Source organism: Ruegeria sp. BHSB172 (assembly GCF_059613165.1).
Window position 1 is genome coordinate 1 of record NZ_JBXWRZ010000020.1, and the last position, 52,162, is coordinate 52,162.

Here is a 52,162-nt window from a genome sequence, read left to right on the forward strand (position 1 = left end):
CTCACGCGCCAGCAGGGCATCGCCCGATTTGGCGATCATCACCGGGTCCAGCACGATGGGCCCGGTAAAGCCGGACAGGCCGTCGGCGACGGTCTGGATGATTTCGGGCGTGGCCAACATGCCGATCTTGACCGCGCGCACGTCCAGATCGGACAGAACCGCGTCGATCTGCGCGGCTATCACGTCCAGCGGGATTCCATGCACGGCGGTGACCGCCTGCGTGTTCTGGGCGGTGACGGCGGTGATAACACTGGCACCGAACACACCCAGCGCCGACATCGCCTTGAGGTCGGCCTGAATGCCGGCCCCTCCGCCGCTGTCGGATCCCGCGATGGTCAAAGCGATATGCGCCATGTCGCTCCCTTCTTGCATGTGGGGCAACGCGGGCATGGAAAACGTCTGAGTGTTTTAGACCGTTCCCTCCGCCGGTATTGCCCGGATCAGGTTCGATGGGTTGGCTCGCGCGCCTCTCAGCCCCGGGTTCGGGGCACCCCAACGGTTGGGCGCACATTCTCAAGGCTAGGGCGAGGAATCAAGGGCCAATTCCGCGCAGTTTCGGACCAAACTGGACTCAGAACGAAAAAGGCCGGCGATGTTTCGCCGGCCCTTGGCTGTCTGAAACACTGGGATCAGCTTTGCATCCGCTCCCAGAAGGATTTGACGGATGAGAAGAAGCTCTTGGATTCCGGGTGGTTGTCTTCGCCCAGCTCGTCAAACTCCTTCAGCAGTTCTTTCTGCCGCGCGGTCAGGTTGACCGGGGTCTCGACCGCCAGTTCGATGAACATGTCCCCGACACCGCCGCCCCTCAGCGCGGGCATGCCCTTGCCGCGCAGACGCATCTGCCGGCCCGACTGGCTGCCGGCCGGAATCTGCACCCGGCCGCGGCCACCGTCGATGGTGGGCACCTCGATCGAGCCGCCCAGCGCCGCCTTGGCCATGCTGACCGGCACCCGGCAATACAGGTTCATGCCATCCCGCTCGAAAAGCTTGTGCGGCGTCACCTCGACAAAGATGTAGAGGTCGCCCGGAGGACCGCCGCGCATGCCGGCTTCGCCTTCGCCCGCCAGGCGGATGCGGGTTCCGGTTTCGACACCTGCCGGAATGTTGACCGACAGCGCGCGTTCCTTCTCGACCCGACCCGAGCCGTGGCAGGATTTGCAGGGGTTCTTGATGATCTGGCCCAGGCCCGCACAGGTCGGGCAACTGCGCTCGACGGTGAAAAAGCCCTGTTGCGCGCGCACCTTACCCATGCCCGAACAGGTCGGGCAGGTGGTGGGTTCGACCCCGCCTTCGGCGCCGGTGCCTTCGCAGGACGAACAGGCCACGGCGGTCGGCACGTTGATGGTTTTCTGCAGCCCCGAGTAGGCCTCTTCCAAGGTCACGCGCAGATTGTAGCGCAGGTCGGACCCCCGCGCGGCCCGGCGCCCACCGCCCTGCCGGCCGCCCATGAAATCGCCGAACAGATCGTCGAACACGTCGGAAAAGGCGCTGGAAAAATCGCCCGAGCCAAAACCGCCACCCGGGCGCGCACCGCCGGTGCCGTTCTCAAAGGCCGCGTGACCGAACCGGTCATAAGCGGCTTTCTTGTCGGCATCGCGCAGGATGTCATAGGCCTCGTTGGCCTCTTTGAACAGCGCCTCGGCCTCTGGGTTGTCCTTGTTGCGGTCGGGATGCAGCTCCTTCGCCTTTCGGCGAAAGGCCTTCTTGATCTCTTCCGCCGAAGCGCCCTTGGATACGCCGAGCACTTCGTAATAGCAGCGTTTTGACATCGGTGTTTCCTTCTGCCTCAACGTAAAACGGGCCGGCCCGGTATCCGGACCGGCCCGAACTGGCCCGGTTAGCCGTTAGGTGCGCTTGTCATCGTCCAGATCTTCGAACTCGGCATCGACGATGTCGTCATCGCCGGGGCCCGCATCGGCGGCGGTCGGTTCTTCGCTGGCCTCTTCAGACTGCGCCTTGTAGATCGCCTCGCCCAGCTTCATGGACGCTTCGGTCACGTTCTGGATGCCCGACTTGATCTTGTCGGCATTGTCCGATTCCAATTCGTCCTTAAGCGCGGCCACGGCCAGTTCGATCGCCTCGATGGTCGACGGATCGACCTTGTCGCCATGCTCCTCGATCGATTTCTCAGTCGCATGGATCAGGCTTTCGGCTTGGTTCTTGGCCTCGACCAGCTCCTTGCGCTTGCGGTCGGCCTCGGCGTTCTCTTCAGCATCCTTGACCATCCGTTCGATGTCGTCTTCCGACAGACCGCCCGAAGCCTGGATGGTGATCTTCTGCTCTTTGCCGGTGCCTTTGTCCTTGGCCGAAACCGAAACGATGCCGTTGGCGTCGATGTCGAAAGTCACCTCGATCTGAGGCATGCCGCGCGGAGCCGGCGGGATGTCTTCAAGGTTGAACTGACCCAGCAGCTTGTTGTCGGCCGCCATTTCGCGTTCACCCTGGAACACCCGGATGGTCACCGCGTTCTGGTTGTCCTCGGCGGTCGAGAATACCTGAGACTTCTTGGTCGGGATCGTGGTGTTGCGGTCGATCAGACGGGTGAACACGCCGCCCAGGGTTTCGATGCCCAGCGACAGCGGGGTCACGTCCAGCAGGACCACGTCCTTGACGTCGCCTTGCAGAACGCCGGCTTGGATAGCAGCACCCATGGCCACGACTTCATCAGGGTTCACGCCCTTGTGGGGCTCTTTGCCGAAGAACTTGGTCACCTCTTCGATGACCTTCGGCATCCGGGTCATACCACCGACCAGAACCACCTCGTCCACGTCGCTGGCCGAGATGCCGGCGTCTTTCAGAGCGGCCTGGCACGGCTTGAGCGATTTCTTGATCAGGTCACCGACCAGCGATTCCAGCTTGGCGCGGGTCAGTTTCATGACCATGTGCAGCGGCTGGCCGTTCGAGCCCATCGAGATGAACGGCTGGTTGATCTCGGTCTGGGTCGTCGAGCTGAGCTCGATCTTGGCCTTTTCGGCAGCTTCCTTCAGTCGCTGCAGGGCCATCTTGTCCTGGCTCAGGTCGACGCCGTGTTCCTTTTTGAACTCTTCGGCCAGGTAGTTGACGATGCGCATGTCAAAGTCTTCACCACCCAGGAAGGTGTCACCGTTGGTCGATTTGACCTCGAACAGGCCGTCGTCGATTTCCAGGATGGTCACGTCGAAAGTACCACCGCCAAGGTCATAGACCGCGATGGTCTGGCTGTCTTTCTTGTCCAGGCCATAGGCCAGAGCGGCGGCGGTCGGCTCGTTGATGATCCGCAGCACTTCCAGGCCGGCGATCTTGCCGGCATCCTTGGTGGCCTGACGCTGGGCGTCGTTGAAATAGGCCGGAACGGTGATGACGGCCTGCGTGACTTCCTCACCCAAGTAGCTTTCGGCGGTTTCCTTCATCTTGCCCAGGATGAAAGCCGAAATCTGGCTTGGGGAGTACTTTTCGCCGCGGGCTTCGACCCATGCGTCGCCGTTGCCGCCGTCGATGATGCGATAGGGCACCATCTTCTTGTCTTTTTCGACCTCGGGGTCGTCGACCCGGCGGCCGATCAGGCGCTTGACGCCGAAAATCGTGTTTTCAGGGTTGGTGACCGCCTGGCGTTTTGCCGGCTGTCCGACCAGTCGCTCATTCTCGGTGAAGGCGACGATCGAGGGCGTGGTCCGCGCCCCTTCTGCGTTTTCGATGACCTTCGGCTGCGAGCCGTCCATGATGGCCACGCACGAGTTGGTGGTCCCGAGGTCAATCCCGATTACTTTTCCCATTATTTCGATCCCTTTCTTTTCAAGGCGATGTCCCGAGGCCAGAACCCGTTATGGCATCCCAGCCCCGATCTGTTGGGCGCGGTGGCACTACACCCTCGCGCGTCCCGGCGTATATAAGGGCGAGGCCCAAGGCCTGCAAGCACTGTGAAATGCAGGTTTTCGGGAATCTTGGGCCTTTTTTGGCAAGGATTTCGAAAGGAATGAGGTTTCTGCCGTGACGCGCCTGAATTTACGCGGATTCGACATCAGAAAAGGCCATCTGGACGGCGCCGCCCAGCAACAGCTGGTCGACGCCTTGCGACCGGTTCTGAAAGCCGCGCCGCTGTTTCATCCCAGCACGGCCTCGGGGCGCAAGATGTCGGTGCGCATGACCTCGGCCGGGCCGTTGGGCTGGGTGTCGGACGGCCGCGGATACCGCTACCAGGGCGCGCACCCCAAAGGCATGCCTTGGCCGGACATCCCGCAGCCGATCCTGACCATCTGGCGCGAGGTGACCGCGCTGGACCGCGACCCGGACTGCTGCCTGATCAACTATTACGGCGAAGGAGCCAAAATGGGCCTGCACCAGGACAGGGACGAGGCCGATTTCTCGTGGCCGGTCGTGTCAATCTCATTGGGGGATGACGCTCTGTTCCGCATCGGCAACACCACCCGCGGCGGAAAAACCGAATCCGTGTGGCTGAACTCGGGCGACGTGGTGGTCATGGGCGGCCCCGCACGGCTGGCCTATCACGGAATCGACCGGATCCGGTTCGGGTCGTCGCGCCTGCTGCCCCGGGGTGGCCGCATCAACCTGACCCTGCGCGTGGCGACCTAGCGCCGGGCGTCCCAGCTTTTCGAGATGTGCTTGCGTGTATAGAATTCACCCAGCAGGCCGATCATCATCAGCGCGATGCCGACCCAAAGCGCATATTCCCAGCTGGTGTTGCGCGGGAAATAGTTGCGAAAGATGAACCCGCGGCACTGATCGATCGCATGGAACAGCGGGTTCCAGGCAAACATCGCCAGCAAATAGCCGCCCAACGCGTTGGCGACGAACATCTTGCCGGAAAACACCATGTTCAACCGCCGATAGACGTTGCTGAGCATCAGGGACACCGTCGGCAGCCACGGCTTGAGCGCCATGAACACCAGCCCCACGGAACAGCCCGTGTACCAAGCCAGCACCAACATCGCGAAGGCGCCGCCGGGGTCCTGCATCTCAATCGGGGTGACCGCCACGCTGTAGACGAACAGGATCACCAGGATCGACACGATCTGCGTATACAGCGCGCCGAAAGCCGCCGCCAGCAGCAGCACCATCATGTTCATCGGCGAATGCAGCATCATCGGGTTGTTGGTGCCCCCCAACGAGGCGATCGCGCCCACCGCCTTGATATGGGTCATGAACAGGAAAATGCCCGACAGCAGGTACAGGATGAACTCGCCGCGGATCTTGGCCACCCGGGCACCCATGAAAGACATGATCAGGTAGAATACGCTGGCCAGCAGCACGACCTGCAGGATGTTCATCACGATGGCCAGAACGGCGTTGCTGTGCTGCGAGCGGATGTTGCGCACGACGGCGTGGAACACCAGTTCCGCCGTGGTGAAGGCGCTGCCAAGCAGGCTGCTGCTGCGCTTGTAATAGAACACTCGAACGCTCTTTCCCGGGTTTGTTCCGACAGCCTGGCACGAATTCCTTGCCGTTCCGTATCCGGCACAGCATAAGTTCGTCAGGTTTTCGGATCAACAAACCATGGAAACGGAGCATTTTTGTGACCTATGACGACCTCATCCCCGTGATCAGACGCCTGGCCCTGGAAGCGGGCGACAAGATCATGGAGATCTACGATGCCGATGATTTTGACGTGAAGGTCAAATCCGATTCCAGCCCAGTGACCGAAGCTGACGAAGCCGCCGATGCGCTGATCTCGGCCGGGCTGCGCGCCGCCTTCCCCGACATCCTGCTGGTGACCGAGGAACAGGCCGCGTCGCACAGCCAGCAAGGCGACACCTTTCTAATCGTCGATCCGCTGGACGGCACCAAGGAATTCATCAACCGGCGCGGGGATTTCACCGTGAACATCGCGCTGGTCGAAAACGGCGTGCCCACCCGCGGCGTGGTCTATGCCCCGGCCCGCGGGCGCATGTTCTATACCCTGGCCGATGGCCGCTCGGTCGAGGAGACCGACGCCTTGGACAAGGACAAACCGGGCGAGGTCACGCCGATTTCAGTCTCTGATCCGGACAATTCGGCGCTTTTGGTGGTGGCCTCGAAATCGCATCGCGATCAGGCCACGGATGACTACATCAACAAATACCAGGTCAAAGACAGCAAGTCGGCGGGCTCGTCGCTGAAATTCTGCCTGGTGGCCACGGGCGAAGCCGACCTCTATCCGCGTGTCGGGCGAACCATGGAGTGGGACACCGCCGCAGGCCACGCGGTGCTGGCCGGAGCCGGGGGCCATGTGGTGCGTTTCGACGACCACACGCCGCTGACCTACGGCAAGGAGGGTTATGCCAACCCGTTCTTTATTGCCTATGCCCCGGGCGTCGAACTCAAGGAGGCCTGATGTCGGTTCTGATCGCGATCCCCGCCCGCTATGCCTCAACCCGCTATCCGGGCAAACCGCTGGTGCCACTGACCGGCGCAACGGGAAAGCCCATGACCCTGATCGAGCGGTCCTGGCGCGCGGCCATGTCGGTCTCGGGCGTCGACAGGGTGGTGGTGGCCACCGATGACGACCGCATCCGCGCTGCGGCCGAGGGCTTTGGCGCCGAGGTGGTGATGACCTCAGAAAGCTGCGCCAACGGCACCGAACGCTGCGCCGAGGCGCATGACAGGCTGGGCGGCGGATACGAGATCGTGGTCAACCTGCAAGGCGACGCCCCCCTGACCCCGCATTGGTTCATCGAGGATTTGGTCAATGGCCTGCGCGCTGCGCCTGAGGCCGGCGTGGCCACGCCGGTGCTGCGGTGCGACGGCGAGGCGCTGAACGGGCTGCTGAACGACCGCAGGCACGGCCGGGTGGGCGGCACCACGGCCGTCTTCGCGACCGATCACAGCGCGCTCTATTTCTCGAAGGAAGTGATCCCCTTCACCGCCGACACCTATGCCGGGTCGGATCCGACGCCGGTGTTCCATCATGTGGGCGTCTATGCCTACCGCCCCGACGCGCTGGCCGCCTATCCGGGTTGGCCGGTCGGGCCGCTGGAACGGCTCGAGGGGCTGGAACAGCTGCGGTTCATGGAAAACGGACGCAAGGTTCTGTGTGTCGAGGTCGAGGCAAAAGGCCGCCAGTTCTGGGAGTTGAACAATCCGCAGGACGTGGCCAAAATCGAAAGCATGATGGCCGCGATGGGGTTGGAATAGGCGCAGATTCCCCGTTCCGCGCGGGCAGCGCAGCAATTAGCCCATGAGCGGCAGACATTCGGCAGGACCACGGATGACAAACATACTCGTGACCGGCGGTGCCGGATATATCGGATCTCATGCCTGCAAGGCGCTGGCGCAGGCGGGCTATGTGCCCGTGACCTATGACAACCTTGTCACCGGCTGGCAGGATGCGGTGAAATTCGGCCCGTTCGAACAGGGCGATATGCTGGACCGCGCGCGGCTGGATCAGGTCTTTGCCAAGTACCAACCGGCGGCGGTGATGCATTTCGCCGCGCTCAGCCAAGTCGGCGAAGCCATGAGCGAGCCGGGCCGGTACTGGCGCAACAACGTAACCGGATCACTGAACCTGATCGAGGCGGCCGTGGCCGCCGGTTGCCTGGATTTCGTTTTCTCGTCCACCTGCGCAACCTATGGCGACCAGGACAACGTGGTGCTGGACGAAACCACGCCGCAACACCCGCTGAACGCCTATGGCGCCTCGAAACGTGCGATTGAGGATATCCTGCGCGATTTCGAACAGGCGCACGGGCTGAACCACGTGATCTTTCGCTATTTCAACGTGGCTGGTGCCGACCCTGACGGCGACGTGGGCGAGTTCCACCGCCCCGAGACCCATCTGGTTCCGCTGCTATTGGACGCGATCGACGGCAAGCGCGACGCGCTGACCGTCTACGGCACAGATTACGACACGCCCGACGGCACCTGCATCCGCGACTATGTCCATGTCTGCGACCTGGTGGATGCGCATGTACTGGGCCTGCGCTGGCTGGAACAGAGCAAGGGCAGCCGGGTGTTCAATCTGGGCACCGGCACCGGGTTTTCAGTAAAAGAGGTGATCGCGCAGTCGCACAGCGTGACCAACCGCGAGGTGCCCTTCAATGTCGGTCCGCGCCGGGCGGGCGACTGCACCAAGCTGGTTTCAGGCTCGACCCGGGCCGAGGCCGAACTGGGCTGGCGGCCCAAACGGTCGCGGCTGGAAGTGATGATCGCCGATGCCTGGCGCTGGCATCAGAATGGCCATTACGAAAAGTGATCGTGCCATGGGCGCCGCGCACCATCATGACGAAAACGCCCCGGGCTGGATTCGCAGATACCGCCTGCGCCTGAAACGCAAGCGCCTGTTGTGGCGGTCCTTCCGCAGCCGCCACGCGTTGACGCCGGTGTCGGACAAGACCCGTCTGATCGCGCCCACCGACATTCTGGCCTTTACCACCCTGCGCAACGAGATCGAGCGCCTGCCCTGGTTTCTGCGCCACTATCGCCGGCTGCGGGTCGATCATTTCCTGATGGTCGACAACGGCAGCGATGACGGCTCGGTCACCTACCTGCTCAACCAGCCGGACGTTTCGCTGTGGCAGACCGGGGCCAGCTATCGCGAGGCGCGGTTCGGGCTGGACTGGCTGACCTGGTTGCAGATGCGCTATGGCCATGGCCACTGGACCCTGATGGTGGATGCCGACGAACTGCTGATCTATGCCCATCACGACAGCCGCACCCTGCATGACCTGACCCGATGGCTGGACGGAAACGGGCAGCTGGCTTTCGGCGCGCTGATGCTCGACCTTTATCCCAAGGGACCGCTGGGCAGCCAGACGCACGACCCCGATACCGACCCGACCGAGACCCTGCCCTGGTTCGACCCCGGCCCCTATCGCGTGCGGCGGCAACAGCCGCTGGGCAATTTGTGGGTGCAAGGCGGGGTGCGTGACCGGGTTTTCTTTGCCGACCGGCCCGAGCGGGCGCCGACGTTGAACAAGATCCCCTTGGTCAAGTGGAACCGCCGGTTCGCCTATGTGAATTCCTGCCACTCGGCGCTGCCCCGGCATCTGAACCATGCCTATGACGGGCCGGGGGGCGAGGCGCCTTCGGGGGTGCTGCTGCACACCAAGTTCCTGCCGCAGGTCGTCGCCAAATCGCAGGAGGAAAAGCGCAGGCGCCAGCATTTTCACGATCCCGACCAATTCGGGCCATACTATGATGGCATCATCGCCGGGCCTAACTTGTGGACCGCCCGTTCCGAGCGCTTTGCGGGCTGGGCGCATCTGCAGGCGTTGGGGCTGATGTCTTCGGGCGGTTGGCGTTGAGGGGGGAACTCCGCACCCGGAAAACCCCTGTCTGGATAACGCCATTTAAATAGATTGCCTTGCAAGGTGCGAAAATGTCATAAAACGTCATTGCCCGGCACCACTCTGGCCGCAACCAGCCCCGGGCATGCTCGCGTAAGGAAAAAGGTTGGGCAGTCGCGTGAGCCTTTTGGCTTCCTATCGGATGAGACTGCGGCGCAAGCGCCGTCTGTTGCGTTGCGCCCGCCGCGGCCGCGATCTGAAACCCGTTCAGGACAAGACCCGCCAGATCCGCTCGGACGACATCCTGTTGATGAGCGTGGTGCGCAACGAAAAGATCCGCCTGCCCTGGTTCCTGTCCTACTACCGAAAGCTGGGCATCGACCACTTTCTGTTCGTGGACAATGACAGCGATGACGGCACGCTGGAATACCTGGCACAGCAGCCCGACGTCTCGGTCTGGCATACGGCGGCCAGCTATCGCCGGGCCACATTCGGGGTTGACTGGTCCAACCACCTGCTGCGCCGATACGCGCATGGCCACTGGGTCCTGACCGTCGATCCGGATGAGTTCTTCGTCTATCCCTTCTGCGACACGCGCCCGCTGCGCGCGCTGACCGACTGGCTGGACGGCACCGGGGTGCGCAGCTTCGGCACCATGCTGCTGGACATGTACCCCGAAGGCCCGATCCAGGAGGCCCCGTATCACGAAGGTCTGGACCCGTTCGAAATCGCGCCCTGGTTCGACTCGGGCAACTATGTGATCAGCAAAAACCCCGTATACGGCAACCTCTGGATCCAGGGTGGCCCGCGCGCGCGCATGTTCTTCCGGGACCGGCCGGAAAAGGCCCCGGCCCTGAACAAGATCCCGCTGGTCAGATGGGACCGGCGATATGTCTATGTCAGTTCGACCCATGCCTTGCTGCCGCGCGGCCTGAACCAGGTCTATGACGAATGGGGCGGAGAAAAGGCCAGCGGCGCTTTGCTGCATGCCAAGCTGATCGACACCCTGGGCACCAAGGTGCAGGAAGAGCTGCGGCGGGGCCAGCACTATCGCGGGTCGGCGGAATACAAGGCCTATCTGGCCGAGCTGGAAAACCGGCCTGTCTTCTGGTGCAAATGGTCCGAGAAATACATCAACTGGCGCCAGCTCGAGATTCTGGGTCTGATGTCCAAGGGGAACTGGGCATGAATGGCAGCTTGGGCATCATCATGCTGGTCCATACCGCGCTGGGCCGGGCCGAACAGGTGGCCCGGCACTGGACGGCTGCGGGATGCCCTGTGGTGATCCATGTCGATCGTAAGGTCGCCCGACAGGTGCATGACGATTTCGTGTCGGCCTGCGCCGATGATCCGCTGATCGTGTTCTGTGACCGCCATGTCTGTCACTGGGGCGGCTGGGGGATCGTCGCGGCCACCCAGACGGCCGCGGAACTGATGCTGGACCGCTTCCCGGGCGTGCGTCACGTCTTTCTGTCCTCGGGCGCGTGCCTGCCGCTGCGCCCGGTGCAGGACCTGATCGACTATCTGGCTGACCGGCCGCGCGCGGACTTCATCGAAAGCGCCACCACCGCCGATGTCAGCTGGACCGTGGGCGGGCTGGATGCCGAGCGGTTCACGCTGCGGTTTCCGTTCTCGTGGCGCAAGCACCGCAAGCTGTTCGACCGGTTCGTAAAGCTGCAACGCGCAGTCGGCTACCGGCGGCGAATCCCCGACGGGTTGGTGCCCCACATGGGCAGCCAGTGGTGGTGCTTGACCCGCCAGACGCTGTCGGCGATCCTGCAGGACCCGAAACGCCCGATTTACGATCGCTATTTCCGGCATGTCTGGATTCCGGACGAAAGCTATTTCCAGACACTGGCGCGGCTGTATTCCACCCAGATCGAAAGCCGGTCGCTGACCCTGTCTAAATTCGACTACCAGGGCCGGCCGCACATCTTCTATGACGATCACCTGCAGCTGCTGCGCCGGTCCGACTGTTTCGTCGCCCGCAAAATCTGGCCACAAGCCGACCGGCTGTACCAGGCGTTCCTGTCCGACCAGCCCGGCGCGCTGAAACCTGCCGAACCCAATCCGGGCAAGATCGACCGGGTGTTTTCCCGCGCGGTCGAGCGTCGCACCCGCGGACGCGACGGGCTGTACATGCAAAGCCGCTTTCCCCGCCACGGCAGCGAGAACGGGTTGACCGCGTTCCCCTATTCGGTGTTTCAGGGATTTTCGGAGCTGTTCGTCGATTTCGAGGACTGGCTGTCAAACACCACCGGCGCGCGGGTCCATGGCCATCTGTTCGCACCCGAGCGGGCCGAGTTCGCAGGCCGGGAAACCCTCATCAACGGCGCGCTCAGCGACAGCGCGACGCTGCGTGACTACAACCCAACCGCCTTTCTGTCGAACCTGATCTGGAACACCCGCGGCGAGCGGCAGTGCTTTCAGTTCGGCCCCGCCGATACGCAAAAGATCAACTGGTTCCTGGCGCGGGACAAGAACGCGCAGGTTTCGGTCGTTACCGGCGCCTGGGCGGTGCCCCTGTTCCGGTCGAACCAGAATTTCGGGGAAATCCGCGCCCAGGCCGCGCGGCTGCAGAAGATCGAGAGCGAGCAGCTCGAGGTGCTCGATTCCGTCTGGACCAAGGCACGGGTGCGAATCTGGTCGATGGCAGAATTCCTCGAATCCCCGATCGAGCATCTGCAGACCGTCATCGACGAGATGGGCGTGTCGCAGCCGGGCCACCTGATCGAAGCGCCCAGGATGGTCGATCTGACCGGGTTCGGAAAATTCCTGCAGAACCTAAAGAACCAAGGCATGCACCCCTTCCTGATGGGGGATTTTCCGGTCGACGACGTGTTCGGCGGCCAGACCCGGCCTTATCACAAGCCCTATCTGGTGCAATGATCCGGAATGCCCAACCCGTTTGACCATTTCATCATCCTGGCCGACATGCGCACCGGCTCGAACCTACTCGAGACGCATTTGAACGCGTTGGACGGCGTGACCTGCCATGGCGAGCTGTTCAACCCGCATTTTATCGGGTACCCGAAAGAGACCCATGTTCTGGGTTTCTCCATCGACCAGCGCGACCAGGACCCCGCCGCGGTGATCCAGGCCGTGCGCAGGGCACCGGGCGGCCTGCACGGGTTCCGGTTTTTTCCGTCGCACGACCCGCGCGCGCTGGCGCTGGCGCTGGACGATCCGCGCTGCGCCAAAATCATCCTGACCCGCAACCCGCTGGACAGCTACATCTCGTTGAAGATCGCCCGCGCCACCCAGCAGTGGAAGCTGACCAACGTGAAACAGCGGCGCGATGCGACGGTGCCCTTCGATCCGCAGGAATTCGCCGACTATCTGGACCGGAGACAGGAGCATCGCCTTGCGGTCTTGAACCACCTGCAACGCACCGGACAGGTTGCTTTCCACATCGGATATGACGACCTGTCGGATCTGGAGGTTCTGAACGGGCTGGCCGCCTGGCTGGGTGTGGCTGCGCGGCTGGATCGGCTGGCCCCCGACCTAAAACCGCAGAATCCGGCACCCGCCCTGTCCAAGGTCTCGAACCCCGAGGAAATGCAACAGGCGCTGCGCGACACCGATTGGTTCAACCTGCACCGCCCACCAAGTTTCGAACCGCGCCGCGGCCCCGGCGTGCCCCGCTATGTCGCGGCTCCAGACACGCCGCTGATATATCTGCCGGTGCGCGGCGGACCCGAGCAGGCGGTGACCCACTGGCTTGCCGCGCTGGACGGCTGCCCGCCCGACGGGCTGCTGACCCGGCGCAACCAGCAACAGGTGCGCCGCTGGATGAAGACGCGCCCGGGGCATCGCAAATTCACCGTGCTGCGACACCCGCTGGCCCGCGCTCATACTACATTCTGCAACAAGATCCTTGCCACCGGGCCGGGCAGCTATGCCGCCATCCGCTACACGCTGCGCAATCGGTTCAAACTGCCCATTCCGGGGCAGTTGCGCGAACATAATTATACGCTGGATCAGCATCATGCGGCCTTTGCCGCGTTTCTGGAGTTTCTGAAGCTGAACCTCGCGGGGCAGACCCCGATCCGGGTGGATGGGCTGTGGTGCAGCCAGGCGCAGGTGCTGGAGGGCATCGCCGCCTTTGCCCAGCCTGACCTGATCCTGCGCGAGGATGAGATGGCAACCGCCCTGCCGGATCTTGCGCGCAGGTTTGGCCACGGCGCACCGCCCGCGCCGCCCCCGTTAGAGCCGGATGCGCCCTACAGGCTGGAACAGATCTACGATGCCCGGCTCGAGGCGCTGGCGGCCGATGCCTATCAGCGCGACTATGTCCAGTTCGGTTTCGGCGACTGGCGGCCGGTCACGGACGCAGCGTGATGACCGTGCCGGGCTTGACCATGGCATAGATCTCTTCGATCTCGTCATTCTTGACGGCGATGCAGCCTGCGGTCCAGTCCGGGGTCTTTTTCGCGCGCTTGCGCTCTTTGCGCAGGTTCGGCTGGCCGTGGATGAAGATGTCGCCGCCGGGATCGACCCCCATCGACTTGGCCTTGGCGACGTCCTGCGCGTTTGGATAGGAAATTCCGACCGACAGGTGATATCGGCTGCGAGGGTTGCGGCGGTCGATCAGATAGGTGCCTTCGGGTGTGCGGCCGTCTCCGCGCTTGACCTTTGTGCCGCTTGGAGCGAAGCCAAGCTCGACATCATACTCGCGCAAGATCTGCTCGTGATGCAGCAGGTACATCTTGCGCGCGCCCTTGTTCACAACGATGGATGTCACCTCGGGTCCGTTGTAGGTCAGAAATCGAGGGCCCCCACTTCCACAAGCCGAAAGGCTCAGTGTTGCCAGTGCACCCAATCCAAATGCTCGACGATCCATGATTTCACTGCCTGCTCGTTTTGCAGCATCATGCCAAAATCCGGCGGAAACGGAAATCACTTTTTGCTGTTCATATGTTCGGTCAGGCGGCGTTCGATCGAGTCAAGCCGCTCGAGCACCTCGTCCCGATAGGCATCGGTCCTGACGCCTTCCTCGGCGTGGTGGGCATCCTGCATCGAATTCACGATCAGACCGACCAGCAGGTTCACCACCGCGAAGGTTGTGACCATGATGAATGGCACGAAAAACAGCCAGGCATAGGGATAGACCTCCATCACCGGGCGCACGATGCCCATCGACCAGCTTTCCAGCGTCATGATCTGGAACAGGGTATAGGCTGAGCGGCCGAGGTCTCCGAACCAGTCGGGGAAGCTGTCGCCGAACAATTTGGTCGATATCACCGCGCCGATATAGAACAGGATCGCCATCAGCAGGAACACGCTGCCCATGCCCGGCAGCGCCTGGATGAACCCTTCGACCACCCGGCGCAGACGCGGCGCAACCGAGATCACCCGCAGCACCCGCAAGATCCGCAACGCGCGCAGAACCGAAATGCCGGCGCCGCCGGGGACTAGGGCGATGCCGACGATCACGAAATCGAAAATGTTCCAGCCATTGAGGAAAAACCGGCGCCCGTTGGCCACCAATTTCATCGCGATCTCGGCCACGAAGATGGTCAGGCAGATGGTATCGAGCAGCACGATCACCGGCCCGAACTTCGCCATCAGCGTGTCCGAGGTTTCCATGCCCAGCAGAACCGCGTTCACCAGAATGACGCCGGTGATGAATTGCGCAAATCGCGGGTTTTCGACAAAGGCCTGCAGGCGCTGCCGGATCGTCATGCGAAGGGTCTCCTGTCGGGTCATGGGTTCTCTGCCAGTTTGAAGCTGCCCACCAGTTCGCTGTGGGATGACCATCGAAATTGGTCAACCACTTGGACCCATTCAAGGGCATAGCCCGCCTTAACCAGAATTTTTGCATCCCGCGCGAAGGTCACAGGGTTGCAGGACACATAGGCGATGACCGGACGGCGGGCCTGAGCCAGCTCGGCCACCTGGGCCTCGGCGCCGGCGCGTGGCGGGTCCAGAACCACGGCGTCGAAGCGGCGCAGCTCGTCCGGCATCAAGGGGCGGCGGAACAGGTCGCGCATCTCGGTCGTGACCTGTTTCAATCCCGTGGACTTGCGCCAGCCCTGGTCCAGCGCGCGGGTCATATCAGCCGCGCCTTCAACGGCATGAACCTCAGCCAGTTGCGCCAGCGGCAACGAGAACGTGCCGCAGCCCGCGAACAGATCAACCACCCGCTTGGCTGGGCCAACAATCTCCAAAACTGACTGTGTTAGAGCCTGTTCTCCATCTTTCGTGGCCTGAAGGAAGGCCCCCGGCGGCGGGACCACCGTGGCCGGACCGAAGCGCTGTGCGGGTGGGTTGCGCATGGCGATCACCTCGCCATCCCAGGCCAGCCGCGCCAAGCCGTGCTGCTCGGTCGCCTGCGCAAGCGCCAGTTCCAGCGGGCCGTCCAGAGGTTTGCCGCCCTGCACCGCCACGTCCAGCCCGGCTTCGGATAAGGTCAGGGTGACAGACAACACGCCCTTGCGGCTGCCGCCCAGTTCGGCCAGCGCCTTGGCCACGGGGATGGCGGCGGTCAGCGCCGGGTCCAGCAGCTGGCAATCAGGAATCTCGGTGATCACGTCCGAGGCGCGGCCGTGGAACCCCGCCAGCGCGCCCTTCTTGGTGCGGCGCACCGCGATGGTGGCGCGGCGACGCGACTGCGGCGGCGACGTCAGGATCGGGCGCATCTCGGCCTGCAGCCCCTGAGCAGCCAGCGCGGTACGCACCACCTCGACCTTCCAATCGGCCACGAAGGCGTCCGAGGCGTGCTGCAACTGGCAGCCGCCGCAGCTTTTGTAGTGGCGGCACGGCGGTTTGACCCGATCGTCCGACGGCGTCAGCACCTTGATATCGGTCAGCTCCGAGCCGTCCAGCAGGCCGCTGACCCGCTCGCCAGGCAGCGTTCGGGGGGCATAGACCGGGCCCGCGGCGATGCCGTCGCCCTGATGCCCGAGGCGGAGAATGGTGTATTCCTGCGTCATGGCCTGCCTGATAGCCGGGCTGATGCGCCAACAAAACCCTTATTCGGCGGCCTCGGTCTGGATGAACCCGCCCGACTGGCGGTGCCAGAACCGCGCATACAGCCCGCCCTGCGCCAGCAGGGTGTCATGCGGCCCGCTCTCCACGATGCGCCCGTGATCCAGAACGATGATCCGGTCCATCTCGCTGAGGGTGGACAGGCGGTGGGCGATGGCCAGAACGGTCTTGCCCTCCATCACCCGGTGCAGCGCGGTCTGGATCGCGGCCTCGACCTCGGAGTCCAGCGCCGAGGTCGCCTCGTCCAGCACGAGGATCGGCGCGTCCTTGAGGATCGCGCGGGCCAGCGCGATGCGCTGCCGCTGGCCGCCGCTCAGCTTGACGCCGCGCTCGCCCAGATGCGCGTCATATCCCTTGCGCCCCTGCCCGTCCTGCAGATCGAGGATAAAGCCATGCGCTTCGGCCTTTTTAGCCGCGGCGATCATCTGGTCTTCGGTGGCATCGGGTCGGCCGTACAGGATGTTGTCGCGGGCCGAGCGGTTGAACATCGCGGTTTCCTGCGTGACCATGCCGATCTGGCGGCGCAGGCTGTCCTGCGTGACGCGGGCGATGTCCTGCCCGTCGATCAATATCTGGCCATTTTCCCTGTCGTAGAGCCTGAGAAGCAGCGAAACCAGGGTGGATTTGCCCGCCCCCGAGGCGCCGACGATCCCCAGCTTCTCCCCCGGCTGCACCGTTAGCGTCAGGTCCGAGACCCCGCCCACGTCGCGACCATAGGCAAAACTGACATCGCGGAACTCGATCCGGCCCTCGGGCGCTGCCAGCTCGGTGGCGTCCGGCGCATCGTCGACCCGGTCGGGCCGCGCCAGGGTTTTCATGCCGTTCTCGATCTCGCCCACATGGGCGTAGATCCCCATCAGGGTGAAGCTGACCCAGCCCGTCATCTGTGCGATGCGAATCGAGATGGCGCCCGCCGCCACGATATCCCCGGTGGTCGCCGACCCGACCTGCCAAAGCCACAAGGTGGCGCCCAAAAGCAGAACCGGCAGAAGCCCCGCCAACGTCATCAAAATGAACCGGAAACTGGCCGACAGCTTGCCGAAGGCCAGCGACTTGTCGCGCAGCGCAACCATCGAGTCGCGAGCGGCCTGATCCTCGAACTCGGAATTGGCAAACAGCTTGACCGTCTTGATGTTGGTGATCGTGTCCACTACCTGTCCAGACACCATCGCCCGCGCCCCGGCCCGCGCGGCCGAGCGTGTGCGAATGCGCGGCAGGTACCAGCGCACCAGCAGGAAATACACCGCCAGCCAAGCCACGAAGGGCAGCATGACCAAGGGGTGAATAGACCCTAACAAAAGCAAAGATCCGACAAGCGAGGCGAGGGCAAAGACGATGGCGCTGATGGTCTCCGATACGACCGATGTCAGCGCATTGGCCGTCTGCATCTGTTTCTGCGCGATGCGGCCGGCAAAATCGTCGTCGAAATAGGCGACCGACTGGCCCAGCGTCCAACGGTTCAGCTTTGCCAGCACCAGCGGCGGGATGTTGGGCATGACGATATAGTTGTTCGACACCGAGGACAGCCCGAACAGCAGCGGCCGGATCAACATAAAGAACGCCACGGCGCCCAGGATCATCCACAGGTTTCGCGGTGTCAGAAAGTTCTCGGGCCCGCTGGCGGTCGCCATGTCGATCACCCAGCCCAGAATCCAGGCGGTTCCGGCCTCCATTGCACCTGCAAGGGCCGAAAACAGCGCAGCGGCGAACAACATGGGCCAGGCCCCTGTCAGGCACCAGCGAACGAACGCCCCCAGCCTTTGCGGCGGGGGCGTCTGGGTGGGTTCAAACGGTTTGATCAGGTCTGCGACCGTCATTCTGCTGCCTCGTCCGCGGCCCCGGGGTTCATGAAGCCGCCAGATTGGCGCGCCCAGAACTGGGCGTAAAGACCGCCCTGCTCCAAAAGATCGGCATGGGTGCCTTCCTCGACGATCCGGCCTCCGTCCATCACCAGGATGCGGTCCATCTGGGCGATGGTGCTGAGCCGGTGCGCGATGGCGATCACGGTCTTGCCCTGCATCATGCCGTACAGCGTCTCCTGGATTGCGGCTTCGACCTCGGAATCTAGGGCGGATGTGGCCTCGTCCAACAACAAGATCGGCGGGTCCTTCAGAATCACCCGCGCCAGCGTCACCCGCTGCCGCTGCCCGCCGCTCAGCTTGACGCCGCGCTCGCCCACATGGGCGTCATAGCCGGTGCGGCCCTGCGGGTCCTGCAGATCGAGGATGAAGTCATGCGCCTCGGCCTGTTTGGCGGCGGCGATCATCTGGTCTTCGGTGGCATCGGGCCGGCCATACAGGATGTTGTCGCGCACCGAGCGGTGCAGCAGCGCACTGTCCTGCTGAACCATGCCGATATTGCGGCGCAGGCTGTCCTGGGTGACGGTGCGGATGTCCTGCCCGTCGATCAGGATCGCGCCGCTTTCCACGTCGTAGAACCGCAGTAACAGCTTGACCAAGGTCGACTTCCCGGCCCCCGACCGCCCGATCAAGCCGACCTTTTCGCCCGGCTGGATGGTCAGATTGACATGATCCAGCCCGCCGGTCTCGCGGCCATAGTGGTGCGACAGGTCGCGGATCTCAATCCGGCCATCGGTCAGTTGCAGCGGCTTGGCGCCGGGCGCATCCAGCAGGTCGACGGGCTGGGCGATGGTCTCCATCCCCTCGGCCACGACGCCCAGCTGGCGGAAGAAGCTGGTCAGCGCCCACATGATCCAGCCGGTCATGGCATTCAGCCGCAGCGTCAGCGCGGTGGCCGCCGCCACCACCCCAACCGAGGCACTGCCCTGCATCCACAGGTAAATGGCCCAGCCGACCACACCGATGATCAACACGCCGTTCAGCGCGACCAGAACGGCATCCATGATGGTGAAGATACGCATTTCGATCTGGAAGGTGCGCCGGGTCTCCTCGATCGCTTCGCGCGCATAATCGAGTTCCTGCTGGGCATGGGCGAACATTTTCACCGAATGGATGTTGGTATAGCTGTCCACTACCCGGCCCGTCACCGTGGACCGCGCATCGGACGCGGCCTGCGAGGCCGGTCCCACCCGCTGAACCGTCCAGCGCACCAGCAGCGCATAGAGCGCGAACCAGATCAGCAGCGGCAGCAGCAGGCGTGGATCGGCGGCCATCAGCAGGATCGCCGCGCCGATCAGATAGGCCAGCGAGAACGAAATCGCATCGAACACTTGAAACACCACCTCGCCCGCAGCGGGCGGGGTCTGCATGATGCGGTTGGCGATGCGCCCGGCAAAATCATTCTCGAACCAACCGACCGACTGGCGCAGAACGTGCTTGTGCGCCCGCCAGCGGATCAGTGTGCCAAAATTGGGCAGGATCGCGTTGTTCAGCAGCAATACGTCCAGCACATGCAGGATCGGGCGAAGGAACAGGATGAACAGCGCGACCAGAACCAGCTCGGTCCCGTGGGCCTGCCAGACCTCGGACGGCGATCCGCCAAGAAGGTCGACGACCCGGCCCATGTAATAGATCAGCCCGATCTCGACCGCGGCCACGATGATCGACATCAGCGCGGCCCAGAAGAAGACGCGCCGAAAAGGGCGGGAATAATCCAGCATGAAGGGCCACAGCCGTGTCGGCGGCGTGTCGACCTCTTCATAGGCAACAAAAGGGTCAACGAGGTTTTCGAAATAGCGAAACATGGATGTGCTCCGATCGAGCAGTAAAATTGAAAATGCGAAAGCAGATGGCGCCAAAACACCACCCGTACGGGTCAGGTGTTCTGGCTTTAGCCGAACCAGATCCCGTAATACATTCGCAGTCCTCCATCCATGAGACAGGCGCACCCTAGCCGGAAACCCAAGGACTTGTCATCCCCTTTTGAGACTTCCCGTCAATCTTGCAGCAACGCGTCCCGGTCCAGCGTGAAATGCGAGTCGATCCAGCGGCTTTCCAGTTCGGCCAGTTTCGCGCCCAGCGCCGGGCCAGAATAACGCCCGAGCAGATCGGCGGCCCTGACCGGGAAGGTCGCCGACGCCCCTTTTTCGACGGCCGCGCTCGTTTCAGCCGTCCAGGGCTGTTCCAGAAAGGCGAAGCGCAGCAGGGCCGCGTCCTGTCCGTCTGGTTGGCCCAGCCGATATCCCAATTCGGCCGCCCCAGCACCGCCCTGCGCCCCGTCCCGGATCCGGGTCAGGCGGGCCAGCTGCACCTTGCTGAGGCGCAGAGTCCCGGCAACCTCGGGCCCTGCGATGACCGCGAGACGGCGCAGCGCGTCGGGGGCAAGCCCGGCCTGCGATTCAAGATGGATCAGGATCGGCAGCGCCCGATCGTCGGCGCCGGGCAGCAGATGCGCCAGAACGCCGATGCTGCGCGTGGCGGCCACCGATGGAGCCGGGTCGGGCGCGGCCAGAAGTTTCAGCATCTCGGCCCCGACCCGCTCGCGCGACAGCCGGTCGAGCCCGTCCAGATCGGCCGCAATCGCCGCCAGAGCATCCGGGTCCATCCCGGCCTGCGCGTCGCCATACCAAGAGTGGAACCGGAAATACCGCAACGAGCGCAGATAGTCCTCGCGGATGCGATCCCCGGCCGTGCCGATGAACCGCACGCGCCGCGCCTGCAGGTCAGGCAGGCCGCCCAGCGGGTCCAGAATGCTGCCGTCGGGGCGGGCATAGAGCGCGTTCATGGTGAAATCGCGACGGGCGGCGTCCTCTTCCACCTGGTCGGAAAAGGCAACGACCGCGCGCCGCCCGTCGGTTTCGACGTCGCGACGAAAGGTGGTGATTTCATGCGGTATGCCGTCGCTGACCACGGTCACGGTGCCATGATCAATCCCCGTCGGAATCGCCTTCAGCCCGGCCTTTTCGGCCAGATCCATCACCTGCTGCGGGCGGGCATCGGTGGCGATGTCGAGATCCGAGACCGGTGCCCCCAACAGCGCATTGCGCACACAGCCTCCCACGAACAACGCCTGCGCACCGCCCTCGGTCAGCGCTGCACACACGTTCTGTGTGGCCGGGTTCGTGATCCAGTCTTCGGTGATCCGCATCATTCGCTCATCCGTGCCGCCAACCCGCGCAACATGCGGGCCGTGGCGCCCCAGATGTAGTAGGGGCCATAGGGCACCGCGAAGAAATACCGTCGTGTTCCGCGCCAGATGCGCGATTCAACCACATAATTCGCAGGGTTCAGCACATGCGCAAGCGGAACCGAAAACACCTCGTCCACCTCGCCGGGTTCGGCCACCGGGTCAAAGCCGCGCTCCAGAACCGCCACCACCGGCGTCACGGCAAATGACGTGACGGTTTCATGCACCGGCAAGGTACCCAGAATGCGCGGCAGGTCCGGCGGCAGGCCGATCTCCTCCTGCGCCTCTCGCAGGGCCGTGGCGGTCACATCCGCATCGGTGTCGTCCTGCTTGCCGCCCGGAAATGCGATCTGCCCCGGATGGTGTTTCAGGGCCGAGGACCGCTTGGTCAAGATCAGGCGCGGATCGCCACGGACCAAGTCCACGGCGACCAGAACACCTGCCGGGCGCAGCTTGCGCCCCGCAGGCAGAACCGTGCCGGGATTGAGGTCGAAGTCGCTGGACCCATCACCCGGTCGGGCCAGCGCTTCGCTCAGACGCGGGATCAGGTCAGCCGTCATCCGGGTCTTCGGCCTCGAACCCGACCGATTTCGGATCCAGCACGTAATGCGCGCCGCAGAACTGGCAGTCGGCGGTGACGGTGCCTTCGTCGGTGGTCATCTTCTCGATGTCCTGGGCCGAGTAGATAGACAGGCTTTGACGCACGCGATCCTCGGAGCAGGTGCAGCCGAACTGCACCGACTGGGCCTCGTACACACGGGGCTGTTCCTCGTGGAACAGACGCACCAGCAGGTCGGTCGGCGCCACGGACGGCCCGATCATTTCCAGATCCTCGACCGTATCCAGCAGGATGTTCACGCGGTCCCAGTTTTCGCCTTCATTGCCATCCACCAGGTCCGACGCCGTCAAGATGTCGCCGGTACCGTCATTCGTGGCCACGAAGGGCGAGGCCTTGGGCATGTGCTGCAGCATGATGCCGCCTGCCCGCCAGCGTTCGCCGGCTCCGGGTTCGGTCGATTTTCCGAAACTCAGCGAGAACCGCGTCGGCAACTGCTCGGACTGCGCGAAATAAGACTCGGCGCAGGCCTTCAGCGATCCGCCGGTCAGCGGCGTGATCCCCTGATAGGGCTGCGTTCCCTTGCCTTGGTCGATGAGGATCGCGAAATACCCCTCGCCCACCTGATCGAACGGCGCGCCATCGGTCAGCCGGTCGCGGTCAAAGCTGGCATAGGCCCGGATCTGCGCGGGCTGGCCCTCTTCGCGCGGGGCATAGTAATCTGTGGCGATCATTCGCACCGGTCCGTTCGACTGCACCTGCAGCGACAGCTTCCAGCGCAGCGCGACGGTCTGGCCAATCAGCGCGGTCAGCAGGGCCATCTCGGCCACCAGCGCCTCGACCTGTTCGGGATAGTCGTGCTGTTTCAGGATGCCGTCCAGCACCCCGTCCAGCCGCGCCACACGGCCGCGCATATCCGAGACATCGAGTTGAAAGGGCAGGACGGTATCGTCCCACGCGATTTTCGTTCCAAAAGACATGGGGTTTCCTTAAACGCCACGGGTTGGCATACCGCCACCATATAGGTCGAAGATCCAGAGTTGAAAGGGCTCTTAACATGATCAGGCGGTTCGGCGAAACCCCGGAACCGGGGCGCAGATATACTCGGCGCGTGGGAGTCTATGCGCTGCTGCCCCGAGGCGGCAGCCTGCTGCTGACCTGCCAGATCGAGCCCGGCCCCGATCTGCAGCTGCCCGGCGGCGGAATTGATCCGGGCGAATCCCCGGTCACCGCCCTGCATCGAGAAGTGTTCGAGGAAACCGGCTGGTCGATCGCCTCCCCCCGCCGGGTCGGCGCGTTCCGGCGCTTTACCTACATGCCTGAATACGACCTGTGGGCCGAAAAGATCTGCCTGATCTATCGCGCCCGCCCGGTGCGGCGCCAGGGGCCGCCGACCGAAGCCTTTCACGAGGCGGTCTGGATGAACGCGGGCGATGCGGTCCAGATGCTGGGCAATGCCGGCGACCGCCATTTCGCCCGCTTGCACCTTTCGGAGCGCTAATTCCCGTTGAACTCGAAAAACACGGCCGAGACGTCATCATCCATCGTTTCGCCGGGCGGCATCGACTGGGTGAGCCGCCAGAACATGTCGTCCAGAAACTCGGGGCCGTTGTGCTGGGCCAGACAGTCCCCCGCCAGCCTGCACAGCCCATCTTCGTCAAGCAGCCCGCCATCGGCCACTCGGCATTCGGTGAACCCGTCGGAATACAACAGCAACCGGTCGCCCGGTTGCATGTAGAAGTCGATCTTTCGGAAGGTCGCCCCATCGATCAGGCCGATCGGCAGACCGCCGTCGCCCATGAACTGCATCGAACCATCCGCACGGATCAACAACGGGTGCGGGTGGCCGGCCTGAACCATCTTCACATGGCCATACCGAAGATCGACGATCGCATAGACCATCGTGAAATATTCCTCGATCCCGGTATCGGCCATCAGGCGGGCATTCAGCGTCTCGGCCACCTGTTCGGGGGGCAGCAGTGCATAGAACTTGTTGAACCGCTTCTCCATCGCCACGTTCTGGTCAAAATGCTGGCTGGTCAGGTACCCACCCAACCGCGCGGTCATCATGGCCGAGGTGATGCCGTGCCCGGACACGTCGATGCTGTAGAACCCGATCCGGTTCGCACCGGGCGAGAACATGCCCACGAGGTCGCCGCCGATATGACCGCAGGGCTTGAGCAACAGGCTGACGCGCGAGCGGCCAAACTCCCGGGTCAGCTCGGGCACCAGCGATTCCTGGATGCTGCGGGCCTGCATGAGATCCTTGTCGATCAAGTCATGTGCGGCGCGCAGTTCGGACAAGGCCTTTTCGATCAGCCGGTTCTTTTCCGACAATTCACGCTGCATGCCCAATATCCGCGCACCGGCCGAGATCCGCGCGCGCAGTTCGTCCGCCTCGAGCGGCTTGATGAGGAAATCATCCGCCCCCGCGTCCAGGCCGCGCGCCACCTCCTGCTTTTCGCTCTTGGACGTCAGAAGGATGAAGTAGGTGTACGCGTCTTTTTCCAGCTGTCGGAAGGCGCGGCAGAACTCCAGCCCGCCCATCCCCGGCATCACCCAGTCGCTGAGCACCAGATCGGGCAGACCTTGCCTGCACAGGTCGAGCGCCTCTTCACCGCTGTCCGCCTCGATGACGGTGAACCCCCATCTCTTGAGCGATGCCACGAGGATCCGGCGCTGAAGGCGGCTGTCATCCACCACCAGCACGTTCTGGATGGCACCAAAATCCAGATCAGACTTGATCTCTGGTTGGCTGGGCAATCGCACGCCGACCTCTGCGCTTCCTATTCGGGGTGTAGAAACGCTAAGCGTCCAATCTTAACAACCGGTGAAAAACCGGCACCACCACACAGGGACCGACTTAACGTGCTCTTTACCCGATCCCGGTAGTCAGGTCACAAACGGGTCAATGCGGAGAACGGGCATGATAAACTGGCCCAGGGTGCGCCAATTGCGGGATGAGGTCGGGCCCGACGAGTTCGATGAGGTCGTTCACATCTTTCTGGACGAGGTGGGCGAGGTCATCGACCGCCTGCAGGCCGATACCGAACGGCGCGAGCTTGAGCAGAACCTGCATTTCCTGAAGGGCAGCGCACTGAGCCTCGGGTTCGAAACCTTCTCCAAGCTGTGCCAGGATGGCGAGCGACGGGCCGCGGCGGGCCAGGGCGCCGAGGTGAATCTGGACGCGCTCCTGGCCGCCTTCGACGAGTCGCGCAAGACGTTCCTGGCCGAACTGGCGCAGAGCCTGTGAGCGGTCAGATCACGAACTGGGCCAGTGTCTCGTCCTCGGTGATGTCGGTATAGACGAAACCGGCATCGTCCAGATGGGCGAACAGGCGCAGAAAGTTCTCGGGCTTGGCGGTTTCGATCCCGATCAGGACCGAGCCGAAATTGCGCGCCGATTTCTTCATGTATTCAAACCGGGCGATGTCATCTTCGGGGCCGAGGATGTTCAGAAATTCCTTCAGTGCTCCGGGGCGCTGCGGCAGGCGCAGGATGAAGTACTTCTTGACGCCCGAGTAGCGCTGCGCGCGTTCCTTGACTTCGGGAAGACGCTCGAAATCGAAATTCCCGCCCGAGGTGACGCAGACGACCGTCCTGCCGCGCACAAAGCTTTGGACATCGCCCACCGCCTCGATCGCAAGGGCGCCGGCGGGTTCCAGCACGATGCCTTCCACGTTCAGCATCTCGATCATAGTGGTGCAGATGCGGTCCTCGGGGAGAACGATCACGTCCGACAGGTGCCGGTCACGCAACAGCCGGAACGGCTTGTCGCCAATCCGGCCCACCGCCGCGCCGTCGACAAAATTGTCCACCTTGTCCAGCGCCACCGGATGGCCCGCCGCCAGCGCCGCGCGCAGACAGGCCCCGCCTGCGGGTTCGACAAACAGGCAGTGAGTGCGGTCGCCGAACCACGTCGCCACGCCCGAGGACATGCCGCCCCCGCCCACCGGCAGCACCACGTGATCGGGCAGGCCGCCCAGCTGCTCCTCGATTTCGACGGCCAATGAGGCCTGCCCCTCGATCACGTCGTCATCGTCGAAGGGCGACAGGAAATACCCACCCTGCTGCGCGCACCAGTCCTGAGCCGCGGCAAGCGTGTGGTCGAAATAGTCGCCGGTCAGGTGGATCTGGATGTTGTCGCCGCCGAACATCCGAGTTTTCTGGATCTTCTGCTGCGGCGTGGTGACCGGCATGAAGATCACGCCCCGCACATCCATGTGCTTGCACATGAACGCCACGCCCTGCGCGTGGTTGCCGGCGCTGGCGCAGACGAACAGGTCCTGCCCCTGCTGTTTGCGCATGGCATTGAACGCGCCGCGGATCTTGTAGGACCGCACCGGGCTGAGGTCTTCACGTTTCAGCCAGATGTCGGCGTCGTATTTCTTTGACAGATGAGTATTGCGCTGCAACGGGGTTGCAGAAAACACGGTGCGCATCGCCTGTTCGGCGGCGCGGGCGCGGGTCATGAAATCACTCATGCCGCATTCCCTGCCCCATTAGGCCGACAAGGGCAAGGAATACATCGGTGTACGGGCGATCAGCCCAGTTCGCGTTTTTCGATGAACACGCCATACATCGTGGTCAGGATGCTGACACTGATCATCGGCAGGATCACCATGCCGAAGAACACGGCGATCAGAACCCCCAGAACCGGAATCATCGACAGAACGCCACCGGCCAGCTGCACCAGGAACTGGAACAGGATCGAAACCAGAACCAAAACGAGGATGGCGCCCCAGGTGCCTTGGGTGTTGCTCCACGCATCGCCCAGCGTGATCGGACGGCCGATGGCGGCCGCAGGCAGGATGATTGACAACCGATAGAAGCAGACGATCAGGAACACGATGTAAAGGATCGTCAGAAATATCGAAACCGCGATCGCGCCCTCGCCCAACATTCCGATCATCACAAGCATCGGCAGGTATCCGATCGCAAACAGGAGTATCAACATCAGCCCGCGCCCGAAATAGGCCAAGATGCGGTCGAACCGGAAGGTCGGCAGAAGCCCACTGGGATACTCCTCGAGCAGGATGAAGCGGTGCCACGCCACGGCGATCCAGCCCATGGTGACAAGCATCACGATCGCCAGAAGTATGATGAACAGGATGAATGATGCCGGATTCACCTCGGGCGGCAATCCTGTATCGCTGTCGTCAAAGGCTTCGACCGGAATGCCGGACACCAGAAACAGCCCGATGACTACGACGGTTCCGATCACGGCTGGACCAAGAACGATTTGCAGAACTTGCGGCAGATTGCCGAACACCATCCGCAGCGAATGGGCGAAAATCTTCCATCCAAGCATTCAAAAAACCCCTTTGACAATCTTTGGTTGTCTCTGGTGTGCGCTTATTCGCAGCGCCCGGTCAACCCACTGCTTCTTGCCCCCACGTCGAAAACCCGCTAGGGGCCAATCGTCTTACGCATAAGGGGAAGTCAGATGTCCGCGCCCAAGAAAGTTGTTCTGGCCTATTCCGGTGGCCTTGATACCTCGATCATCCTGAAATGGCTGCAGACCGAGTACGGCTGTGAGGTCGTGACCTTCACCGCCGATCTGGGTCAGGGCGAAGAACTGGAGCCCGCCCGCCAGAAGGCCGAGCTGCTGGGGATCAAGCCTGAGAACATCTATATCGAGGACATCCGCGAGGAGTTCGTCCGCGATTTCGTCTTCCCGATGTTCCGCGCCAATGCGCAGTACGAGGGGCTTTATCTGCTGGGCACGTCCATCGCGCGTCCGCTGATCTCGAAACGCCTGATCGAGATCGCTAAGGAAACCGGCGCTGACGCGGTGGCCCATGGCGCCACCGGCAAGGGCAACGACCAGGTACGGTTCGAGCTGGCGGCCTATGCGCTAAACCCCGACATCAAGGTGATCGCGCCCTGGCGCGAGTGGGACTTGACCAGCCGCACCAAGCTGCTGGAATTTGCCGAAGCGCACCAGATCCCGATCGCCAAGGACAAGCGCGGCGAGGCGCCGTTCTCGGTGGACGCAAACCTGCTGCACACCTCGTCCGAGGGCAAGGTTCTGGAAGATCCCGCCGTTCAGGCGCCCGACTATGTCTATCAGCGCACCGTCCACCCCGAGGACGCCCCGAACGAGCCCGAATATATCGAGATCGGCTTTGAAAAAGGCGACCCGGTCAGCATCAATGGCGAGGCGATGAGCCCCGCCACCCTGCTGACCAAGCTGAACGAATACGGCGGCAAGCACGGAATCGGCCGTCTCGATCTGGTCGAGGGCCGGTTCGTGGGCATGAAATCGCGCGGCATCTATGAAACACCGGGCGGCACCATCCTGCTGGAAGCGCATCGCGGCATCGAATCCATCACCATGGATCGCGGCGCGATGCACCTGAAAGACCAACTGATGCCGCAATATGCCGAGCTGATCTACAACGGCTTCTGGTACAGCCCTGAGCGCGAGATGCTTCAGGCCGCCATCGACAAGAGCCAGGAACACGTCACCGGCACCGTTCGCGTGAAACTCTACAAGGGTCTGGCCTCGACCGTGGGCCGCTGGTCGGATCATTCGCTGTATTCCGAGGCGCATGTGACCTTCGAAGAAGACGCCGGCGCCTATGACCAGAAAGACGCCGCGGGCTTCATCCAGTTGAACGCCCTGCGGCTCAAGCTGCTGGCGGCGCGCGACAAGCGGTTGTCCAAGTGACCGAGGATGGCGGCATAAACGACGAACTGGAAATGTTCATCGAAGCGCAGGACACGGTCTGGTCCGATGTCCTGCGCGAACTGGAACAGGGGCGGAAGACCAGCCATTGGATTTGGTTCGTCTTTCCGCAACTGGCCGAGCTGGGCCAGTCGCACATGGCGCAGCTCTACGGGATCGAGGATCTGGACGAGGCTGCGGCCTACCTGGCCCACCCCGAACTGCGCCGCCGCCTGACCGAGGTGGCCCGGCTGATGCTGACCCACGCCGGCAAGGACCCGGCCGAGATTCTGAGCAAGGTGGATGCCAAGAAGCTGCGGTCGTCCATGACCTTGTTCGGCACCGTGCCCGATGCGCCCCCCGAATTCCAGGCGGTTCTGGATGCGTTCTACGACGGTCAGCCCTGCCCGCGCACGCAGCAGGCCCTGGGCTGAGCGGTTTCCCGTAAGGTCACGCTTGCCCCGGCCCCTGCCCTCTGTCACCCCGAAGCAAGTGCGAAAAAGGGAGGCAGGGATGCTGCAGGAGATCGCCGAGGGAATCCAGAAAGGGCTGGCCGACAAGCGCTTTGACGGCTCGTTGAAATTCGATTGCGGCGCCGATGGCGTGATCGTGCTGGCCGACAACACGGCCAGCACCCAGGACCGCGAGACCGATTGCACCATCCGCATCTCGCGCGAAAACCTGGGCAAACTGCTGACCGGCAAGCTGAACCCGATGACCGGGGTGATGATGGGCAAGCTCAAGATCTCGGGCGACATGGGCGTCGCGATGAAGCTGGGGCAGCTTCTGGGCTAGGCGATAAACTCGTCTCACCACCGCGTGACAAACGGTTTCAGCCGATTGTCAGCCCCCCCAATGCGCGGCAGCCTGAGGCGAAAAGGAGGTCCGCCATGACCCGTTGCCTCGACCAGATCAAGCTGACCCTTCTGTTTGCGCTGATTGCGCTGGCGCTGATCCTGCGCGCTCAGCCGGCCCCGGCGGCCGGGACCGAGACGCTGACCGTGGCCGGCGGCTGTTTCTGGTGCGTCGAAGCCGATTTCGAGTCCGTACCCGGCGTGATCGAGGCGGTTTCGGGCTATTCCGGCGGCACGACCCCGAACCCCACCTACGGCCAGGTCACGAGCGGCGGCACCGGCCATTACGAGGCGGTGCAGATCACCTTCGACCCGGCGCGCGTTTCCCGTGAAACCCTGCTGAACCTGTTTTTCCGCTCGGTCGATCCCACCGATGCCGGAGGCCAGTTCTGTGACCGGGGCGACAGCTATCGCACCGCAATTTTCGTCTCTAACACAGGCGAAAAAGCTTTGGCCGAACGCAGCAAAGCCGAAGCGAATCGTGCGCTGGGTCAGGCCATCGTGACTCCGATCCTGCCGCTTGGGGCGTTCTATCCGGCCGAGGCCTATCACCAAGACTACTACAAGGGCAAAAAACTGGTGTTCACCCGGTTCGGGCCGAAACGCCAGCTGAATGCCTACAAGGCGTATCGCAAGGCCTGCGGCCGCGATGCGCGGGTCCGGCAGCTGTGGGGCAGCGCCGCGCCGTTTGCCGGATCTTAATCCAGCGCGGCCTCGCGCACCTCTTTCAGGTCCGGAATGACGTCTGCCGTGCCGGGCCGCATCACCATCAACGCCGCCGCCCGGTTGGCTTGGGTGATGGCCTGCGCCATCGGCATCCCCCGGTCCATTCCGGCCAGGACATATCCGGTAAAGGTGTCCCCGGCCCCGGTCGTGTCCACGGCCTTGACCTTGTGGGCGGGAAACTCAACAGCCGACTGGCCGCGTTGATGATATCGGGCGCCTTTTGACCCCAGCGTGACGATCACATGTTCGACCGGCAGATCGGCCGGGGCCAGCCCGGTGGCCTGTTGCAGCTGGGCCGCCTCGACCTCGTTCAGGATCAGAAAATCCAGATAGGGCAGCACCGCCTGCACCGCCGGCGCGCTGAAGGGAGCAGCGGCATAGCACACCGTCAGACCCCGCTCGCGGCCCAGCTTCGCGGCTTCTACCTGTGCGGTGGTCTCGTTCTGGAACACCAGAAGATCGCCCGTGTCAGAGTCTGCTAGCGCGGCGGAAACCTGATCGGCCCCGATCGCGTGGTTGGCGCCGGGGTACAGAATTATCAGGTTTTCGCCCTGCGCATCCACGGCGATGATCGCATGGCCCGTGGGCTGATCGACCTGCGCGATGTGCCGCGTGTCGACCCCGTATTCGGTCAACCGGTCGCGCGCCCACAGCCCATCGGACCCAACGGCGCCGATGTGGCGCACATGCGCCCCGGCCCGTGCCGCCGCAACAGACATGTTCGCACCCTTGCCGCCCAGAAACCGCTGCAACCCGCTGGCCGCAAGGGTTTCACCCGGCGCCGGCAGGTGCGGCAGCGCATAGACCGTGTCAGCATTGATCGAGCCAAGGTTCCAGATTGCCATTGGATCACGCCATGTCGCACGAGGCCAGGATGGCCATGTTCAGGATGTCATTCGCGGTCGAGCCGGTCGAACAGATCTGGATCGGCTTGTCGATGCCGGTCAGGATCGGGCCGATCACCGTGGCCCCGGCCATTTCCTGCATCAGCTTGGTGGAAATCGACGCCGAGTGCCGCGCGGGCACGATCAGGATGTTGGCCGGCCCGGTCAGGCGGCAGAAGGGATAGGCCTCTTGCTGGTGGGCGTTCAGCGCCACGTCGACGGTCATTTCGCCTTCGTATTCGAAATCGACGCCGCGCGCCTCCAGCACTTGTGGGGCCTTGTACAGCTTTTCGGTCCGCTCGGACACCGGATACCCGAAGGTCGAGAAGCTGACAAACGCCACCCGAGGCTCCAGCCCCATGTGGCGGGCAACCGTGGCGGCGCGTTCGGCAATCGTCGCCAGATCGTTCTCGTCGGGCCATTCATGCACCAGCGTGTCGCCGATCAGCACGATCCGGCCCTTGTGCAGCAGCGCGGTGATCCCGGCAGCGCCATGGGCGGCGTCGGCGTCGAACACATGGCTGATGCGGTCCAGCACATGCGCCGACTTGCGGGTGGCCCCGGTCACCAGACCGTCGCCATGCCCATGCGCCAGCATCAGGGCCGAGAACACATGCCGGTCGCGCGCGGCCAGGCGGTGGATGTCCTTGCGGTCAAAGCCTTTGCGCTGCAGTCGCTGGTACAGAAAGTCCTTGTAGGCATCGAGATGCGTGGTGTTGGCGGCATTGACCACCTCCAATTCGCGCACCGCGTCGCCCAGACCGGCGGCTTCCAGCTTGGTCTTCACGTCGTCGGGCCGGCCCACGACCAGCGCCTTGCCGAAGCCCGACCGCTGATACATCACCGCCGCCCGCAGAACCCGCGGATCGTCGCCCTCGGCAAAGATCATCCGGCTTTGCGCCGCGCGGGCCCGGGCGTTCAGGCCGCGCAGGATGCTGGCGGTCGGGTCCATGCGCGACTTGAGGCTCAGCTCATAGGCCTCCATGTCGATGATCGGCCGCCGGGCCGCGCCGGTGTCCATCCCCGCCTTCGCGACGGCGGGCGGAATGCGGTAGATCAGGCGCGGGTCAAACGGCGTGGGAATGATGTAGTCTCGCCCGAAGGTCAGTGACTTGCCATAGGCCAGCGCCACCTCGTCGGGCACGTCCTCGCGCGCCAGACGGGCCAGCGCGTGGGCGCAGGCGATCTTCATCTCGTCATTGATGGCGCGGGCGTGGATGTCCAGCGCCCCGCGGAACAGGTAGGGAAAGCCCAGAACGTTGTTGACCTGGTTGGGGTAGTCGCTGCGCCCGGTGGCCACGATGGCGTCAACGCGCACCTCGTGTGCCTCTTCCGGGGTGATTTCCGGATCGGGGTTGGCCATGGCGAAGATCACTGGATTGTCAGCCATGCTGGCGACCATCTCTTGCGTGACCGCGCCTTTGACAGATACGCCCAGGAACACGTCGGCGCCCTTCATGGCCTCTTCCAGCGTGCGCAGCTCGGTCGCAATCGCGTGGGCCGACTTCCACTGGTTCATGCCCTCGGTCCGGCCCTGATAGATCACACCCTTGGTGTCGCAAACGATGCAGTTTTCATGCCGGGCACCCATCGCCTTGAGCAGTTCGATACAGGCAATCCCCGCTGCCCCGGCCCCGTTGAGGACGATCTTCACGTCCTCGATCTTCTTGCCCGAGATGTGCAGCGCGTTGATCAGCCCCGCCGCACAGATCACCGCCGTGCCGTGCTGGTCGTCGTGAAAGACGGGGATGTCCATCTCTTCCTTCAGGCGCTGCTCGATGATGAAGCACTCGGGCGCCTTGATGTCTTCCAAATTGATGCCGCCAAAGGTCGGCCCCATCAGCTTGACCGCGCGGCAGAATTCGTCGGGGTCTTCGGTGTCCAGCTCGATATCGATCGAGTTCACGTCGGCGAAGCGCTTGAACAGGACGGATTTACCCTCCATCACCGGCTTGGACCCCAGCGCGCCCAGGTTGCCCAGCCCCAGAACCGCCGTTCCGTTCGAAATAACGGCCACGAGGTTGCCCTTGTTGGTATAGTCATAGGCGGTTTCGGGGTTCTCGGCGATGGCTTCACACGGAACCGCCACGCCGGGGCTGTAGGCCAGCGACAGATCGCGCTGCGTGGTCATGGGAACGGTGGCCTGCACCTCCCACTTGCCGGGGGTGGGTTCCAGGTGAAAGGCCAGCGCCTCTTCTTTGGTGATCTTCGCTTTGGGCATTTTGACGGTCGGTTCCATGACTTCGGGGCTTTTCGCCTCATACCGCAGGCGGGGGCGCGCCTCAACGACTATGCGATTTCACCTTTCGTCGCGGTTGGTGGATTTGTAAGGTCGCGCCGGAATACGCCAGAGGGGAGCAGCCTTGTCCAACGTCACGCCGATGATGGCGCAATACCTGGAAATCAAAGAGGCCCACAAAGACGCCCTGCTGTTCTATCGCATGGGCGATTTCTACGAGATGTTCTTTGAAGACGCCGTGAACGCCGCCGAGGCGCTGGACATCGCCCTGACCAAGCGCGGCAAACACAATGGCGAAGACATCCCCATGTGCGGCGTGCCGGTGCATTCGGCCGAGGGCTATCTGCTGACGCTGATCCGCAAGGGCTTTCGCGTCGCCGTCTGCGAACAGATGGAAAGCCCGGCCGAGGCCAAGAAAAGAGGCTCTAAGTCAGTGGTAAAGCGCGATGTGGTGCGCCTTGTCACTCCCGGCACCCTGACCGAAGACGCCCTGCTGGAGGCGCGCCGCCACAACTTTCTGGCCGCCTATGCCGAGGTGCGCGACGAGGCCGCGCTGGCCTGGGCCGACATCTCGACCGGGGCGTTTCACGTGATGCCGCTGACCTCGGTCCGGCTGAGCCCCGAGCTGGCCCGGCTGGCCCCGTCCGAGCTGATCGTGGCCGATGGCGCCGAGTTTAATCTGCGCGACACGGTCGAAGATCTTGGCATCGCGCTGACCCCCGTCGGGCGGGCCAGTTTCGACAGCACTGCGGCAGAAAAACGCATCTGCGGGTTGTTTCACGTGGGCACGCTGGACGCGTTTGGCAGCTTTGGCCGGGCCGAGATCTCGGCTATGGGCGCGCTGATCGACTATCTGGAAATCACGCAGAAGGGCAAACTGCCGCTGCTGCAGACCCCGATGAAGGAATCCGAGGATCGCGTCGTGCAGATCGACGCGGCCACCCGCCGCAACCTTGAACTGACACGGTCCTTGTCGGGCGGACGGGCCGGATCGCTGCTGTCAGTGGTGGATCGCACGGTGACCCCGGGCGGTGCGCGCCTCTTGGAACAACGCCTGTCCAGCCCCTCGCGCAATCTGGACGTGATCCAAGCGCGGCTGGATGCGGTCGATTTTACCGCCCAAGACAGCCTGATCGCCGCCGATCTGCGCGAAGCCTTGCGCAAGACGCCCGATCTGGACCGCGCCCTGTCGCGCCTGTCGCTGGAGCGCGGCGGCCCACGCGATCTGGCCGCGATCCGCAATGGGCTGACCCAGGCGCAGGCGATTGCCGAGATCTGCGCCGGTCAGGACCTGCCGGTGCTGCTGGCGACCGCGGTGCAGAACCTCGTGGGTTTCGACGACCTGCTCAACCTGCTGGATCAGGCGCTGGTCGCCGACCCGCCGTTGCTGGCGCGCGATGGCGGCTTCATCGCGCCGGGTTTCGACGCCGAACTGGACGAAGCCCGCACCCTGCGGGACGAGGGACGCTCGGTTATTGCCGGGTTTCAACAGAAATACGCCGAACACACCGGTATCGCCTCGCTGAAGATCAAGCACAACAACGTGCTGGGCTATTTCATCGAAACCACGGCCACCCATGCCGAAAAGATGCTGAACCCGCCGTTCAGCGAGACCTATATCCACCGGCAGACCACTGCCAATCAGGTACGCTTTACTACGGTTGAGCTCAGCGAGATCGAAACCCGCATCCTGAACGCCGGCAATTTGGCATTGGAGATCGAAAAGCGGCTCTATCAAAGGCTTTCTGACGAGATTCTGGCGCAGGCGGCCCGCATCAACCAGGCCGCGAAGGGGCTGGCGGAGCTGGACCTGACCACCGCGCTGGCCGATCTGGCGCGGGGCGAGAACTGGTGCCGCCCACAGGTGGACGGCTCGCGCGCCTTTGATATCGTCGCAGGTCGCCACCCGGTGGTGGAGCACGCGCTGCGCCAGCAATCCTGTGATGCCTTCATCGCCAATGACTGCGACCTCAGCGCCGAGGACGGCGCTTCCATCTGGTTGCTGACCGGCCCCAACATGGCCGGTAAATCGACCTTCCTGCGCCAGAATGCGCTGATTGCGCTGCTGGCACAAATGGGCAGTTTCGTTCCGGCCGAGCGCGCGCATATCGGGCTGGTCAGCCAGCTGTTCAGCCGAGTGGGCGCCTCCGACGATCTGGCGCGGGGGCGATCGACCTTCATGGTCGAGATGGTGGAAACCGCGGCCATCCTAAATCAGGCCGATGACCGGGCGCTGGTGATCCTCGACGAGATCGGTCGCGGCACCGCCACCTATGACGGCCTGTCCATCGCCTGGGCCACGCTGGAACATCTGCACGCCGCCAACCGCTGCCGCGCGCTGTTCGCCACCCATTACCACGAGCTGACCGCACTGGCCGGCAAGCTGGAAGGCGTCGAAAATGCCACCGTCGCGGTCAAAGAGTGGGAGGGCGAAGTGATCTTCCTGCACGAGGTTCACAAGGGCGCGGCCGACCGCTCCTATGGCGTGCAGGTCGCGCAACTGGCCGGCCTGCCGGCTTCGGTCGTCGAGCGCGCCCGCGTGGTTCTGGACCAGTTGGAAAAGACCGAGCGCGAGGGCGGCAAGCAAAAGGCGCTAATCGATGATCTGCCGCTGTTTTCCGCCGCACCGCCCCCGCCGCCACCGGCTGCGAAGGCCTCACCGGTCACCGATATGCTGGACCAGATCCTGCCGGACGACCTAACCCCCCGCGAGGCGCTGGACCTGATCTACAAACTGAAAGAGGCGGCCAGATCCTGACCGCCCCTTCATCTTTTCCCAAATACTCTCGCCGAAGGCATGCGCCCTAGGGCGCGTTTCAGCTTGCCGGCGTGGAAGACACGCCAACCTGCGCCGGACGCAGCAGGCGGTCATGCAACATGAACCCTTCGGCCGAAACCTGGATGATCTCGCCCGCCTTGGTGCCCGGCACCGGGGCTTCGAACATGGCTTCGTGCACGTTCGGATCGAACTTGTCGCCAACCTCGGGCGCGATTACCTCGATCCCGTGTTTCTTGAACACGTCCTTGAGCATGCGCATCGTCAGCTCGACACCTTCGATCAGACCGGCGGCAACTTCGCGCTGCTCGTCGCTCGCGGCCTCGAGCGCGCGCTTCATGCTGTCATAGACTGGTAGCATGTCACGCGCCAGCTTGGACCCGCCATACTGTTCCGCCTCGCGGCGGGCCTTGTCGCCGCGCTTGCGTGCGTTTTCCGCATCCGCCAAGGCGCGCATGAACTTGTCGCGCAGCTCGTCGCGCTCGGCCTTCAGGGCATCCAGTTCCAGCGCTTCCTCGCTGATCTCGGCCAATTCCTCGGCCAGTTCTTCCGCCTCGGCAGTTGCAATGTCGTCCAGAAATTCTTCGTTCTTCGGCTCTGCCATCTTTTATCCTCTAGCTCCGGTCGGAAATCAGCTTGCCGACCAGCTGCGCCGTATAGTCCACGATCGGCACGATCCGCCCATAGTTCAGACGGGTCGGCCCGATCACGCCAACGGCGCCGATTATCTTTCGATCAGCGTTCATATAAGGAGACACCACCAAAGAGGAACCCGAAAGTGAGAAAAGTTTGTTCTCGGAACCTATAAAAATGCGCACGCCTTCACCTTCTTCGGTCAATTCCAGGAATTCGGCGATATCGCGCTTGCGCTCAAGATCGTCGAATAGGACCCGAATCCGCTCCAGCTCTTCCTCCTGACCGGTATCGCCCAGCAGATTCGCCCGCCCGCGCACGATCAGCCGCGCTGAGTCCGTCTCGTCGCCCTCCCATGCCGCAAGCCCGCTTTCGACCAGCTCGCGCGCCAGCACGTCGATCTCCTGGCGGCGCGCGGCAATCTCGGTCTGGATCATGCGGCGCACATCGGACAGCGTGCGGCCCTCGATCAGGGCGTTGAGGAAATTGGCCGCCTCGCGCATCGAGCTGGGCGTCTGCCCAGGTGGCGGCGTGAACAGACGGTTTTCTACGTGCCCGTCCGAGAACACCAGAACCACAAGCGCCCGGTCATGGCCCAAGGACACGAATTCGATATGCTTGATCTCGGCCTCGTGCTTGGGCGTCAGAACCAAAGACGCTCCGCGCGTCACGTTCGACAGCGCCGCGCCGACCCGGTCGAGCATGCCGCTGACATCGCCTGCGTTGCTGCCCAAGGTTTCGTCCAGCTTCTGCCGGTCTTCCTCACCCAGGTCGCTGACTTCCAGCAGCCCGTCCACGAACATGCGCAGCCCCATCTGGGTCGGCACCCGCCCGGCGCTGACATGGGGGCTGTCCAACAGGCCCAGAAATTCCAGATCCTGCATAACGTTGCGTACGGTTGCTGCGCTGACCTTCTCGCTCAGCGACCGGGTCAACGTCCGGCTTCCGACCGGCTCGCCGCTTTCGAGATAGTTCTCGACGATCAGCCGGAACACCTCGCGCGACCGGTCGTTCATCTCGTCCAGAATTTTGCTCGCTTCACTCATCGGCGATCCTTTTGCTGGATGGTCATTAAATAGCTGCCAACAGAAAGGTCAATCGGGGTTGCATCGCTGCCGCGCCGGGCGGTATCCCCAAGCCAGCAGACAAAGGATATCTCATGCGACCCTCTGGACGAGATTTAAGCGAAATGCGCCCGGTTTCAATCGAGACCGGGTTTACCAAACATGCCGAAGGTTCCTGCCTGATCAAGATCGGCGACACCCATGTTTTGTGCACCGCCACGATCGAAGATCGCGTGCCGCCCTTCATCAAGGGGTCGGGCTTGGGCTGGGTCACCGCCGAATACGGTATGCTGCCCCGCGCGACCAACACCCGGATGCGGCGCGAAGCCGCCAGCGGCAAACAGGGTGGCCGGACCGTCGAGATCCAGCGCCTGATCGGCCGTGCCCTGCGCGCCGGGGTGGATCGCGTCGCCCTGGGCGAACGCCAGATCACCGTCGACTGTGACGTGCTGCAGGCCGATGGTGGGACCCGCTGCGCCTCGATCACCGGCGGTTGGGTCGCGCTGCGGCTGGCGGTCAACAAGCTGATGAAGGCCGGCGACGTGATCACGGACCCGCTGGTCGATCCGGTGGCGGCCGTATCCTGCGGAATCTATGCCGGCCAGCCGGTTCTGGATCTGGATTATCCAGAGGACAGCGAGGCTGGCGTCGACGGCAACTTCATCATGACCGGCTCCGGCAAGCTGATCGAGGTGCAGATGAGCGCCGAAGGTTCCGTCTTCAGCCGCACGCAGATGGACCATCTGATGGAATTGGCCGAAAAAGGCGTGTCCGAGCTGGTGGCCGCGCAACGGGCTGCCACCGCATGACCCGCCGGTTTGAAGGCGATCGGCTGCTGGTGGCCACGCACAACAAAGGCAAGCTCGAGGAGATGGCCCATCTGCTCGAGCCCTTTGGCGTGACGGTCGTGGGCGCGGCTGAGATGAACCTTCCCGAACCCGAAGAGACCGAGGACACGTTCGTCGGCAACGCGCGCATCAAGGCCCACGCCGCCGCCCGGGCCACCGGCTTGCCCGCCCTGTCCGACGATTCCGGTATCACCATCGATGCGCTGGACGGCGCGCCGGGCGTGTACACGGCCGACTGGGCCGAAACCGGAAATGGCCGCGATTTCCTGATGGCCATGACCCGCGCCCATAACGAGCTTGAGGCGCGAAACGCACCGCATCCACGCACCGCCCAATTCCGCTGTACGCTGGTTCTGGCCTGGCCCGACGGCCATGACGAGGTGTTCGAGGGCGTAGCACCCGGTCATCTGGTCTGGCCGATCCGCGGCAAGGACGGGTTCGGCTATGACCCGATGTTCGTTCCTGAAGGATATGACCAGACCTTTGCCGAGATGGATCGGTGGGAAAAGAACAAGATCAGCCACCGCGCCCGCGCGGTCGAGCTGTTCGTGAAAGGCTGCTTTGGCGGATGATTGGCGCAACGGGGGCTTTGGCCTGTACGTGCACTGGCCCTTTTGCGAGGCCAAGTGCCCCTATTGCGATTTCAACAGCCATGTTTCCAGAAATATCGATCAAAAACAATGGCTTGACGCATACCTGTCCGAACTGAAGCGATCTGCGGCCGAAACCCCCGACCGGGTTCTGAATACGATCTTCTTTGGCGGTGGCACCCCGTCGCTGATGGCGCCCGAAACCGTCGCCGCCGTGATCGACACCGCCCGCAGCCTTTGGCGGCCCGCCAATGACATGGAAATCACGCTCGAGGCCAATCCCGGCTCGGTCGAGGCCGGACGGTTCGCCGCCTATCGCGATGCCGGTGTGAACCGGATCTCGATGGGCATTCAGGCGATGAATGACGAAGATCTGAGGCGGCTGGGCCGCATCCACAGCGTGGCCGAGGCACGTGCCGCCTTCGACATCGCCCGCACCTGTTTCGACCGGGTCAGCTTTGACCTGATCTATGCCCGCCAGTACCAGACGCTTGAAGCCTGGCGCGCCGAGCTGACCGAGGCACTGTCGATGGCGATCGACCATCTGTCGCTGTACCAACTGACCATCGAGGCAGGCACCGCATTCGGCGACCGCTATTCGGTCGGCAAGCTGCGTGGCCTGCCCGAGGACGATAACGCCGCCGACATGTATCTGGCCACGCAAGAGATCTGCGAGGCCCACGGCATGCCCGCCTACGAGGTGTCGAACCACGCCGCCCCCGGGGCCGAGTCGCGGCACAACCTGATCTATTGGCGCTATGGCGATTATGTCGGCATCGGACCGGGCGCCCATGGGCGGATCACGGTGAACGGCCAACGGATCGCAACCGAAACGCATCTGGCACCGACCGCGTGGCTGAATGCCGCCGAGCAGGGAAATGGCGAGAAGCTGCGGACCCCACTGACCGCTGAAGAACAAGCGAACGAATACCTCATGATGTGTCTTCGATTGACGGAAGGTCTAGATATGGACCGTTTTAGCCGTTTAGCCGGGCGCTCTTTGCCGCAGACCAAACTGGACTATCTGCAGGAGATCGGAATGATCACCCAACAGGAAAACCGTCTGGCTGCCACCGCGGACGGCCGCGCCGTTCTGAATGCGGTGATCCGAGAATTGCTGGAGTAGAGATGCACTATCTGTGGGCCACATTGGGATTGCTCTGCGTCGCGCTTGCGATGGTCGGGGTCGTCCTTCCCTTGGTGCCCACGGTTCCGTTCCTGCTGCTGGCGGCGTTTTTCTTCGCGCGGTCCTCAAGCCGGTTGCACACCTGGCTGCTGACGCATCGCACCTTCGGCCCGCTGATCGTCGACTGGCAGAGCTCGGGTGCGATCCGGCCGGCGGCAAAAAAGGCGGCAACCCTGTCGGTCGCCGCCGTCTTTGGCCTGTCCGTTCTGGTTTCGGTTCCGGTCCATGTCCTGATCATTCAGGCCGTGACCCTGGGCGCGGTCATGATCTTTATCTGGTCACGCCCTAGCGGCTGAGCTTGGCACAGAGATCATCCAGCTGGTCCAGGTTTTCATAGGTCAGCACGACCTGCCCCGTCTCGGTTCCCGGCTTGTGGTTGATGACCACCTTCATCGCCAGGATCGCGGACAGGTCCTTTTCCAGCGCCCGCGTGTCGGCATCCTTGCCCGCGTACAGGTTGCGTGAGCGCGGCGCGGGCTTGTCCGTGTTGCTCTGCTGTTGCTTTTTGACTAGGGCTTCGGTCGCCCGAACCGACAACCCCTCTTTGACCACGGTCTTCGCCAACTCGGACGGGTTTTCCGACGTAATCAGCGCGCGGGCATGTCCGGCCGACAATTTTCCTTCAACGACAAGGGCTTGAACGTCTCCGGGCAGTGACAGCAGTCGCAACAGGTTGGCAATGTGGCTACGGCTCTTTCCCAGGGCTTCGGCCAGTTTCTCTTGCGTGTGTCCAAACCGATCCATCAACTGTTTGTAGCCTGCGGCCTCTTCCACGGCATTCAGATCGGCGCGCTGGATGTTTTCAATGATGGCGACTTCCAGCACCTCGGTGTCGTCGAACTCGCGCACGATGACCGGAATGTCATGCAGTTGCGCCATCTGCGCGGCGCGCCACCGGCGTTCACCGGCGACGATCTCGTATTGGCCGCCCTCGACGGGACGCACGATCAGGGGCTGGATGATGCCCTTTTCCTTGACCGAGGCGGCCAGCTCGTCCAACTGCTCTTGCGAAAAGGTGCGGCGCGGCTGGTTGGGGTTGGCCCGCAGCTTTTCGATCGGAACTTTCATGTCCGGTCGACGCGGCGCGGCAGATACCTGCCCCTGCGGATCCTGCGTGACATCCGCCATCAAAGCGGACAACCCGCGCCCCAGCCCCCTGGGTTTTGCCTTTTTGGCGCTCACTTCGCCCTCCTGACAGCCGTTCAGACAGCCATTTTCTTGTTCTTCTGCATGATCTCGCGCGCCAGGTGTCGATAGGCCATGGCGCCCAAAGACCCCGAGTCATACTGCAACACCGGCATCGCAAAAGACGGTGCCTCGCTGACCCGTACGTTTCTGGGTATCTTGGTTTTAAATACCATCTCGCCCAAGTTGTCACGCGCGTCCTTTTCGACTTGCCGGGACAAGTTGTTGCGGTTGTCATACATGGTCAACACAACACCTTCGATTCTGAGATCGGGATTCGCGGTCTGACGAACCTCGCGGATCGTCAGCATAAGTTGCGACAGACCTTCCAACGCAAAGAACTCGCTCTGCAATGGGACCAGAACAGAATGCGCCGCGACCATCGCGTTAACCGTCAGAAGGTTCAGCGACGGCGGGCAGTCGATCAGGATGAAATCCAGCCCAAAGGCATCAATGGCCGGCTGGCGCAGAGCATCGTGCAGAAGATAGCTGCGTTTTTCATTCGAAATCAGTTCGATATCAGCCGAGCTCAGATCGACGGTCGCCGGAATGATGTACAGGTTTTCCAGCTCGGTTTCCTGCACAACCGCTTCCAGCGGCGCCTCATCGAGAATCAGGTCATAGGTCGTCCAATCCCGATCCTCGACACCCAGCCCCGTGGACGCGTTGCCTTGCGGGTCAAGATCGACCACGAGAACCTTGCAACCCGCTTCGGCCAAGCCGGCTGCCAGATTGATTGCCGTCGTCGTCTTTCCCACCCCGCCTTTTTGGTTGGCCACGGCGATAATCCGAGGTCCGGCCGGGCGCGACAGATCAACCACGTGAGACTCCTTTGATCTTGAGGATGACAGCCTGAGCTTCAGTCAAACTTTTAATCGGCTCGGCGTCGAATTTCCATTCCCGCTGCGCATCCTCCAGCTCTTTTTTCCAGATGGCACCTTTCGGGAACAGTGCAACGCCGTTTTTTTGCAAATGCCTGTCACAAAAAGACAAAAGCGTCGTCAGATCGGCCAAGGCTCGGGCCGACAGGACGTCGGCATTCAGCGGGTCCGCCAATTCGATTCGCCTGATGATGACCGAACAGTTTGCACCTGTCTCGCGTATGACCGTCCGCAGAAAGGCCGATTTTCGTTGATCGCTTTCGACAAGGGTAAACCGTGCTTGGGGCTGAGTCTCAATGGCCATGACAGCGCAAACGAGGCCCGGAAAGCCCCCGCCGCTTCCAAGGTCCACCCAGTGGTCAAATTTGTCCACCTGACGAAAGACTTGAACCGAATCCAGAATGTGACGCGACCATGACTCGGCCAGTGTGCTGCGAGACACCAAGTTAATTCTGGAATTCCATTTTTTCAACAGATCGACATATAGGCGCAGCCGATCGAATGTTTCACGTGAAACACTCAAGCTGTCCGGCGTCGGTATGAAACTGGAGGTCATGCGTGCCGCGCTTTTTGATCCCGGCGGAGCTTTGCAAGAACCAAAGTCAGAGCAGCAGGCGTCACACCTTCGATCCGACTGGCCTGCGCAATGTTGGCTGGACGCGCATGAGACAGCTTCTGCTTCATCTCAGAAGATAGCCCGTCTAGCGCGAAGTAGTCGAAATCCATTGGGATTTCATAGGCTTCATCCCGCTTCAATGCTTCAACATCCTTCTGCTGACGCGCGATGTAGTTCGCATACAGCGCGTCACGCTCAATCTGCCGCCTGATATCAGGTTCAACATCCTCCAGCCCATCGACCAAAGGCATCAGGTCTTCGAAACATACCGATGGGAAAGCAAGGATCGCCATACCGTCACGCCGATTTCCATCCTGGTTGACGTCAATTCCCACGGATTGAATTTGCTTTGGTGTGAAGGTTTGGCCGGAAAGCTTCTGCTTTACCGTGTCCAGTTTTTCCATCTTATTTTCAAATGCCGCCCGGCGCGTCTCGCTCACGCACCCGATCTCCAGACCAACAGGTGTCAACCGTTGATCGGCGTTGTCCGCGCGCAGCGACAGGCGGAACTCGGCCCGGGACGTGAACATCCGATAGGGCTCTGCAACACCGCGGGTGGTCAAATCATCGATCATCACGCCGATATAACTGTTGGAACGGGTGAAATGGACCGGCTCTCGCCCTTTGACGGCCAACGCGGCGTTCAGACCGGCAACCAGTCCTTGCGCCGCCGCCTCCTCATATCCTGTGGTACCATTGATCTGACCCGCAAGATATAGGCCTGGGATATCCGGCAGCGACAAAGATGCCGTCAATACGCGCGGGTCGATATAGTCATATTCGATCGCATAGCCGGGCTGAAGGATCTCGGCGCTTTCCAATCCTTTGATCGTCCGGACGTATTCAACCTGTACATCCTGAGGAAGCGACGTCGAAATCCCATTGGGGTAGATCGTGTGGTCGTTGACGCCTTCGGGCTCGAGAAAAATCTGATGCGAGTCCTTTTCCGCAAAACGCACGATTTTGTCCTCGATCGACGGGCAGTAGCGCGGGCCAACGCCTTCGATATGACCACCATACATGGCCGAGCGCTTCAGGTTTTTCTCGATGATGTCATGGGTGCGGCTGTTGGTATGGGTGATCCCGCACTCGATCTGCGGTGCTTCTACCGCCTTCGACAAGAAGGAAAACAAGGTTGGGTCGGGATCCCCTTCCTGGCGCTCCAGCCCGCTCCAGTCAATTGTACGCCCATCCAGGCGCGGCGGGGTTCCGGTCTTCAAACGGCCCATCGGAAGGTCATAGCTGTCAAGACGTTCGGCCAACCTGACCGAGGGCCGGTCGCCCATGCGTCCGCCAGGGCGCTGGACATCGCCGATATGAATCACCCCCCGAAGGAACGTGCCAGACGTCAGGATCACAGCTTTCGCCGGAATCTCCGAACCATCGCCCAGAACAACCCCGGCTACACGCGGTCCATCCATCCGGAAATCAACGACTTCGCCGGTCACGACGGTCAGGTTTTGGCGCTTCAGTGTTTCCGCCTGCATGGCCGCCCGATACAATGCCCGGTCTGCCTGAGCGCGTGGCCCCTGAACGGCAGGCCCCTTGCGGCGGTTGAGCAGGCGAAACTGGATGCCGGCCCGGTCCGCGACGCGGCCCATGACACCATCCAAGGCATCGATTTCGCGGACCAGATGACCCTTGCCCAACCCTCCAATGGCCGGGTTGCACGACATTACACCGATATCCGTCTCGGACAGCGTGACCAGCGCTGTATTCGCGCCCATTCTCGCGGCGGCATGAGCGGCCTCGGCACCGGCGTGGCCGGCCCCGATTACCACGACATCAAACTGTGAATGTTTCACGTGAAACACTCCCTATTTCCCAAGACAGAAGCTGGCGAAAATCTCGTCCAGCAGGTTTTCGACATCGACCCGGCCCACAAGGGACTCCAGCGCGCGGATGGCAGTGCGCAATTCTTCCGCTGCAATATCATATAGGTCGGGACCCGATTCCAGAACCTTCAACGATTCGGTCAAAGCCGCAAAAGCGCGCTGCATGGCGCTTCGATGGCGTTCTCGTGTCGCGATGCCAGATGTTGCGGTTCGCTCGCGCAGAACACGCGATATCTGGTCTATCAACCGATCAACGCCCTGCCCGGTCTTTCCCGAAACACCGGACTCGGATTCGCCGCGCAGATCGGATTTCGGCAGAACGTGGATATCTCCGGGCTGAAAAGCGATTCCCAGCTGATCGAGATCTTCGGTCAGAAAAACCCGCAGATCGGCCTTGTCCGCCCTGTCCCGCGCCAAAGCAATGCCCAGACTTTCGACATGATCCCGGGTTTCTCGCAAGCCGGCCGTGTCCAGCAAAGTCACCGGCAAGCCGGCCAGATCCATCCGAACCTCGATCACGTCGCGCGTGGTGCCGGCATATTCCGAGGTGATCGCCGCATCGCGTCCGGCCAAGGCATTCAAGAGCGTTGATTTACCGGCATTCGGCGGCCCCACGATCGCCACCTCGAAACCGGTCCGAATGCGCTCGGCAATTCTCACCCCACGCGACTCGCGGTCCAGATCCACCATCACCCCGGCAATCAACTGCCGCACTTCGGGCGTCACATCTGTGGGAACCTCCTCGTCGGCAAAATCGATCACCGCCTCAAGCAGCGAGGCCGCCCGGATCAGGTCACGCCGCCACCTTTCAGCCAGGTTCCCCAACTCTCCGGCCAGGATTGTCTGGGCCTGTTTGCGCTGCGCCTCGGTTTCCGCATCGATCAGATCGGCCAGGCCCTCCACCTGGGCCAGATCCAGTTTGCCGTTTTCGAGCGCACGCCGGGTGAACTCTCCGGGCTCGGCCATCCGCAACCCATCCATGTCGGCCAGTGTGCGCAACACGGCGTTGACCGCGGCCGTACTGCCGTGGATCTGAAGTTCGGCCACGTCTTCGCCGGTGAAACTGGCCGGCTCTTGAAAGGTCAGCACCAGGCCATCGTCCAGGCGCGAGCCGTCAGGCGCGCGAAACTCGCGCACCCGCATTCCGCGCGCCGGCAAGTCACCGCCCGACAGATCCGCCGCGGCCCGATGCGCCAATGGCCCGGACAGACGGATGACCGCCACACCTGCTTTGCCCTGCGCGCTGGCCAAGGCGAATATCGTATCCATTCAAAGGCCCCGCGTCGGTGACAAGACCGTATCAGGTATTCATCGAGTCGAAGAACTCGGCATTGGTCTTGGTCTGTTTCAGCTTGGACAGCAGGAACTCGATCGCGTCGGTGGTGCCCATCGGGTTGAGGATCCGACGCAGAACGAAGGTCTTCTGCAGATCCGCCTTGTCGACCAGCAGATCCTCTTTCCGGGTGCCGGATTTCAGGATGTCGATTGCCGGGAACACGCGTTTGTCGGCGATCTTGCGGTCCAGAACGATTTCCGAGTTGCCGGTGCCCTTGAATTCTTCGAAGATCACTTCGTCCATGCGGCTGCCGGTGTCGATCAGCGCGGTGGCGATGATGGTCAGCGAACCGCCCTCTTCGATGTTCCGGGCCGCACCGAAGAACCGCTTGGGCCGCTGCAGCGCGTTGGCGTCCACACCGCCGGTCAGAACCTTGCCCGATGACGGCACAACGGTGTTGAAGGCTCTACCAAGTCTTGTGATCGAGTCGAGAAGAATAACAACATCTCGTTTATGCTCGACCAGACGCTTGGCTTTTTCGATCACCATTTCCGACACGGCAACGTGGCGCGATGCGGGTTCGTCAAAGGTCGACGACACCACCTCGCCCTTCACCGAGCGCTGCATGTCGGTCACCTCTTCCGGGCGTTCGTCGATCAACAGGACGATCAGGTAGCATTCCGGGTGGTTCTTTTCGATCGAGTGCGCGATGTTCTGCAGTATCACCGTCTTACCGGTCCGCGGCGGCGCCACGATCAGCGACCGCTGGCCCTTGCCGATCGGCGCGACCAAGTCGATCACACGGGCGGATTTGTCCTTGATGGTCGGATCTTCGATCTCCATCTTCAACCGCTCATCCGGGTAGAGCGGCGTCAGGTTGTCGAACAGGATCTTGTGCTTGGCCTTTTCCGGGTCTTCGAAGTTGATCTTGGTCACCTTCGTCAGCGCGAAATAGCGCTCATTCTCGTCCGGAGCCTTTATCTCGCCCTCAACCGTGTCACCAGTGCGCAGCGAATGCTGGCGGATCATGTCAGGCGAGACATAGATGTCGTCCGGGCCGGGCAGATAGTTCGCCTCGGGCGAGCGCAGAAAGCCGAAGCCGTCCTGCAGAACCTCAAGCACGCCGTCACCGCCCACGGTCCAACCCTCGTCCGCGCGTTCGCGCAGGATTTGGAACATCATCTCGCCCTTGCGCATGGTCGAGGCGTTTTCGATCTCGAGCTCTTCGGCCATGGCCAGAAGGTCTTTAGGGCTTTTCGCCTTCAGATCGGACAGATTCAGGGATTCGGTTGTCATGATTATACGGACCTTGGCCGCAAGGGTGCGGCACAGCATTGAATTTCAAACAGGAAGATGCGCCATCCGGTCGGATGGGTTACCTCTTACATAAGGCCAGCTGCCACCCGAGTCAAACCCGTGCGGGAATGGCCCTCAGAACTTCAGAATGACCGCCAGAACGATGATGACCATCAAAACGGTCGGAACTTCGTTCATCATGCGGTACTGGCGCCCTGTGAGCGTATTGCGGCCCTCGACGAAATCCTTGCGCCGAGCCATCAGCCAGTGATGGAACCAGGTCATACCGATCACCGCCGCGCCCTTGACCCAGGGCCAGGACCAGTCCCACCCGACGATGCCGGGAGTGAACACCATGATCAGGCCGCAGACCCAGGCCACGATCATTGCCGGTCGCATGATCACACGCAGCAGTTTTTCTTCCATTTCAAAGAAGATCTCTGGCGCGCCGTCGACGGCCTGCGCCTTTTCGACGTGATAGACGAACAGGCGCGGCAGATAGAACAGCCCCGCCATCCACGAGATCACCGCCATGATGTGCAGCGATTTCACCCAAGGGTACAGCGTGAAGAGAAGATCGGTCATCGGGTTTCCCGGCACTGGTCGGACTCTCCCTAATAAAAAAAATAGAAAAGAGAAAGGATGATGGTTTTGTAGGGTGGGTAAAATCCGTGGATTATTGTTTTGTCTGCCGGTTTTCCCCAGGTGGATGACTGTATCCCGATTATCCGTAATTCTGTTGAAACAAAGTTTTCACAAGCAAACTCAATGATTTGAAATGAATCCGCCTAACCTTTTCTGGGGATAACTCAAGGGACATCTTTTGATAAACAGGAAATCCCAAGGTCCCGAGTTATTCTTGTCCCGACCGGACAGACTTCGGGCGACTCAGGGAAGTTTCGGGCCGAAATCGCGGGCTTGCGTGTCAACCGGAAAACCATACAAACCGTTCAAGACCAATGATCCACTTGCCCACGGGGTTTTCCACATGACTGTCCCCATCGTACTTGCCTCGGGGTCCGAGATCCGCGCGCAGCTGCTGCGGAACGCCGGGGTGCCGTTTTCCGTCCAAGTCGCCCGCGTGGACGAAGATACCGCGAAACGCGCGCTTTTGGCCGAGGGCGCGCCACCCCGCGACATCGCCGATGCTCTGGCCGAGCTTAAGGCGCGCAAGATCAGTGACAAGACGCCCGGCGCGATGGTTCTGGGCTGTGACCAGGTTCTGGATTTCGACGGACGTCTGTTGTCCAAGCCCGAAACGCCCGAAGACGCGCTGGCGCAGTTGAAGGCGATGCGCGGCAAGCGTCACATGCTGCTGTCGGCGGCGGTGATCTATCAGGACGGCGAACCGGTCTGGCGCCATGTCGGACAGGTAAGGTTGCGGATGCGCGCCAGTTCGGATGCCTATCTGAAGGGCTATGTCGCGCGCAACTGGGACAGCATTCGCCATGCAGTCGGGGCCTACAAGCTGGAAGAAGAAGGCGTGCGCCTGTTCAGCAGCATTGACGGCGACTATTTTAACGTCTTGGGTATGCCCCTGCTGGAGCTGCTCAATTTTCTTGCGGTCCGAGGGGTGATCGAACAATGACCGACAACCGCATTCCACTGGCCGGAGTCATCGGACACCCGATTGCCCATTCCCGATCGCCCGCCCTGCATGGCTATTGGCTGAAGACCTATGGTTTGCCGGGCCATTATGTGCCGATGGATGTTGCGCCTGCCGATCTTGAAACGGTCCTGCGCAGCTTGCCCAAGGCCGGGTTCGTCGGGGCCAATGTCACCGTTCCGCACAAAGAGGCCGCGTTGCGCCTGGCGGATCATGTGTCGGACCGTGCCTCGGTGATCGGGGCGGCGAATACGCTGGTGTTCCGGGCAGATGGCTCGATCCACGCAGACAATACCGATGGGTACGGGTTCATGCAGAACCTGCGCGCGGGTGCGCCGGATTGGGTGCCGCAGGATGGCCCGGCTGTGGTGTTCGGCGCAGGTGGAGCTGCGCGGGCGGTGCTGCAGGCGCTGGCCGAGGCCGGCGTGCCCGAGATCCTGCTGACCAACCGCACGCGGTCGCGCGCTGATCACCTGAAAGAGGAATTCGGCCAGCGCATCACCGTGATTGATTGGGTCAAGGCCGGAAACGTGATCGAAAACGCCGAGCTGGTGGTGAACACCACGTCACTGGGCATGCAGGGCCAACCCGAACTGCGCGTCCCGCTGGACGGGTTGCAGCCGGGAACGGTGGTGACCGATCTGGTCTATGCACCGCTGAAGACCCGCCTTCTGGAACAGGCCGAGGCTGCGGGCTGTAGCATCGTCGATGGGCTGGGCATGTTGCTGCATCAGGCGGTGCCGGGGTTCGAGCGATGGTTCGGCCTCCGCCCCGAGGTCACGGAAGAAACCCGCGCAGCGGTTCTGGCATGAGCTTTGCGTTGGGTCTGACCGGATCGATCGGCATGGGCAAAAGCACCACCGCCGACCTGTTCGCGCAGGAAGGTTGCGCCGTGTGGGATGCCGACGCCGCGGTGCATCGGCTGTATGCGGCAGGCGGCGCGGCGGTCGCGCCGATCCGCGCGGCATTTCCCGATGCGATCGAAGATGAAGCCGTCAGCCGCGACGCCCTGAAACGGATCATCGGCGCCGATCCGACCGCATTGAAACGGATCGAATCCATCGTCCACCCACTGGTTGCCCGGGATCGGGAAATGTTTCGCCAGGCGGCCAAGTCAGACATCCTTGTCTTTGACATCCCGCTGCTTTTCGAAACCGGCGGCGATGCGCAGATGGATGCGGTGGCCTGCGTTTCAATCTCTCCAGACGAGCAGAAGCACCGCGTCATGGCGCGTGGTACGATGACCGAGGCGCAGTTCGAGCAAATCCGCGCCAAACAGATGCCGAATGACGAGAAATGCGCGCGGTCGGATTTCGTGATCGTCACCGACACTCTGGACCACGCCCGCGCACAGGTGCAGGATGTGGTCAGGCAGATCAGGGCAGGATTGGCAGATGCGTGAAATCGTATTGGATACGGAAACCACCGGATTCGATCCCGAAAGCGGCGACCGGATCGTCGAGATCGGCGCCATCGAGCTGTGGAACCACGTCGCCACGGGCGAGACCTATCACGTCTATATCAACCCAGAACGTTCGATGCCGGCCGAGGCCTTCGGTGTGCACGGTATCGGCCCCGACCTGCTGGAGCCGCCGCAAAAACCTGAACCGGGCCAGATCACCCTGAAGGACAAACCCGTTTTTGCCCAAATTGGGCAGGCCTTCCGCGATTTCGTAGGTGATGCGCGGCTGGTGATCCACAACGCCGCCTTCGACATGAAATTTCTCAATGCCGAGCTGGGATGGATGGGCCTGCCCCCGATCCCAATGGATCAGGCGCTGGATACACTGGCGATTGCGCGCAAGCGGTTTCCCGGGTCGCCCGCCTCGCTGGATGCGCTGTGCCGACGGTTCAATATCGACAACTCGAACCGCGTTCTGCACGGCGCGTTGCTCGACTCGGAAATCCTGGCCGAGGTCTATCTTGAGCTGATCGGCGGACGACAGCCCGATTTCGGCCTGTCCGCAGCCCGCTCGGAAACCAGCGGTGGCGGCGAGACCTGGCGCCCGGGCCCGCGGCCGACGCCCCTGCCCCCGCGGATCACCGCGGAGGAGCGCACCGCGCATGAAGCTTTCGTGAAGAAACTGGGCGACAACGCCCTGTGGACCCGCGCCTGACCCGGTCAGGCGCGGGGTCCGTATCAGGCTTCAGTCTTGTTGGCCTGCTCGGCCTGACGGCGCATCAGTTCGTTGCGATACAGCGCGACGAAATCGATATTGTCCAGGTTCACCGGCGGGAAGCCGCCATCGCGGGTGATGTCGCTGACGATCCGGCGCAGGAACGGGAACAGCATGCGCGGGCATTCGATCAGCAGGAACGGGTGCAGCTGGTCCTCTGGCACGCCCTCCACGTGGAACAACCCGCAATAGTCGATCTCGCACAGGAACAGGACGTCCTCCATGCCCTTGGCCTTCGAGGTCAGCTTGAGCTTGATCGAAACTTCGTACTGGTTTTCGACCGGGCGTTTTTTCGCATCCAGGTTCACCTGAACCGAGATTTCGGGCTGCACGTCGCCCGAAACGCCTTTCTGCGCCATCACGTTTTCAAACGACATGTCCCGGATGAACTGGCCCAGGACCCGCATCTTGACTTGCGGGTTGGCGGGGGCTTCGGTGTTGCCTGCGGCGGTGTCTTCGGTCATGGAACGGCTCCAAAAATGAAATTCGCCACTGCTTAGCAAGTTGGGCGCGGCACCTCAATGCCGGTGGGGGCCTTCTACCCATTTCGAAGGACGCGGCGGGTTCGAACGGGGGCGGACCTCGGTGAATTCGCCGTCGATGATGTCGCCCGGCGCGAACGGGCCCTCGTGCCGCGTGGCGCCGCCCATCTGAAACTGCGTGACCGTGACGCGCGATTTCAGCCAGCGGAACACGCCGGCCCTGACCGCCGGGATCAGCAGCGCAAATCCCACCGCATCGGTGAAGAACCCCGGCGTCAGCAGCAGCACACCCGAGACAAGGATCATAGCCCCGCTGGCCAGCGGCTCGGTCGGGTCGTCCAGTTCGGCAAAGCTGCGCTGCAGTTTCTCCAGCGCCATCCGGCCCTGGTTGCGCACCATCACGGTGCCCAGAACCGCCGTCAGCACCACGATCGCCAGCGTTGGCCACAGGCCGATCAGCCCGCCAACCTGGATGAACAGGGCGATTTCGACGATCGGCACCAACAAAAATGCCAAGAACAGGTACATTTGCGCTATCCTTTCCCATAG

At 62.5% G+C, this 52,162-nt stretch carries 51 protein-coding genes and 1 riboswitch; of the genes, 23 read left to right on the plus strand and 28 right to left on the minus strand.

Annotation, left to right across the window (positions count from 1 at the left end):
* From AC2FM3_RS10785 to dnaK, 3 genes are all read right to left on the minus strand, one after another.
* Positions 1–354 (minus strand): bifunctional hydroxymethylpyrimidine kinase/phosphomethylpyrimidine kinase (locus AC2FM3_RS10785; RefSeq protein WP_496681645.1); only part of this gene is annotated, 354 nt, incomplete at its 3' end.
* A 46-nt stretch (positions 355–400) separates the two neighbouring features.
* Positions 401–505: riboswitch (TPP riboswitch) on the minus strand.
* A 124-nt stretch (positions 506–629) separates the two neighbouring features.
* On the minus strand, positions 630–1,769 hold the full coding sequence (gene dnaJ, locus AC2FM3_RS10790; protein WP_496681560.1) for a molecular chaperone DnaJ: 1,140 nt from the start codon (positions 1,767–1,769) through the stop codon (positions 630–632).
* A gap of 75 nt (positions 1,770–1,844) precedes the next feature.
* Complete coding sequence (gene dnaK / locus AC2FM3_RS10795; protein ID WP_496681563.1) at positions 1,845–3,752, minus strand: molecular chaperone DnaK; 1,908 nt, start codon at positions 3,750–3,752, stop codon at positions 1,845–1,847.
* A 214-nt stretch (positions 3,753–3,966) separates the two neighbouring features.
* Between dnaK and AC2FM3_RS10800 the strand changes: the two genes are divergently transcribed.
* Positions 3,967–4,569, plus strand: a complete 603-nt coding sequence (locus AC2FM3_RS10800; RefSeq protein ID WP_496681565.1) for an alpha-ketoglutarate-dependent dioxygenase AlkB family protein — start codon at positions 3,967–3,969, stop codon at positions 4,567–4,569.
* Here AC2FM3_RS10800 and AC2FM3_RS10805 read toward each other — a convergent pair.
* Positions 4,566–5,387, minus strand: coding sequence for an ABC transporter permease (locus AC2FM3_RS10805; protein WP_496681567.1), 822 nt, complete (start codon positions 5,385–5,387; stop codon positions 4,566–4,568). The genes AC2FM3_RS10800 and AC2FM3_RS10805 overlap by 4 nt on opposite strands.
* Before the next feature lie 122 nt (positions 5,388–5,509).
* Here AC2FM3_RS10805 and cysQ point away from each other — a divergent pair, with 122 nt between their 5' ends.
* The 7 genes from cysQ to AC2FM3_RS10840 all read left to right on the plus strand — a co-directional run bounded on the left by cysQ (position 5,510) and on the right by AC2FM3_RS10840 (position 13,538).
* On the plus strand, positions 5,510–6,307 hold the full coding sequence (gene cysQ, locus AC2FM3_RS10810; protein ID WP_496681569.1) for a 3'(2'),5'-bisphosphate nucleotidase CysQ: 798 nt from the start codon (positions 5,510–5,512) through the stop codon (positions 6,305–6,307).
* Positions 6,307–7,107: a 3-deoxy-manno-octulosonate cytidylyltransferase family protein gene (locus AC2FM3_RS10815; protein ID WP_496681572.1), complete on the plus strand. Its 801-nt coding sequence runs from the start codon at positions 6,307–6,309 to the stop codon at positions 7,105–7,107. Before cysQ ends, AC2FM3_RS10815 begins: the two co-directional genes overlap by 1 nt.
* Positions 7,108–7,180: 73 nt before the next feature.
* The gene (gene galE, locus AC2FM3_RS10820; RefSeq protein ID WP_496681574.1) at positions 7,181–8,164 is read left to right on the plus strand and encodes a UDP-glucose 4-epimerase GalE; all 984 of its coding nucleotides are present in this window, start codon (positions 7,181–7,183) and stop codon (positions 8,162–8,164) included.
* A 7-nt stretch (positions 8,165–8,171) separates the two neighbouring features.
* Positions 8,172–9,215 carry a glycosyltransferase family 2 protein gene (locus AC2FM3_RS10825; protein ID WP_496681647.1) on the plus strand — a complete coding sequence of 348 codons (1,044 nt, stop codon included), beginning with the start codon at positions 8,172–8,174 and terminating at the stop codon, positions 9,213–9,215.
* Between the two features lie 184 nt (positions 9,216–9,399).
* The gene (locus AC2FM3_RS10830) at positions 9,400–10,386 is read left to right on the plus strand and encodes a glycosyltransferase family 2 protein (protein ID WP_496681576.1); all 987 of its coding nucleotides are present in this window, start codon (positions 9,400–9,402) and stop codon (positions 10,384–10,386) included.
* Positions 10,383–12,086 carry a DUF5927 domain-containing protein gene (locus AC2FM3_RS10835; protein WP_496681578.1) on the plus strand — a complete coding sequence of 568 codons (1,704 nt, stop codon included), beginning with the start codon at positions 10,383–10,385 and terminating at the stop codon, positions 12,084–12,086. The genes AC2FM3_RS10830 and AC2FM3_RS10835 overlap by 4 nt, the downstream gene beginning before the upstream one ends.
* A gap of 6 nt (positions 12,087–12,092) precedes the next feature.
* Complete coding sequence (locus tag AC2FM3_RS10840; RefSeq protein ID WP_496681580.1) at positions 12,093–13,538, plus strand: nodulation protein NodH; 1,446 nt, start codon at positions 12,093–12,095, stop codon at positions 13,536–13,538.
* On the opposite strand, the gene AC2FM3_RS10845 is transcribed toward AC2FM3_RS10840, so the two are convergent.
* The 8 genes from AC2FM3_RS10845 to hslO form a co-directional block, all read right to left on the minus strand.
* The gene (locus AC2FM3_RS10845) at positions 13,522–14,040 is read right to left on the minus strand and encodes a L,D-transpeptidase family protein (RefSeq protein ID WP_496681582.1); all 519 of its coding nucleotides are present in this window, start codon (positions 14,038–14,040) and stop codon (positions 13,522–13,524) included. The two genes, AC2FM3_RS10840 and AC2FM3_RS10845, sit on opposite strands and share 17 nt — an antisense overlap.
* 56 nt (positions 14,041–14,096) lie before the next feature.
* The gene (locus tag AC2FM3_RS10850; protein WP_496681584.1) at positions 14,097–14,882 is read right to left on the minus strand and encodes an ion transporter; all 786 of its coding nucleotides are present in this window, start codon (positions 14,880–14,882) and stop codon (positions 14,097–14,099) included.
* Positions 14,883–14,902: 20 nt separating this feature from the next.
* Positions 14,903–16,132, minus strand: coding sequence for a class I SAM-dependent RNA methyltransferase (locus AC2FM3_RS10855; RefSeq protein WP_496681585.1), 1,230 nt, complete (start codon positions 16,130–16,132; stop codon positions 14,903–14,905).
* 39 nt (positions 16,133–16,171) lie between these two features.
* Positions 16,172–18,004 (minus strand): ABC transporter ATP-binding protein, encoded by a 1,833-nt coding sequence (locus AC2FM3_RS10860; protein WP_496681586.1) that lies wholly within the window; start codon positions 18,002–18,004, stop codon positions 16,172–16,174.
* A complete protein-coding gene (locus tag AC2FM3_RS10865) occupies positions 18,001–19,851 on the minus strand; it encodes an ABC transporter ATP-binding protein (RefSeq protein ID WP_496681588.1) in 1,851 nt (616 codons plus the stop codon). Before AC2FM3_RS10865 ends, AC2FM3_RS10860 begins: the two co-directional genes overlap by 4 nt.
* Positions 19,852–20,042: 191 nt before the next feature.
* A complete protein-coding gene (locus AC2FM3_RS10870; RefSeq protein ID WP_496681589.1) occupies positions 20,043–21,197 on the minus strand; it encodes a CCA tRNA nucleotidyltransferase in 1,155 nt (384 codons plus the stop codon).
* Positions 21,194–21,793, minus strand: coding sequence for a CoA pyrophosphatase (locus AC2FM3_RS10875; RefSeq protein ID WP_496681590.1), 600 nt, complete (start codon positions 21,791–21,793; stop codon positions 21,194–21,196). The genes AC2FM3_RS10870 and AC2FM3_RS10875 overlap by 4 nt, the downstream gene beginning before the upstream one ends.
* Positions 21,783–22,769 carry an Hsp33 family molecular chaperone HslO gene (hslO, locus tag AC2FM3_RS10880; protein ID WP_496681592.1) on the minus strand — a complete coding sequence of 329 codons (987 nt, stop codon included), beginning with the start codon at positions 22,767–22,769 and terminating at the stop codon, positions 21,783–21,785. The genes AC2FM3_RS10875 and hslO overlap by 11 nt, the downstream gene beginning before the upstream one ends.
* Before the next feature lie 77 nt (positions 22,770–22,846).
* On the opposite strand from hslO, the gene AC2FM3_RS10885 reads away from it, so the two are divergent.
* A complete protein-coding gene (locus tag AC2FM3_RS10885; RefSeq protein ID WP_496681593.1) occupies positions 22,847–23,290 on the plus strand; it encodes an NUDIX hydrolase in 444 nt (147 codons plus the stop codon).
* Here the strand turns inward: AC2FM3_RS10885 and AC2FM3_RS10890 are convergent.
* The gene (locus tag AC2FM3_RS10890) at positions 23,287–24,552 is read right to left on the minus strand and encodes a PP2C family protein-serine/threonine phosphatase (protein WP_496681649.1); all 1,266 of its coding nucleotides are present in this window, start codon (positions 24,550–24,552) and stop codon (positions 23,287–23,289) included. The two genes, AC2FM3_RS10885 and AC2FM3_RS10890, sit on opposite strands and share 4 nt — an antisense overlap.
* Positions 24,553–24,715: 163 nt before the next feature.
* Between AC2FM3_RS10890 and AC2FM3_RS10895 the strand changes: the two genes are divergently transcribed.
* Positions 24,716–25,042 carry an Hpt domain-containing protein gene (locus AC2FM3_RS10895; RefSeq protein WP_496681594.1) on the plus strand — a complete coding sequence of 109 codons (327 nt, stop codon included), beginning with the start codon at positions 24,716–24,718 and terminating at the stop codon, positions 25,040–25,042.
* 4 nt (positions 25,043–25,046) lie between these two features.
* Here AC2FM3_RS10895 and ilvA read toward each other — a convergent pair whose 3' ends face one another.
* Both ilvA and AC2FM3_RS10905 read right to left on the minus strand, forming a co-directional pair.
* The gene (gene ilvA, locus AC2FM3_RS10900) at positions 25,047–26,273 is read right to left on the minus strand and encodes a threonine ammonia-lyase IlvA (protein ID WP_496681596.1); all 1,227 of its coding nucleotides are present in this window, start codon (positions 26,271–26,273) and stop codon (positions 25,047–25,049) included.
* 59 nt (positions 26,274–26,332) lie between these two features.
* Positions 26,333–27,100, minus strand: a complete 768-nt coding sequence (locus AC2FM3_RS10905; protein ID WP_496681598.1) for a hypothetical protein — start codon at positions 27,098–27,100, stop codon at positions 26,333–26,335.
* Between the two features lie 135 nt (positions 27,101–27,235).
* Here AC2FM3_RS10905 and AC2FM3_RS10910 point away from each other — a divergent pair, with 135 nt between their 5' ends.
* The 4 genes from AC2FM3_RS10910 (at position 27,236) to msrA (ending at position 30,015) form a co-directional block, all read left to right on the plus strand.
* A complete protein-coding gene (locus AC2FM3_RS10910; RefSeq protein ID WP_170373152.1) occupies positions 27,236–28,462 on the plus strand; it encodes an argininosuccinate synthase in 1,227 nt (408 codons plus the stop codon).
* 32 nt (positions 28,463–28,494) lie between these two features.
* On the plus strand, positions 28,495–28,893 hold the full coding sequence (locus tag AC2FM3_RS10915) for a DUF1810 domain-containing protein (protein WP_496681650.1): 399 nt from the start codon (positions 28,495–28,497) through the stop codon (positions 28,891–28,893).
* A gap of 79 nt (positions 28,894–28,972) precedes the next feature.
* Entirely contained in the window at positions 28,973–29,254 is a 282-nt protein-coding gene (locus AC2FM3_RS10920; protein WP_496681600.1) for an SCP2 sterol-binding domain-containing protein, read from the plus strand.
* Positions 29,255–29,349: 95 nt separating this feature from the next.
* The gene (msrA, locus tag AC2FM3_RS10925) at positions 29,350–30,015 is read left to right on the plus strand and encodes a peptide-methionine (S)-S-oxide reductase MsrA (protein ID WP_496681602.1); all 666 of its coding nucleotides are present in this window, start codon (positions 29,350–29,352) and stop codon (positions 30,013–30,015) included.
* On the opposite strand, the gene AC2FM3_RS10930 is transcribed toward msrA, so the two are convergent.
* Together AC2FM3_RS10930 and AC2FM3_RS10935 are read right to left on the minus strand one after the other, a co-directional pair.
* Positions 30,012–30,884 (minus strand): ribokinase, encoded by an 873-nt coding sequence (locus tag AC2FM3_RS10930; protein WP_496681604.1) that lies wholly within the window; start codon positions 30,882–30,884, stop codon positions 30,012–30,014. The two genes, msrA and AC2FM3_RS10930, sit on opposite strands and share 4 nt — an antisense overlap.
* A 4-nt stretch (positions 30,885–30,888) precedes the next feature.
* Positions 30,889–33,144, minus strand: coding sequence for an NADP-dependent malic enzyme (locus tag AC2FM3_RS10935; RefSeq protein WP_496681606.1), 2,256 nt, complete (start codon positions 33,142–33,144; stop codon positions 30,889–30,891).
* A 160-nt stretch (positions 33,145–33,304) separates the two neighbouring features.
* Between AC2FM3_RS10935 and mutS the strand changes: the two genes are divergently transcribed.
* Entirely contained in the window at positions 33,305–35,920 is a 2,616-nt protein-coding gene (gene mutS, locus AC2FM3_RS10940) for a DNA mismatch repair protein MutS (RefSeq protein WP_496681651.1), read from the plus strand.
* Positions 35,921–35,978: 58 nt separating this feature from the next.
* Here mutS and AC2FM3_RS10945 read toward each other — a convergent pair whose 3' ends face one another.
* Together AC2FM3_RS10945 and hrcA are read right to left on the minus strand one after the other, a co-directional pair.
* Positions 35,979–36,542, minus strand: a complete 564-nt coding sequence (locus AC2FM3_RS10945) for a nucleotide exchange factor GrpE (RefSeq protein WP_496681609.1) — start codon at positions 36,540–36,542, stop codon at positions 35,979–35,981.
* Positions 36,543–36,552: 10 nt separating this feature from the next.
* The gene (gene hrcA, locus AC2FM3_RS10950; RefSeq protein WP_496681612.1) at positions 36,553–37,617 is read right to left on the minus strand and encodes a heat-inducible transcriptional repressor HrcA; all 1,065 of its coding nucleotides are present in this window, start codon (positions 37,615–37,617) and stop codon (positions 36,553–36,555) included.
* A gap of 113 nt (positions 37,618–37,730) precedes the next feature.
* On the opposite strand from hrcA, the gene rph reads away from it, so the two are divergent.
* The 4 genes from rph to AC2FM3_RS10970 are packed head-to-tail and all read left to right on the plus strand — an operon-like array spanning position 37,731 to position 40,555.
* A complete protein-coding gene (rph, locus tag AC2FM3_RS10955) occupies positions 37,731–38,444 on the plus strand; it encodes a ribonuclease PH (RefSeq protein ID WP_496681615.1) in 714 nt (237 codons plus the stop codon).
* Positions 38,441–39,055, plus strand: coding sequence for an RdgB/HAM1 family non-canonical purine NTP pyrophosphatase (rdgB, locus tag AC2FM3_RS10960; protein WP_496681617.1), 615 nt, complete (start codon positions 38,441–38,443; stop codon positions 39,053–39,055). The genes rph and rdgB overlap by 4 nt, the downstream gene beginning before the upstream one ends.
* The gene (hemW, locus tag AC2FM3_RS10965) at positions 39,045–40,199 is read left to right on the plus strand and encodes a radical SAM family heme chaperone HemW (RefSeq protein ID WP_496681619.1); all 1,155 of its coding nucleotides are present in this window, start codon (positions 39,045–39,047) and stop codon (positions 40,197–40,199) included. The genes rdgB and hemW overlap by 11 nt, the downstream gene beginning before the upstream one ends.
* Before the next feature lie 2 nt (positions 40,200–40,201).
* Positions 40,202–40,555, plus strand: coding sequence for a YbaN family protein (locus AC2FM3_RS10970; RefSeq protein ID WP_496681622.1), 354 nt, complete (start codon positions 40,202–40,204; stop codon positions 40,553–40,555).
* Here the strand turns inward: AC2FM3_RS10970 and AC2FM3_RS10975 are convergent.
* The 7 genes from AC2FM3_RS10975 to AC2FM3_RS11005 form a co-directional block, all read right to left on the minus strand.
* Positions 40,545–41,441 (minus strand): ParB/RepB/Spo0J family partition protein, encoded by an 897-nt coding sequence (locus tag AC2FM3_RS10975; RefSeq protein WP_496681624.1) that lies wholly within the window; start codon positions 41,439–41,441, stop codon positions 40,545–40,547. The genes AC2FM3_RS10970 and AC2FM3_RS10975 overlap by 11 nt on opposite strands.
* Positions 41,442–41,461: 20 nt before the next feature.
* Entirely contained in the window at positions 41,462–42,265 is an 804-nt protein-coding gene (locus tag AC2FM3_RS10980) for a ParA family protein (protein WP_490360036.1), read from the minus strand.
* Positions 42,258–42,881, minus strand: coding sequence for a 16S rRNA (guanine(527)-N(7))-methyltransferase RsmG (rsmG, locus tag AC2FM3_RS10985; RefSeq protein ID WP_496681627.1), 624 nt, complete (start codon positions 42,879–42,881; stop codon positions 42,258–42,260). The genes AC2FM3_RS10980 and rsmG overlap by 8 nt, the downstream gene beginning before the upstream one ends.
* A complete protein-coding gene (gene mnmG, locus AC2FM3_RS10990) occupies positions 42,878–44,746 on the minus strand; it encodes a tRNA uridine-5-carboxymethylaminomethyl(34) synthesis enzyme MnmG (RefSeq protein ID WP_496681628.1) in 1,869 nt (622 codons plus the stop codon). Before mnmG ends, rsmG begins: the two co-directional genes overlap by 4 nt.
* A 12-nt stretch (positions 44,747–44,758) precedes the next feature.
* Positions 44,759–46,045: a tRNA uridine-5-carboxymethylaminomethyl(34) synthesis GTPase MnmE gene (mnmE, locus tag AC2FM3_RS10995; RefSeq protein WP_496681630.1), complete on the minus strand. Its 1,287-nt coding sequence runs from the start codon at positions 46,043–46,045 to the stop codon at positions 44,759–44,761.
* A 31-nt stretch (positions 46,046–46,076) separates the two neighbouring features.
* Positions 46,077–47,348: a transcription termination factor Rho gene (gene rho, locus AC2FM3_RS11000; RefSeq protein WP_496681633.1), complete on the minus strand. Its 1,272-nt coding sequence runs from the start codon at positions 47,346–47,348 to the stop codon at positions 46,077–46,079.
* 135 nt (positions 47,349–47,483) lie between these two features.
* Complete coding sequence (locus tag AC2FM3_RS11005) at positions 47,484–47,933, minus strand: CopD family protein (RefSeq protein ID WP_170342619.1); 450 nt, start codon at positions 47,931–47,933, stop codon at positions 47,484–47,486.
* 403 nt (positions 47,934–48,336) lie between these two features.
* Between AC2FM3_RS11005 and AC2FM3_RS11010 the strand changes: the two genes are divergently transcribed.
* The 4 genes from AC2FM3_RS11010 to dnaQ are packed head-to-tail and all read left to right on the plus strand — an operon-like array spanning position 48,337 to position 51,071.
* Positions 48,337–48,936 carry a Maf family protein gene (locus AC2FM3_RS11010; protein WP_496681636.1) on the plus strand — a complete coding sequence of 200 codons (600 nt, stop codon included), beginning with the start codon at positions 48,337–48,339 and terminating at the stop codon, positions 48,934–48,936.
* The gene (locus AC2FM3_RS11015; RefSeq protein WP_496681639.1) at positions 48,933–49,766 is read left to right on the plus strand and encodes a shikimate dehydrogenase; all 834 of its coding nucleotides are present in this window, start codon (positions 48,933–48,935) and stop codon (positions 49,764–49,766) included. The genes AC2FM3_RS11010 and AC2FM3_RS11015 overlap by 4 nt, the downstream gene beginning before the upstream one ends.
* Positions 49,763–50,356 (plus strand): dephospho-CoA kinase, encoded by a 594-nt coding sequence (gene coaE, locus AC2FM3_RS11020; protein WP_496681641.1) that lies wholly within the window; start codon positions 49,763–49,765, stop codon positions 50,354–50,356. The genes AC2FM3_RS11015 and coaE overlap by 4 nt, the downstream gene beginning before the upstream one ends.
* Positions 50,349–51,071 carry a DNA polymerase III subunit epsilon gene (dnaQ, locus tag AC2FM3_RS11025; protein ID WP_496681643.1) on the plus strand — a complete coding sequence of 241 codons (723 nt, stop codon included), beginning with the start codon at positions 50,349–50,351 and terminating at the stop codon, positions 51,069–51,071. The genes coaE and dnaQ overlap by 8 nt, the downstream gene beginning before the upstream one ends.
* 23 nt (positions 51,072–51,094) lie before the next feature.
* Here the strand turns inward: dnaQ and secB are convergent, their stop codons facing one another.
* On the minus strand, positions 51,095–51,595 hold the full coding sequence (gene secB / locus AC2FM3_RS11030) for a protein-export chaperone SecB (RefSeq protein WP_496681644.1): 501 nt from the start codon (positions 51,593–51,595) through the stop codon (positions 51,095–51,097).
* A gap of 54 nt (positions 51,596–51,649) precedes the next feature.
* Positions 51,650–52,141 (minus strand): FxsA family protein, encoded by a 492-nt coding sequence (locus AC2FM3_RS11035; RefSeq protein WP_496681654.1) that lies wholly within the window; start codon positions 52,139–52,141, stop codon positions 51,650–51,652.
* Positions 52,142–52,162: the final 21 nt, after the last annotated feature.

Coding starts and splice junctions, on each gene's coding strand:
- hrcA (WP_496681612.1), bottom strand. CDS start 37,617: ATGAGTGAAGCGAGCAAAATTCTGGACGAGATGAACGACCGGTCGCGC.
- AC2FM3_RS10905 (WP_496681598.1), bottom strand. CDS start 27,100: ATGCTTGGATGGAAGATTTTCGCCCATTCGCTGCGGATGGTGTTCGGC.
- AC2FM3_RS10915 (WP_496681650.1), top strand. CDS start 28,495: ATGTTCATCGAAGCGCAGGACACGGTCTGGTCCGATGTCCTGCGCGAA.
- rph (WP_496681615.1), top strand. CDS start 37,731: ATGCGACCCTCTGGACGAGATTTAAGCGAAATGCGCCCGGTTTCAATC.
- rdgB (WP_496681617.1), top strand. CDS start 38,441: ATGACCCGCCGGTTTGAAGGCGATCGGCTGCTGGTGGCCACGCACAAC.
- secB (WP_496681644.1), bottom strand. CDS start 51,595: ATGACCGAAGACACCGCCGCAGGCAACACCGAAGCCCCCGCCAACCCG.
- ilvA (WP_496681596.1), bottom strand. CDS start 26,273: ATGAGTGATTTCATGACCCGCGCCCGCGCCGCCGAACAGGCGATGCGC.
- AC2FM3_RS10930 (WP_496681604.1), bottom strand. CDS start 30,884: ATGGCAATCTGGAACCTTGGCTCGATCAATGCTGACACGGTCTATGCG.
- AC2FM3_RS10895 (WP_496681594.1), top strand. CDS start 24,716: ATGATAAACTGGCCCAGGGTGCGCCAATTGCGGGATGAGGTCGGGCCC.
- AC2FM3_RS10830 (WP_496681576.1), top strand. CDS start 9,400: ATGAGACTGCGGCGCAAGCGCCGTCTGTTGCGTTGCGCCCGCCGCGGC.
- AC2FM3_RS11005 (WP_170342619.1), bottom strand. CDS start 47,933: ATGACCGATCTTCTCTTCACGCTGTACCCTTGGGTGAAATCGCTGCAC.
- AC2FM3_RS10910 (WP_170373152.1), top strand. CDS start 27,236: ATGTCCGCGCCCAAGAAAGTTGTTCTGGCCTATTCCGGTGGCCTTGAT.
- AC2FM3_RS11035 (WP_496681654.1), bottom strand. CDS start 52,141: ATGTACCTGTTCTTGGCATTTTTGTTGGTGCCGATCGTCGAAATCGCC.
- AC2FM3_RS10970 (WP_496681622.1), top strand. CDS start 40,202: ATGCACTATCTGTGGGCCACATTGGGATTGCTCTGCGTCGCGCTTGCG.
- coaE (WP_496681641.1), top strand. CDS start 49,763: ATGAGCTTTGCGTTGGGTCTGACCGGATCGATCGGCATGGGCAAAAGC.
- rho (WP_496681633.1), bottom strand. CDS start 47,348: ATGACAACCGAATCCCTGAATCTGTCCGATCTGAAGGCGAAAAGCCCT.
- AC2FM3_RS10920 (WP_496681600.1), top strand. CDS start 28,973: ATGCTGCAGGAGATCGCCGAGGGAATCCAGAAAGGGCTGGCCGACAAG.
- AC2FM3_RS10850 (WP_496681584.1), bottom strand. CDS start 14,882: ATGACGATCCGGCAGCGCCTGCAGGCCTTTGTCGAAAACCCGCGATTT.
- AC2FM3_RS10855 (WP_496681585.1), bottom strand. CDS start 16,132: ATGACGCAGGAATACACCATTCTCCGCCTCGGGCATCAGGGCGACGGC.
- AC2FM3_RS10860 (WP_496681586.1), bottom strand. CDS start 18,004: ATGACGGTCGCAGACCTGATCAAACCGTTTGAACCCACCCAGACGCCC.
- AC2FM3_RS11010 (WP_496681636.1), top strand. CDS start 48,337: ATGACTGTCCCCATCGTACTTGCCTCGGGGTCCGAGATCCGCGCGCAG.
- AC2FM3_RS10865 (WP_496681588.1), bottom strand. CDS start 19,851: ATGTTTCGCTATTTCGAAAACCTCGTTGACCCTTTTGTTGCCTATGAA.
- rsmG (WP_496681627.1), bottom strand. CDS start 42,881: ATGACCTCCAGTTTCATACCGACGCCGGACAGCTTGAGTGTTTCACGT.
- AC2FM3_RS10885 (WP_496681593.1), top strand. CDS start 22,847: ATGATCAGGCGGTTCGGCGAAACCCCGGAACCGGGGCGCAGATATACT.
- hslO (WP_496681592.1), bottom strand. CDS start 22,769: ATGTCTTTTGGAACGAAAATCGCGTGGGACGATACCGTCCTGCCCTTT.
- AC2FM3_RS10935 (WP_496681606.1), bottom strand. CDS start 33,144: ATGCCCAAAGCGAAGATCACCAAAGAAGAGGCGCTGGCCTTTCACCTG.
- AC2FM3_RS10845 (WP_496681582.1), bottom strand. CDS start 14,040: ATGGATCGTCGAGCATTTGGATTGGGTGCACTGGCAACACTGAGCCTT.
- dnaJ (WP_496681560.1), bottom strand. CDS start 1,769: ATGTCAAAACGCTGCTATTACGAAGTGCTCGGCGTATCCAAGGGCGCT.
- AC2FM3_RS10815 (WP_496681572.1), top strand. CDS start 6,307: ATGTCGGTTCTGATCGCGATCCCCGCCCGCTATGCCTCAACCCGCTAT.
- AC2FM3_RS10825 (WP_496681647.1), top strand. CDS start 8,172: ATGGGCGCCGCGCACCATCATGACGAAAACGCCCCGGGCTGGATTCGC.
- msrA (WP_496681602.1), top strand. CDS start 29,350: ATGACCCGTTGCCTCGACCAGATCAAGCTGACCCTTCTGTTTGCGCTG.
- AC2FM3_RS10840 (WP_496681580.1), top strand. CDS start 12,093: ATGCCCAACCCGTTTGACCATTTCATCATCCTGGCCGACATGCGCACC.
- AC2FM3_RS10875 (WP_496681590.1), bottom strand. CDS start 21,793: ATGACGGCTGACCTGATCCCGCGTCTGAGCGAAGCGCTGGCCCGACCG.
- dnaK (WP_496681563.1), bottom strand. CDS start 3,752: ATGGGAAAAGTAATCGGGATTGACCTCGGGACCACCAACTCGTGCGTG.
- dnaQ (WP_496681643.1), top strand. CDS start 50,349: ATGCGTGAAATCGTATTGGATACGGAAACCACCGGATTCGATCCCGAA.
- galE (WP_496681574.1), top strand. CDS start 7,181: ATGACAAACATACTCGTGACCGGCGGTGCCGGATATATCGGATCTCAT.
- AC2FM3_RS10835 (WP_496681578.1), top strand. CDS start 10,383: ATGAATGGCAGCTTGGGCATCATCATGCTGGTCCATACCGCGCTGGGC.
- mutS (WP_496681651.1), top strand. CDS start 33,305: ATGATGGCGCAATACCTGGAAATCAAAGAGGCCCACAAAGACGCCCTG.
- AC2FM3_RS11015 (WP_496681639.1), top strand. CDS start 48,933: ATGACCGACAACCGCATTCCACTGGCCGGAGTCATCGGACACCCGATT.
- AC2FM3_RS10945 (WP_496681609.1), bottom strand. CDS start 36,542: ATGGCAGAGCCGAAGAACGAAGAATTTCTGGACGACATTGCAACTGCC.
- AC2FM3_RS10870 (WP_496681589.1), bottom strand. CDS start 21,197: ATGATGCGGATCACCGAAGACTGGATCACGAACCCGGCCACACAGAAC.
- mnmE (WP_496681630.1), bottom strand. CDS start 46,045: ATGGATACGATATTCGCCTTGGCCAGCGCGCAGGGCAAAGCAGGTGTG.